This is a genomic window from Saccharopolyspora sp. 7B, assembly GCF_020177435.1.
GTDB classification, from domain to species: domain Bacteria; phylum Actinomycetota; class Actinomycetes; order Mycobacteriales; family Pseudonocardiaceae; genus Saccharopolyspora_C; species Saccharopolyspora_C gregorii.
Map to the genome: position 1 here is coordinate 1 of NZ_JAIUKC010000117.1, position 41,817 is coordinate 41,817.

Sequence of the window (41,817 nt, forward strand, 5' to 3'; positions counted from 1 at the left end):
GCGCGCTCCTCGGCCCCGGCGGCGCGCGGACCGCGGCCGCCGGCGTCGGCGGGCTCCGGCCGCGCGGCGGCGGGTTCGGCAGGGCGGTCGCCGGGTTCGGCGGGGCGGTCGGCGGATTCGGCGGAGCGGTCCGTCGGTGCGCCCGCGGGGCGGTCGGCCGGTCCCGCGGGGTCCGCCTCCCCGGTCGCCGCCGGACCGGCCTGCTCCGCGGCGGTCGCCGCGTCGGACACGACCTCGCTGCCCGCCTGCACCGACCGCGCGGCGGCCTCGCCGGGCTCACCGACCCCGCCGCGCAGCGCGTCGTCGACGCCCGCGTCCCGCAGCACCCCGCGGGCTTCCCGCGTCAGCCCCAGCACGATCTCCGGGTTGCGGTCGATGGAGGTGAGCACCCGCTCGATGATCTCGGCGACGTGGTCGAGGCGGACCTTGAGGAACGCCTGCGCCTCGACGCCCTTGAGCTCCAGGTCCGCCCGCCCCAGCGACACGTCCGCACCCACGCTCAGGCGCAGCAGGTCGCGGATCTCCGCCTGCAGCGACACCTGGGCCCGCAGGTCCTCGACCTCCAGGTGGAGCTCCTCCACCCGCAGGGCCGGTACGTCGAGCAGCACGTCGGGCTCGACCTCGCCCGGCCGCTCAGCGGCCTGCTGCTCCGCGCGGTGCTGCTCGACCGCTTCGCGGTCCTCGTCGTCGTTCCCCGCCTGGCTGTACGGCATGCGCCCACCCCGCCGTGTCGAACCGGGCTCGCGGAGGCGCGCCGCCCCCACCCCGTTTCCCCACGAAAGCACAGGTCACGAGGTCACGCCCGGTCGGCGGGCCAGGTCAGGAGCCGGGGATGCGGTGCGGGACGAACGCGGCGCCGTCGTCGGTGATCAGGCCCGCGGTCTCCCGGATGCCGAGTCCCGCGGCGGAGTCGCCGACGACCCAGGCGCCCAGCGCGGGCCGCATCCCGTCGAACTCAGGCAGCGGGTCGAACGCCTGGTAGACGTAGCCCTCTTCGCCGTAGAAGCCGCCGGTCTCGGTCTCCCAGCCGGGCGCGACCACGGTGATGTTGTTGCCCTCCCGGCCGAGCCGCGGCTTGCGCACGTACTCGGTGAGCATGCCGGGCTGGTCCAGGAACGTCGGCAGCAGGTTCGGGTGCCCGGGGTACATCTCCCACAGCACGGCCAGCAGCGCCTTGTTGGACAGCAGCATCTTCCACAGCGGTTCGATCCACTGCGTCGCGGGCAGCGTGTGCACCGCGTGCTTGCCGAAGTCGTCGTCGACCATCCACTCCCAGGGGTAGATCTTGACGACGGAGTTCATCGGCGCCTCTTCGAGGTCGACGAAGCGCTCCAGCAGCGGCTCCCAGCCGATCTCCTCGATCACCAGGCCGACGGTGTCCATGCCCGCCTCGGCCGCGGTCTCCTGCAGGTAGGCGGAGGTGATGTTGTCCTCGCCGCTGGTGTCCGAGCCGGACCAGGTGAAGTGGACCTCGCGGGTGGCGAGCTGGTCGGCGATCTCGCCCCAGCGCTCGACCAGCTTCTCGTGGATCGAGTTCCACTGGTCGTCGCCCTCGTGGCACTCGGTCAGCCAGTTCCACTGCACGACCGCCGCTTCCAGCAACGAGGTCGGCGTGTCGGCGTTGTACTCCAGCAGCTTCGCCGGACCGGAGCCGTCGTAGCGCAGGTCGAACCGGCCGTAGAGGTGCGGATCGTTCCGCTTCCACGACTCGGCGATGTGCGGCCACACCCACTCGGGGATGCCGAAGTCCCGGTAGCGCTCGGTGGTGACCACGTGGTCCACCGCGTCCAGGCACATCGACTGGAGCAGCTCGACGTCGGCCTCCAGGGAGAGCACCTCGTCCAAGCTGAACTCGTAGTGCACGCCCTCGTCCCAGTACGGCCGCTGCGAGCCGTCGGCCGCCCGCGCCGGGGTGCCGAACACGAGACCCAGTTCCTCGACCTTGCGCTGCCAGTCCGGCCTGCGCCCGGTTGTCCTCCGCCGCACTCGTTCAGCTCCCGCTGCTGCCGCTCTTGTTGCTGATCCCGAAACCGCCGCGCTGCACCGTCTGGCCCTTGGTGTTCTTGATGTTCGCGTCGGCGGGCTTGGTGAAGTTGGGGCTCGACACCGGCTGGCCCACCGGCGGGGCCGCGGTGCCGGGCTGGGTGTAGCCGTACCGGTAGGAGTTGTACCCACCGACGCCGCCACCGGGCAGGAAGATCGGCATGAAGAACATGCCGCCGCTGTGGTACCCGCCGTGGCTCTGCACGTAGTTCTCGTCGCACATGTTCGGGTCCTGGACCGTCGTCTGGCCCTGACCCGTGGCGCAGTACTCCTGCACCGCGGTCTGCTCCTGGCTGTACGCGGAACCCGAGTAGAACGCGGCGACCAGCGCGACCACGCCGACGGTGACCCCGCCGCCGACCATCACGCGCCGCCTGGTCTGCGTCTTGCGCTCCTGCTCGGCGAGCTCGGCCTGCGCCTGCTCCTCCTGGCGCTTCTCCGCCGCGATCCGGGCTCGCTTCTCGGCGAGCGTCGGTTCCCGCGGGGTCGTCGATTCGTCCTGGAAGCGCATCCGGCCGCGAGCCCCCTGCTCACCCGGTTGCTGCACCTCGTTCGGCCGCGTCACATCGTCAGCCCCGCCCATGGGCGGCTGGTCTCTGCGGTCCGGCCCGTCCTGGTCTGCCAATGGTCTGCCATCTTCCGTCATCGCCCACTCCCAGCGGCAACACTACCCATCGCGCACCCGCGCCGGGTACGCCTCGGTAGGACGCGCGGGGACACGAATCGGTTTCAACTCGATGCGTGAGCGTTTGGGCACGGGTCCCGTGCGCCAGGCATGATGTGATCGATGGCCGAGCGCAGCGATCCCCAGAAGCACCGCCGGAAGAAGCCCAACACCCGGCTGGTGATGATCGCCGCCGCCATCGGCGGGGCACTGGTCCTGCTGATCAGCGCGCTGCTGAACACGCCCGGCCAGGGCGGCTCCGGCATCGGCGGGCCCGGCCGCGAAGGCGCCGCACCCGCCACCCCGCCGGTGTTCGAGGCCGAGGCCGGCACCTGCCTGCACTGGACGGAAGCGGACGCGGCGGACATCCGGCAGGTCAAGTGCCGCGAGCGCCACCTGTTCGAGGTCACCGGCAAGGCTGATCTCAAGGCCGACTTCGCGGGCACCGCGCCGTACCCGTCCGCGGAGCAGTGGCAGCAGCTCAAGCAGGAGCGCTGCACCGCCGTCTCGGCGCAGTACCTGCGCGGCAGGCTCGACCCGGAAGGCCGGTTCTCCGTCGGCGCGTTCACGCCCAGCGAGAAGGGCTGGGGTTCCGGGGACCGGATGCTGCACTGCGGCCTCCAGCAGCCCGGCCCGTCCGGGGAGCTGTTCGCGATCAAGGGCAAGGTCGCCGAGCAGGACCAGTCCAACACCTACGAGGTGGGCCGCTGCCTCGGCATCAACGGCACCGAGGTGTGGGACCCGGTGGACTGCGCGCAGCCGCACTCGGTGGAGGTCACCGGCGTCGTCGACCTCGGCCAGCAGTTCCCCGCCGACTACCCGGCCGAAGACGACCAGGACGGGTTCCTCGCCACCCGCTGCGGCGAGCTCGCCGCCGAGTACGCGGGCAGCCCGACCGCGGTGCAGGACAAGAAGCTCGTCCCCTACTGGGACACGCTCTCCGAGGAGAGCTGGAACGCCGGGTCGCGGCAGGTCAACTGCAAGGTCAGCGCGCAGCTGCCGGACGGCAGCGGGCTCGCGCCGATCACCGGCAGCGTCAAGGGCGACGTGCAGGTCGGCGCGGAACCGGCGCCGCAGAACACCGCCCCCATCCAGCCCGGCGTCCCCGCCTCCGGGGAGCGCTGAGCCGGTGCCGGTGGAGATGACCCGGGCCCGGTTCGACGAACTCGTCGCCGACGCGCTCGACCTCGTGCCCGAGCAGTTCGCGACCGCGATGAACAACGTGGTGGTGCTCGTCGAGGACCACAACGAGGAGGACCCGACGCTGCTCGGCCTGTACTTCGGGGTGGCGCTGACCGAGCGGGACAGCACCTACGCGGGCGTGCTGCCGGACCGGATCTCGATCTACCGGGAACCGCTGCTGGAGATGTGCGACTCGGAGGACGAGGTCGTCGACGAGGTGGCGATCACCGTGGTCCACGAGATCGCGCACCACTTCGGGGTCGACGAGGACACCCTGCACTCCCTCGGCTGGGGCTGACCGCCGACTACCTGGTTTCGAACCCTGCCCGGCGGGCCGGGTCCGTTTCGTGTCGGCGGCGGAGCCGCGGAGCCGCCGACCACGTACGCCACCCGAGCACGACGCAACAGAAGCGGAAAGGCAGGCGGGTCAGTCCGGCAGGTCGTCCCATTGGGCGCAGCGCCAACCCGTCGGCGAGGCCGAGTCGGCCTCCAGCACGATGATCCCGGTGTTCGGCAGGTAGGCCGCGCTGGAGCGCCGCGGCTCCACCTCGGGCGCCAGCCGGGCCGCCACCAGCCGCACCATCGCGCCGTGGCTGACCAGCACCACCGCGCCGGTCGTGACCTCGTCCAGCACCGGCTGGGCGGAGGCGAAGAACCGGGTGAGCGCCTGCGTGCCGGTCTCCCCGCCGGGCATCGACCGGTCCTCGCCGTGGTGCCACCCGTCGTAGATCTCGTCGAACCGCTCGCGGGCGTCGAGGTCGCCGCGGCCTTCGAGGTCGCCGACGAAGATCTCGTGGGTGCCGTCGGCGATCCGCACGTCGAGCCCGTGCCGGGTCGCCGTCGGCAGCGCCGTCTCCTGGGCGCGAAGCGCGCGGCTGGCGTGCACCGACAGCACCTTCTCGGTGCCGAGGCGCTCCGCCAGGTCCGCTGCCTGCCGCCTGCCCTGCTCGGTGAGCCCGGGGCCGGGCGGCAGCGTGTCCAGCAGGCCCGCCACGTTCGACGGGGTCTGCCCGTGGCGCACCAGCACGAGCCGGAGCCCGTCGGCGGGCGCACGCAGCACCGGGGTCATGAGGCGCCTCCTTCGCGCACGCGGGCCAGCCAGCGGGCGGACGCCTGGAACGCCTGCTCCGACACCGGGGTGGGGACGCTGGCAGGCGAGTGGTCGGCCTTCGGGTAGGAACCGAGGAACCGCACCTCGCTGCACCTGCGGTGCAGGCCGCTGAGCGCGTCCCCGACGCGGGCGTCCGCGACGTGCCCGTCCAGGTCCAGGAAGAAGCGGTACTCGCCGATCCGGTCCTTGATCGGGCGGGACTCGATGCGGCTCAGGTTGATGCCGCGCAGCGACAGCTCCAGCAGCATCTCGGTGAGCGTGCCCGGCTCGTGGGCGATCACCGCGGCGATCGAGGTGCGGTCCGCGCCGGTCGGGTCGGGCAGCGGTCCGGGCCTGCGCAGCAGCAGGAACCGGGTGACCGCGTCGGCGTTGTCGGCGACGCCCCTGGCGAGGACGTGCAGCCCGTCGAACAGCTCCACCGCCAGCGGGGAGGCGACCGCCGCATCCAGCTCCCCCGCGGCGACCTGCTCCACGGCGGCCGCGGTGGACGACGCCATCCGCACGTCGGCGTCCGGCAGGTTCGCCGCGAGCCAGCCGCGGACCTGCGCGATCGCGTGCGGGTGGCTGGCGACGGTGCGCACCTGGTCGGCGGTGACACCCGCGCGCACCAGCACGTCGAACTGCACCGACACGGTCGCCTCGCTGACCGCGATCAGCGGATCACCACCGGCCAGCGCGTCCAGCGTGGCGGGCACCGATCCCTCGACCGAGTTCTCCACCGGCACGCCCGCGGCGAGGACGTCGCCCGCGCGGAGGGCGGCGAGCGCCTGCGGCACGGACTCGTAGGGCAGCAGCTCGGCGTCGAAGCCTTCGGTGAGGATCCTGGTCGCCTGTTCGGTGAAGGTTCCGGGCGGCCCCAGGTAGGCGATGTGCGGCACGGGCACCAGCCTACGGGCCGGGTGGAACGTCCCACTCAGACCCGGACCGGTGATCATCTTTCCCCGGATGTGTGACCTACCCAATTACATTCAGTCGCCCGTTCCTGCGATGCTGTCAGTGTGACCGCGGATTCGGAGCGCTCATCGGACCGAGCGGAGCCGGAGCTGCGGCTCGTCCTCTGCGCCTTGGACGAGCCGCTGACGGCAGCGTGGCGAACCGTCGCCGCCGACCGCGACAACCTCGAAGTCCACCAGGGATCCGTGCTGGACCTGCGGGTGGACGCGGTGGTGAGCCCGGCCAACTCGTACGGCTGGATGCGCGGCGGGGTGGACGCCTTGTACTCGCGGGCCTTCCCGAACGTGGAGGAGTCGGTGCGCAGCGCCGTGCTCGCCTACCACGGCGGTGAACTGCCCGTCGGCGAGGCGCTGCTGGTGCCCACCGGTTCGCCCTGCCCCGCCTGGCTGGTCAGCTCCCCCACGATGCGCCAACCGGGTGAAGTGCTGCCCGCCGACACCGTGCACCCCTACCTGGCCGCGCGGGCCGTGCTGCGGCTGTGGGCCGCCGGGGTGCTGGAGAACGGGATGCGGGTGCGCGACGTGGTGCGCACCATCGCGCTGCCCGGGCTGGGCACCGGTGTCGGCGGCGTGGACCCGCGGCTGTGCGCGCACCAGGTCGCGGCCGCCTGGGACGAGACCTTCGCCCGCGCCGACCACAGCTGACCCACCACCGCACGAGCGAGCGCCCCACCCGGCCAACCGGCCGGACGAGGCGCTCGCCGCGGGCCTCACCGGTCTTCGGCAGGGACCCCGACCTCCTTGGCCGCGCGGTCGCGGACCGCGACCTTCGTCGGGGCGGCCTGCTCCAGGGCACCGCGGACCCGGACTTCGAGCACGCCGCGGTCGTAGTCGGCCTCGACCTGCTCACCGGTCACGCCCTTCGGCAGCCGGAAGCCGCGGCTGAACGCACCGCTGCGCAGCTCCCGCACCAGCACCCGGCTCGGCCCGGACCCGTCCGCGTCCTCGGCGGGGACCTCGGTGCGGGCGGTGCGGCTGCCGCTGATCTTGAGGGCGCCGTCGGCGACCTCGACGGACACGTCCTCGACGTCCACGCCGGGCAGGTCCAGCCGGAACACCAGGTCGGAGCCCTCGCGCAGCACGTCGGCCGCCGGGGCGTACCGCTGCTCCGCGCCGCCGCGCCCGCGGAAGGCACCGCGGACCAACGCGTCGAACTCCCGGTCCAGGCCGGCGAACTGGTCCCAGCCACGAACGGCAAGAGCCATCACTCATCACTCCTTCGTCGACTCCGGGACGTCACCGGCTCGGTTCCAGCCCGAACCGGATACCCGGTCACTGCGGTTGCATGAGTGCCAACGGCTCAACTTTGCGGATTGTTCCCGGCGCAGCGAACCTCTTTCCGGCGGCTCCGGTTGCAAGATCGATTCCACGCCGGGGCGGCGTCCGCTCGGCGCGGTACCGTCGGGGTCGCGTCCAACTAGGAGGTACCCATGCTGATCCGCCGCCTGGCCCGCCCGCTGCTCGCCGCGATCTTCATCAGCGGCGGCATCAACGCCCTGCGGGACGCCGAAGGACACTCCAAGGCCGCGGCGCCCTTCCTGGACAAGACGGTCGGCAAGGTCGAGGACTCCCTGCCGGAGCAGGTGCCGACCGACGCGGTGACGCTGGTGAAGCTGGACGGCGCTGTGAAGCTCGGCGCCGGGGTGCTGCTGGCGCTCGGCAAGGCTCCGCGGCTCTCCTCGGTGCTGCTGGCGAGCAGCCTGGTGCCGACGACGCTGGCCGGACACGCCTTCTGGGAGATCGACGACCCGCAGGAGCGCGCCGGGCAGCAGATCCACTTCTTCAAGAACCTCGGCCTCATCGGCGGCCTGCTGATCGCGGCCGTGGACACCGAGGGCAAGCCGTCCGTCGCCTACCGCGCCAAGCACGGCGCCTCCCGCGTGGCCGAGCAGACCCAGCTCAACGCGAAGGCCGCGAAGAAGGTCGCCCGCAGGGCCAAGCGCAGGGCCCAGCGCTGACCGCCGGCCCCGTGGCCGGTCAGGGGACCCTTACCTGCACGTCCGGGTGATGCGGTCGTAGCGTGAGGACGTGCCGGTACGCGTGCTGCTCGTCGACGACCACGAGGTGGTCCGTCGCGGCCTCCGGGACCTGCTGAGCACCGAGCCGGACCTCGACGTCGTCGCCGAGGCCGGCGGGGTCGGCGAAGCGGTCGTCCGGGCGCAGGCCGCCGAACCCGACGTCGCGGTCGTCGACATGCGACTGCCCGACGGGGACGGCCTGGACCTGTGCCGCAGGCTGCGGGCGCTGCCCACCCCGCCGCAGTGCCTGGTGCTCACCGCCTTCGACGACGAGCAGGCGCTGGTCGGCGCGATCAACGCCGGCGCCTCCGGGTACCTGCTCAAGCAGGTGCGCGGCAGGGACCTGGTGAACGCGGTGCGCGAGGTCGCGGCGGGCCGTTCGCTGCTGGACCCGGTGACGACCGCGCGGGTGCTGGAGCGGATGCGGCGCGGCGCCGAGCAGCCCGCCGACGAGCTGGACGCGCTCACCGAGCAGGAGCGCCGGGTGCTCGACCTGATCGGCGAAGGGCTCACGAACCGGCAGATCGCGGAACGGCTGTTCCTGGCGGAGAAGACGGTGAAGAACTACGTCACCGCGGTCCTCGCGAAGCTCGGCATGGAGCGCCGCACCCAAGCCGCCGCCTGGGTAGCCCGCCGCCAGGGCTGACGTTCTTTGACTTTCCGCTCGTTTTGCGGAGTGGTCGGGTGGCGGAACCTCAGCTGCTTCCTCGCTGCGGGATCGTTTTCACCGGTGGCTCCGCCACAGGCGAAAACGCTGTCCTCGCGAGGAACCAGCTGAGAACCCGCTGGTGGTCCTGCTGCGTGCGTGGTCTCCGTTCAGCGGCTTCGCCGCTGACAGGACGAAGGCACGAGCCGGGCGTGGGCTCGGGGCTGGCGGTGCGTGCGCTGCTTGGCCCATCTCGCAGCGGGCAAGCGGTCAGAGCGGGACTTCCCAGGTGACCGTGGTTCCGCTGTCGGGTGAGGAGTGGATGACGCAGCGGCCGCCGGAGGCCGCCGCTCGCTCCTCCAGGTGCCGCAGCCCGCGCTTGGTGACGTCGCGGGGGATCCCGCAGCCGTCGTCGACGACCTGCAACCGCATCGCCCGGTCCGAGCAGCGCACCCGCACCAGCACGGCGCGCGCCCCGGAGTGCCGGACGACGTTGGAGAGGGCTTCGCGCAGCGCGGCCCGCAGGTGGTCGGCGAGCGCGACGGGCACTCCGCCGAGATCGCCGTCCATCTCCAGCTTCGGCGGCCTGCCGAGCAGTTCGCCGGCGATCTGCACCTCGGAACGGATGGAGTCGGCCAGGTCGGGGGCCTGCGCGGGCGTCTCCGGGTCGGCGGAGCGCAGGGTGCGCACGGTGGCGCGGACCTCGGCGATGGTCTGGTCGAGCTGGTCCATGGTGTCGGTGAGCCGCTCGGAGTCCGCCGGGTCGAGGCGCCCGGCGAGCCTGCGGTCCAGCACCTCCAGCTGCATCCCGGCCGCGTAGAGCCGCTGCACGATGACGTCGTGCAGGTCGCGGGCGATGCGCTCCCGCTCCTGGTAGACCGCGATGCGCTCACGAGCGGTGGAGCCTTCGGCGAGTACCAGCGCCAGCCCGGCTTGGGCGGCGAACCCGGTGAGCACCTCGACCGCGACCCGGGTGAACGTGGTGGCGCCGCGGCGCCGGTAGACCGCGAGCGCGCCGAGCCTGCGCTCCCGGGTGCCGAACGGGGCGACCGCGAACGGCCCGTAGATCCGCAGCGAGGGCGGCACGTACGGCGCGGTCATCGGATCGTCGATCAGGTCGTCGACGACGATGGGCACCCCGCTGCGGGCGACGCGGGCGGCGGCGGAGCGGGCGGAGAGCACCGCACCGACCGGGTCGCCGGAGGACGCGGGCTCGGCCGGGTAAGCGGCTTCGACGGTGAGCCTGCCGTCGTCGGCTCGGACCATGACGAGACCGAGGTCGGCTTCGGCGAGCGCGGCGGCGCGGCGCACCACCATCGGCAGCACCACGTCCGGGTCTTCGGCGGACAGGGCGGCCTTGGTGATCTCGGTGGAGGCGGCCAGCATGCGCCGGGCGAGTGCGGGATCCATGGCGTGCACGAGGCTAGTCCTCCGGTCCGCTCCTGACCTGCGCAGCAGGTGGGCGGTGTGACCTGGCCGATGATCGGCCGCGCGCGGGTCGGCGGTCATCGGGCGGCCGCCGGGGCGCGCAGGACGGTGACCGCGCCGTCGTGCACGCGCAGCACCAGGTCGGCCGCCTCGGCTTCGGCGGGCCGGTGCGTCACGTGCAGCACGGTGCGGTCGGCCTGGTCGCGCAGCCGCCGCAGGAGGGCCGCGGAGGTGGGCACGTCGAGGTGCGCGGTCGGTTCGTCGAGCAGCAGCGGGCCGTCGGCGAGCAGGGCGCGGGCCAGCGCGAGGCGCTGCGCCTCACCGCCGGAGAGCGCGGTGCCGCCGGAGCCGACGTGCTCGCCGAGCCGATCCGCCCAGCCGGGGAGCCCGGCCAGCCGCAGCGCCGCGCCGAGCCGCTCGTCGTCGGCGTGCGGCGCCGACATCCGCAGGTTCTCCCGGACGGTGGTGGACACCAGGTTCGGTTCCTGCGGGCACCAGGCGGCGCGGTCCGGCAGCAGCGCGGTCCCGCGTTCGGCGGGCAGGAAGCCGAGCAGCAGCGCGAGCAGGGTGGACTTGCCGCTGCCCGAGGGGCCGAGGACGGCGACGTGCGCTCCCGGCGGGACGGTCAGGTCGACGTCGCGCAGCGCGGGTTCGGCGGCGCCGGGCCAGCGCACGTCGACGCCCCGCAGTTCGATGCGCCCGTCGGTGGCGCGGGCGGCGGCCCCGGGTTCGGCGGCGGCGGGTTCGGCAGCAGCAGCGGAGTCGGCGGCGGGTTCGGCGCCCGCACCCGGTCCGGCCGCGTCCGGCCCGGTAGCAGCGCCGGTAGCGGCGGCCGTGCCCGAAGCGGTTCGGGGATCGGCGGCCGCACCGGATTCGGCCGCGCGCGGTTCGGCGGCCCCGGCGGCGAGCAGCGGCGCCAACCGGTCCTGCGCGGCCCGCAGGTTCCGCCACTGCTGCGCGGCGGGCGGCAGCAGCGCGACGGCCTCGGCGGCGGCGAGCGGTACCAGCGCCAGCAGCGGCGCGAGCTCCGGCGCGAGGCGCCCGGCGGCGACGGCGTCCGCGCCGAGCCACGCCCCGCCGAGCACGGCGACGCCCACGGCGAGGGTGCCGACGGCGGTGGCGGCCCCGGCGCCGAACGCGGCGCGGCGGGCGCGGGCGGCGAGCCGGGCGTCGGCGGCGGCGAGTTCGGCGCGGCGCCCGGTGTGCGCGCCGAAGGCGAGCAGTTCGGCGGCGCCGTCGAGCAGTGCGAGCACCCGGTCGGCGACGTGCCTGCGCCCCGCGGCGACGGCGGTGCTGGCGCGGCGTTCCGCGGCGAGCGCCGCCGCGACCCCACCGGCTCCCGCGACCAGCAGCGACACCGCCAGCAGCGCACCGGCGGACGGCAGCACCAGTGCTTGCAGCACCACGGCGGCGAGCGCGACGAGCACCGCGGTCAGCGGCGGGAGCACGACCCGCGGCACCAGGTCGCGCACCGCGTCGACGTCGTCGACGAGCCGCGCGACGCCGTCGCCGCGCCGCAGTCCGGCGGTGCGGGCCGGACCGAGCCGCACCAGCGCGTCCCACAACCGTTCCCGCAGCATCCCGGCGGTGCGGAACGCGGCGTCGTGCGTGACGAGCCGTTCCACGTAGCGCACGGCGGCCCTGGACAGCGCGAAGGTGCGCACGCCGACGACGGCGACGGACAGGGTGAGGATCGGCGGCTGCTGCGAGGCGCGGGCGATCAGCCACGCGGAGGTCGCGGTGAGCGCCAGCCCGGACAGCAGCGACAGCGCGGCCAGCCCGACCCCGGCGAGGGTGCGCGGGGTGATCAGCTCGCGGAGGGTGCCGCGGGCGGCGGGCAGCCCGGGCACGGTGCCCGCGGGCCCGTCGGCGGGCGCGAGTTCGGGTTCGGCGGGTTCGGCGCCGGGGCGGTGGCTGGCGAGCACGACGGTGGCGCCGCGCTCGGCGGCGCGCTCGATCGCCCGCTCCACCTGGTGCGCGGTAGCCGGGTCGAGGTGCGCGGTGGGCTCGTCGAGCAGCAGCACCCGGGCGACGCCGCGCAGCCGCAGCAGGGCGCGCGCGACGGCGACCCGCTGCCGCTCCCCGGTGGAGAGCCCGTCGACGGGCCGGTCCCGCAGGTGCGCTGCGGCGGCTTCGGCGAGGGCGTCGTCGAGCGCGTCGAGGGTGTCCGCGGGCTGGTCGGCGACGGCGAGTTCGAGTTCGTCGGCGACGGTGCCGCCGGTGAACGCGGGCCGCTGCGGCACCCACGCGAGGTGCCTGCGCCAGGTTCCCGGGTCGATGTCGCGCAGGTCGGTGCCCGCGTAGGTGAGGGTGCCGCGCTCGGGCCGGGTGAAGCCGAGCAGCACGCCGAAGGTGGTGGACTTGCCGCTGCCGCTGGGCCCGATGCCGTCGAACCCGTCGAGCCGCAGCACCTCCCCGGGCATCGCGGTGAAGGAGAGCCCGTCGGGCGCGTGCCGGCCGCGGCGGGCGACGGCGAGGTCCCGCACCCGCAGCGCGCGCGCCGCGCCGAGCTCGACGGGATCCCCGGTGCTGGCGGGCGCGTCGGTCATGATGATCTCGTCGGCGCGCCGCACCGCTTCCACGCCGTCCTCGCTGGCGTGGTGCGCGGCCCCGGCGGCGCGCAGCGGCAGGTAGCACTCGGGGACGAGCACCAGCACCAGCAGCCCGGTCGCCAGGTCCAGCTCCCCGGACACGAGCCGCAACCCGATGCCGACGGCGACCAGCGCCACCGACAGCGAGGAGCACAGCTCCAGCACCAGCGCGGACAGGAACGCGACGCGCAGCGTGGCGACGGTGCTGCGCCGGTGCTGGTCCCCGACCTTCCGGACCACGGCGCGCTGCGCGCCGGCCCGGCGGAACGCGGTGAGCACCGGCAGCGCCCGCACCAGTTCGTGCAGCTGCGCGGACAGCCGCTGGGTGTCGTCGGTGGCGCGCGCGGTGCGCTGCTCGGTGTAGCGGCCGACGAGCCACGCGAACAGCGGGATCAGCGGCACGGTGCCGAGCACGACGACCGCCGAGATCGGGTCGGACCACAGGATCCAGGCACCCGCGAGCAGCGGTACCACCGCGGCGGTGACCAGCGCGGGCAGGTACTTGGTGAAGAACGCGTCGAGCGCGTCGAGCCCCTTGGTGGCGAGCGAGGTCAGCTCCACCGGCCCGCGGCCGCGGATCCACTCGGGGCCGCGCCGCAGCGCCGAGTCGAGCAGCTGCGCCCGCAGTTCCTCCTTCGCCCCGGCGGCGGCGCGGGCAGAGGCGGATTCGGTGGCCCAGCCGAGCGCGGCGCGCGCCACGATCGCCGCGGCGAGCACGCCGAGCCGGTCGGCGACGGCGGCCGCACCGACCCCGGCGGTGACGACCTCGGCGAGCGCGCTCGCCAGGGCCCAGGCCTGCACGATCAGCGCGGCGGCGTTGCCCGCGGCGAGCAGCCCGGCGACGAGCAGCGCCCACCGCGCCGACCGGGACAGCCGGGGCAGGGCGCCGAGCGGCCCGCTCACGGCGCGTGCACCGGCGGGATGTGGTGGGTGCCGATGCGCTTGCGGAACACCCAGTACGTCCAGCCCTGGTAGATCAGCACGGCCGGGGTGCCGAACGCGGCGACCCAGGTGATGACGGTGAGCGTGTAGGGGCTGGAGGCGGTCTCGGCGATGGACAGCGAGAACGCCGGGTCGAGCGTGGAGGGGATGACGTTCGGCCACAGCGCCCCGAACAGGGTGACGACCACGCCGGCGAGCGCGATGCCCTGCAGCGCGAACGCCTGCCCCTCCCGCCAGGAGATCATCCGGGCGAGGGCCGCGAGGGCGGCGGCGAGCGCGATGCCCAGCGGCACCCACGTCCACGCCTCGCCCTGGGTGAGCTGCGCGATGAGCAGCAGCGCGATCACCGGCAGCAGCAGCACCGGCCCGAGCCGCAGCGCGAACTTCCGCGCCCGCTCCCGCACCTCGCCCGCGGTCTTGAGCGACAGGAACACGGCGCCGTGCAGGAACGAGAAGCCCCACACCGCCAGCGCCCCCACCACGTTCGGCAGCGTCAGCAGCACCAGCGGCCCGCCGACGCGGTCCCCGTTGGCGTCCAGCGGCAGGCCGAACACGCTCGCCGACAGCACCAGCCCGATCATCATCGGCGCGATCCAGGAGGCGAGCACGATCACGGTGTCCCAGGTGCGCCGCCACCGCGCGGTGTCGACCTTGCCGCGGTACTCGAAGGCGACGCCGCGCCCGATGAGCACCAGCAGCAGGAGCAGCAGCGGCAGGTAGGCGGTGCTGAACAGGGAGGCGTACCAGCCGGGGAAGGCGGCGAAGGTGGCGCCGCCGGCGACGATCAGCCACACCTCGTTGCCGTCCCACACCGGCCCGATCGTGTTGATCAGCACCCGGCGTTCGCGCTCCTCGCGGCCGAGGACCGGCAGCAGCATGCCGACGCCGAAGTCGAAGCCCTCCAGGAACAGGTAGCCCAGCCACAGCGTGGCGATCAGGGCGAACCAGAAGGTGGGCAGGTCCATCACGTTCTCCATTGGTGGCTGATGTGCTCGGTGAGTCGGCTAGCGGAACCTCAGTGGCCTTCTCAGTTCAGTAGGCGAACGACAGCGTCTCGCCGTCGTCGGATTTGTCGTCGTCGGAGGGTTCGTGGGGCATCGTCGCGGCTACGCCGCCCTTGACGAAGCGGACGATCAGGAAGATCTCGACGCAGGCCAGCACGCCGTACACGGTGGTGAGGCCGATCAGCGAGGTCAGCATCTCCCCCGGCGTCACCCCGGAGGACACGGCCGACGCGGTGTACATCCACACCCCGTCCACTCCGGAGGGGTTCGGGTTGGGTGCGACGACGAACGGTTGCCTGCCGAGCTCGGTGAAGATCCAGCCGAACGCGTTGCCGAGGAACGGGGTGGCGATGCTCGCCACCGCCAGCGGCCCCCACCAGCGGCCCTTCGGGAAGCGGCCACCGCGGGTGAACCAGAGGACGGCGACGGCACCGAGCGCGGCGACCCCGCCGAAGCCGATCATGAAACGGAAGCCCCAGTAGGTGGCGGGCAGGTTCGGCACGTAGTCGATGGGCTGCCCGGCGAACTGACCGAGCCGCGGGTCGTCGGGGTAGTTCGTGCCGTAGGCGGCCTGGTACTGCGGCACCAGCGCCTGCACGCCCTCGACCTCGCTGGTGAAGTCGCCGTTGGCCAGGTACGAGAGGATGTAGGGCACGGTGAAGCTCTTGACGTCCTCGCAGTTCTGCCGCCCCACGTCGCCGTAGGCGAAGATCGAGAAGCTGGCGGGCTCCTCGGTGTGGCAGAGCGCCTCGGCGGAGGCCATCTTCATCGGCTGCTGCTCGAACATCAGCTTGCCCTGCACGTCGCCGGAGATCGCGAGCCCGGCGAAGGCGACCACGCCGACCCAGGCCCCGAGCCGCATCGAGGTGTGCCAGAGCTTCCGGTCCTCGTCGTCGCGCGGCGAGTTCCGGTGGTGCCGCACGATCTTGTAGGCGCCGATGCCGATGAGGAACGACCCGGCCACGGCGAAGCAGCCGAAGACGGTGTGCGGGAACGCGGCGAGCACGGTGTTGTTGGTCATCACCGCCCAGATCGAGGTCAACCGCGGCCGCCCGTCGACGACCTCGATGCCGACCGGGTGCTGCATCCACGAGTTCGCGGCGAGGATGAAGTAGGCGGAGGCGACCGTGGCCAGCGAGAACGCCCAGGCGCAGGCGAGGTGCACGCCCTTCGACAACCGGTCCCAGCCGAAGATCCACAGGCCGAGGAAGGTCGATTCGACGAAGAACGCGACGATGCCCTCCATCGCCAGCGGGGCGCCGAACACGTCGCCGACGAAGCGGGAGTACTCGCTCCACGCCATGCCGAACTGGAACTCCTGGACGATCCCGGTGACCACGCCCATCGCGAAGTTGATCATCATCAACTTGCCCCAGAAGCGGGTCATCTTCAGGTAGCGCTCGTTGCCGGTGCGCCACCACGCCGTCTGCATTCCCGCGACCAGCAGGGAGAGCCCGATGGTCAGCGGAACCATCAGGAAGTGGTAGACGGTCGTGATCCCGAACTGCCACCGGGCGATGTCGAGGAGTTCCACGCGGCCAGTCTGCCGGGGCCGGGCACCCCGGTTTCAGGGGCCGCCGTCCCCCTCGTGCCAGGACGGAGGTCCCGGGTCCGACCAGGACTTTCGTCCCGGGTCGCCGCGGCGGGATGTGATCTTTTCTACCGGACGGATCCCATGATCGGAACCCCTCTCGCCCGGATCGGGGCCGCGGCGGCGCTCGGCGCGGTCCCGGGGATCAGCGGAGCGCTTCGGCCACCGCTCGGGCCGAACCGGCGACCAGCGGCCCGACCTCCTCGACGGCGAGGGGTTCCAGCGCGAGGACGCCGACGCTGGCGCGCAGCGAGGGCACGCCCAGCACCGGTGCGGCGACGCCGTAGCCGCCGCAGTGCAGCTCGCCGCTGCTGCTCACCCACGGCGGCCCGTCCGCGAGCAGGTCCACGGCCCGGCCAGCGGCACCACGCTGCACGGGGTGCCGGGAACCGATCCGGTAGGCCACGTGGTGGCTGGTCCAGGACGGTTCGGCGACCGCGACGGCCTGCGCCTCACCGCCGTCGGCGACGGTGAGGTGCGCGGTGGCGCCGACCTGCTCGGCGAGCTCGTGCAGCGCGGGCGTCGCCGCGAACCGCAGCTGCGGCAGCACGCGTCCGGCGACGCGCAGCACGCCGAGCCCCAGCCGCACCCGGGTGCCCTCCCGGCGCACCAGTCCCCGGTCCTGCAGCGGGCCGAGCAACCGGTACACGGCGGCGCGGCTGACGCCGACGGTGGCGGCGAGGTCGCTGATGGTGGGGGCGGCGCCGTCGGCTTCGGCGACGGCCTGCAGCAGGTTGAGCCCGCGCTCCAGGGTCAGCGAGGTCTCCTTGGCGGGGGCGTCCTTGGCCGCGCCGCCCACCGGGTGCCCGTGGCCGCCAGCCGGGCCGCGGCGTCCCGGGTCAGCGGGACCGGGCCGGTGCGCCGCCCGCGGCGGGGCCGGATCGGGAGGTCGCGCCGGGTCGGGGGTTCGGGCCACCGGTCACCTCCAGGTCGCGGACAGCACCGTGCCCGTCACCTCGCTGAGGCCGATCACCGAACCGTCCGGTCCGGGCGCGGTCCCCCCGAGTGTGACCCGATCACCGTCCTGGAGGAAGGTGCGCTGCTCCCCGTCGTCCAGCGTGATCGGTTCGGCGCCGCCCCAGGTGAGCTCCAGCAGGCAGCCGCGCTCCTCCTTGGCCGGCCCGGACACGGTGCCGGAGGCGAACAGGTCGCCGGGCCGCACGGTCGCCCCGTTCACGGTCAAGTGCGCGAGCTGCTGCGCCGGGGACCAGGCCATGTCGGCGAACCGCGGCCGGGACAGCACGATGTCGTTGCACCGCACCTCCAGCGACAGGTCCAGCCCCCACGGCTCGGTCTCGGCGAGGTAGTCGTGCAGGGCGTGCTCCCGTTCCGGCAGCGCGATGCGCGCGTGCTCGAAGGCCTCCAGCGGCGTGATCCACCCGGCGATGGACGTCGCGAACGACTTCGCCAGGAACGGGCCCAGCGGCTGCGATTCCCACAGCTGCAGGTCCCGCGCGGACCAGTCGTTGACCAGCGCCACGCCGAAGCAGTGCTCGGCGAAGTCCTCCGTCGGCACCCGCGACGCGGTCTCCCCGCCGCACACGAAGCCGACCTCGGCTTCGAAGTCGAGCCTGCGGGTGGGGCCGAACGCGGGGTTGCGGTCGCCGGTGGTGCGCCGCTGCCCGCTGGGCCGCGGCACGTCGGTTCCGGAGACGCGGACGGTCCCGGCACGGCCGTGGTAGCCGACGGGCAGGTGCGTCCAGTTCTCCGGCAGTTCGCTCGCGCCGCGGCGCAGGATGCGGCTGACGTTCCGCGCGTGGTGCGGCGAGGAGTAGAAGTCCACGTAGTCGGCGACGGTGAACGGCAGCACCATCGTGTGCCAGTCGGTGCGCACCAGTTCGGCGCCGGCGGGCGCGCGGTCGGCGGTGACCAGTTCGGTGAGCCGCTCCCGCAGTTCCCGCCAGCGCGCCCGCCCGGCGGCCAGCAGCGGGTCGAGCGAGCGGGCGCCGACCAGTTCGGACAACCGAGGACCCAGCGAGTCCGCGACACCGCGCAGCGGCAAGGCGTGCTTGCCGACCCGCACGGCCACCACCGGTCCGCTCGCGGTGACCAGCACCCCGTACGGGAGCGTCTGCGGTCCGAACGGCTTGTCGGCGGCGAACTCGGGGTCCTCGATCCAGGTCACAACAGCCCCAGCCCTTCCAGGTCGGTCACCGGGTCGGTCAGCGAGCAGGAGCCGTAGGAGGCGAACACGTCGCGCACGGCGGTCGCGGCCGCGTCGGACAACGAGCCCGCTTCGGCGGCGAGGGCGTCGCCGTCGGCGCTCTCCAGCGCGTCGCGCACGTCCTTGCCGGACAGGCAGCGGGCGGTGGCGACGAGCAGGTTGAGGAAGCCGTGCTGCATGAACCCGGTCGCCGGGTCGGCGCCGCGGACGGCGGTCTGCATGCCCGCGGTGGTCTTGAACGGGACGCTGAGCGTGCTGACGGTGGCGAGGAAGTCGGCGACGACGTCGACGGGCGGCACCGATTCGGAGGTGGGCCCGCCGGTGCGCAGCTTCGGCCAGCAGCCGTGCTCGGCGACGCGCTTGATGCCGTCCAGCCAGCCTTCGGGGCTGCGCCGGGGTTCGACGACGCGGATGACGTCCTCGGGCACGAACTCGGAGACGCGTTCCAGCCAGACGTCGTCGACGTCGGAGGGCGCGGGCATCTCGACCATGCGCAGCGCCAGGAGTTCCTGGCGCCCTTCGATGATGGACAGCGCCTTGGGCACTCCGCCGAGCCCGGTGTCGCAGACCAGCGACAGCGGGACCGGTTCGGCCGGCTTGGCCTTGGCGAGCTCGGTGATGAGCTCGGCCAGCCGGGAGGCCTGGCACAGCATCGGGCCCATCACGCCCGAGTACTCACCGGTCCGGGCGGCGAGGTGGGCGTTGACCGCGTGGTCGACTTGCGCGCTGCCCGGTGGGAACAGCGCTGCGTCGTCGACCAGTCGGGCGAACAGTGGCGGGATGCCGCGCGGACCCGGCGCGCGAAGCTCAACAGCGCTTGACACGGCAGACACGCTAATGCCGCGCCGTTCGGTGAACAAAGGTGGCCGAGGAACGGGCGTCCGGCGGTCTTCCCCTGCTGCCGTTCGGTGGATCATCACTGCTGGTGGCGGGCTCCGCCGGGCCCCGTTGATCCACTCGGGTGATCTCGCGGCGGCTGCGCGGGGTGGCCCCGCGGCCGTTCCGCTGCGCGGATCGATCTCGCCACCAGCCGGTCGGGAACCGCGCCGATCCCTCCTCCGGTTCCGCGCCGGGCACCGTCCCGGACCGCGGGAGAACCCCGCGCGGCGGTGGGAACTTCCCGCGCACAGCCCCGCGGTGGGCCGATCAGCTGGTAAGACGGACAGCGGCTTTCCCCTGCGGACCTGCTGGGTTAGGCTTACCTAAGTTGGAGGTGAGCGGTGCGCGAGAGGACGACACGTCGCCCGGCCAAGCCGAACCCGGCGGAGCGGGCCCGAACGATCGCTAGACGAGGTGGCAGGGCCGCGTTGATGCCTTCCGGGGAGAGTTCGGCCCGGATCGCACCGCTGCTGCACCACGTGCATCCGGACGGCACCGCCACGGTGCTGCTCGGCGACGACCACCCGCTGGTCGCGACGGCGTGGCAGGCGCCGCGGACCGAGATCGCGGCGGTGCTGGAGGTGGCCGACCCGACCCCGGTCCAGCTGCGCGAGTCGGTGCGCGGACTGCTGTGGCTGACCGGCCAGATCCGCGTCCTGACCGGGACCGACGCCCGGGAGGACGTGCTGGCGGTCGCCGAGCAGCGCCCGGACAGCCGGCTGCTCGACGCGGGCCACGGCGCCTCGGTGCTCAAGCTGGAACCGGCGTCGCTGGTGCTGGCGGACGCGGAGGGCACCTGCTCGGTGCCCGCCGCCGAGTTCACCGCCGCCCGCCCGGATCCGTTCTGCATGTTGGAGGACGGCTGGCTGCGGCACCTGGAGAGCGCCCACCGGGACGTGGTGGGCATGCTCGCGCGGCACCTGCCGGACGACCTGCGCGGCGGGCACATCCGCCCGCTGGGCCTGGACCGGTTCGGGCTGCGGCTGCGGGTGGAGTCGGCCGACGGCGATCACGACGTGCGGCTGGCGTTCTCCGAGCCGGTGGAGACCGCGGAGTCGCTGGGCCTGGAGCTGCGCCGCCTGGTCGGCTGCCCGTTCCTGGCTGGCCAGCGCTCGGCCTGATCCCGTTGCGGCGGCGCGGGTTCCGCCGCGCCGCGCGGGTACGGTTCCGCAGGTGAGCACCTTGCGCGAGTGGCTGGTCCCGGCCCGCCCCGAGGAACCGGCCCGGCTCGCCGATCCGGCGCAGCGCCGCGCGATCGGCGTGGAGCTGGTCGTGGTGTTCGCGGTGACGCTGGGCATGTCCGGCCTGCAGAGCCTGCTGTCGCTGCTGGACGCGCTGTCCCAGCCGCAGTCGCTGGCGGACCAGGCGGTGGCGATCAACGCGCCGCAGGCGGAGGCCGGGCTGCTGGACCTGGCGCAGCAGCTGGCGAACGTGCTGCGGCTGTTCGCCTGGGGCGCGCTGGGGATCTTCCTGCTGTGGCGCGGCGGGGTCGCGCTGGCGCGGATCGGCCTGGACCGCTCGCGGCCGTGGCGGGACGCGCTGGGCGGCGCGGGGCTGGCGGCGCTGATCGGCGTGCCGGGGCTGGGGTTGTACCTGACGGCGCACGCGCTCGGGCTGAGCCTCACCGTGCAACCGTCCACTTTGGACGACGCGTGGTGGCGGGCGCCGGTGCTGGTGCTGTCGGCGTTCGGGAACTCGTTCGCCGAAGAGGCGCTGGTGGTGGCGTACCTGCTGACCCGGTTGCGGCAGCTGGGCTGGTCGGAGAACCGCTCGCTGTGGGCGTCGGCGGTGCTGCGCGGCAGCTACCACCTGTACCAGGGCTTCGGCGGGTTCGTCGGGAACGTGGTGATGGGCCTGGTGTTCGGCCGGGTGTGGCAGCGCGCGAACCGGTTGTGGCCGCTGGTGGTCGGGCACGCGCTGATCGACGTGGTGGCGTTCGTCGGTTACGCGGCGCTGCGCGGGAAGGTCGGCTGGCTCCCCTGACGGCCCCGCCCGGCGAACGGCCCACCCGTCCGGCCCGGTCGGGCGAACGGGCCGTCCGCCCGGCGGTCGGCGGGTCGATCCGAGTCGTCGACGGTGGACAACGGATCGCCCTTCCGGTGGTCGTTCAGCGCAACGTTCGATGTTTTTCACGCGCGGGCAGCCCTGTTTTCGATCGTGACGGCTAGGCTCGATGACGTGAACCCACGCGCGAGCGAACCGCACGTGCGCAGCGAGGTCGGCCCGCTGCACACCGTCCTGCTGCACCGCCCGGGCGACGAGCTCAAGCGGCTCACCCCGCGCAACAGCGACCAGCTGCTGTTCGACGCGATCCCGTGGGTGGACCGCGCGCAGGCCGAGCACGACGCGTTCGCCGAGGTGTTGCGCTCCCGCGGCATCGAGGTGGTGCTGCTGCACGAACTGCTGGTGGAGACCCTCGCGGATCCGCGGGCGCGGGCCGCCGCGGTGCACAGCGCGGTGGACGAGCGCGAGCTCGGCACCGACATCGCCGACGTGCTCCGCTCCCACCTGTCCACAGTGGACGAGAAGGCGCTGGCGGGTGCGCTGATCGCGGGCATGACCTTCGAGGAACTCCCCGCCGCGGAAGGCGATTCGCTGGTGCGCCGGATGCACCTGCCGCACGACTTCGCGCTCACCCCGTTGCCGAACCTGCTGTTCACCCGCGATTCCTCGGTGTGGGTGGGAGATCGCGTCGCGGTCGCCTCGCTCGCGATGCCCGCGCGCCGCCGCGAATCGGCGATCACCGACCTGATCTACGCCTACCACCCGCGGTTCTCCCGCTCCGGCCGCGCGTACGGCGCGCACTCCGCGCCGGTGGAGGGCGGGGACGTGCTGCTGCTGGCGCCGGGCGTGGTCGCGATCGGCGTCGGCGAGCGCACCACCCCGGCAGGCGCGGAGTCCTTCGCCCGCTCGATGTTCGCCGACGACCTCGCGCACACGGTGCTGGCGGTGCCGATCACCCAGCAGCGCGCGTCGATCCACCTGGACACGGTGTGCACGATGGTCGCCGAGGACGCCGTGGTGATGTACCCGGCGATCCAGCACTCGCTGACCGCGTACTCGCTGCGCCCGCACGAGGACGGCGTGTCCGTGTCCGGCCCGGAACCGTTCCTGGAATCCGCGGCGCACGCGATGGGCATCGACCGGCTGCGCGTCATCGACACCGGCCTGGACCCGGTGACGGCGGAGCGCGAGCAGTGGGAGGACGGCAACAACACCCTCGCCCTCGCCCCCGGCGTCGTCATCGCCTACGAGCGCAACGTGGAGACGAACTCCCGCCTGGAGGCCGCCGGCGTGGAGGTCGTGCGCATCAGCGGCTCCGAACTCGGCACCGGCCGCGGCGGCCCCCGCTGCATGTCCTGCCCCATCACCCGCGAATCGCTGTAGTCAGGGCCGCGCCCGCTGCCGCAGTTCGAGCAGATTCCTTGCCTGCCGCCCGCATTCCGCGCAGGTCGGGTCCAGCCAGTCCACATCGGACGGTTCGACGAGCTCCGCCGAGGTGCCGCACAGCGCGCTGCGCAGCTCGCCTGCGCGCGGCGGCCGATCCGGGCTGAACCCGTGCCGCTCGCCGCGCATCGGGCGCCAGTACACGACCAGACCTGAGCTACCACCGAGCACGACGATCACCTCTCGTTCCAACGGAATCCACCGGGGAGGACGACGGCCCCGGTCCCGGCCGGTCGGGGAGGTACCGGTTCCAGGGCCGCCGCCGACGGTGACTCGGAGTGGTCTATCGTCACCGTCTGAACATGACCGTATTGCACCGCCAGGTAATTACCTAGTGATGTAAGTCGATCGTGTGTCGACTTGATCTCCGACCTGCGCATTCGACTGGGAGCACCGACATGGCACCGACCTCCCCGACCGTCGCCGCATGGGCACTGGGGCTGCGCCTGCGCGAGAAGCGGACCGAATCCGGCCTGAGCGGCGCGAAAGCGGCCGAACGCATCGGCACCGCCGCCGCTTACCTGTCCGATGTGGAGCACGGCAAGAAGACCGTCGCGGCGGAACGCCTGAACAAGATGATCGAGGTGTACGACTTCAACGCGGACGAAGCCGAAGAACTCCGAGCGCTGCGCGAAGATGCCACCGGCCGCGGCTGGTGGACCAAGTACTCGGCCCTGTTCAGCGAAGATCTCCTCCGCTTCTTCGGCTTCGAGCACGGTGCGGAGAGCATCTGCTCCCACGAGAGCGGCGTCGTCCACGGCATGCTCCAGACCGAGGCGTACGCACGAGCGATCATTGAGGCTGGCCAGGCGAACCTCCGCATGGCCGAGGTGGAGCGCCGCGTCACGAGCCGCATGCTTCGAGGCTCTCGCCTTCGCGGTGACGACCCGCTGAAGCTCACCGTGCTCATGAGCGAGGCGGTCCTCCATCAACGGGTCGGTGGGACGGAGGTGCTGCGAGAGCAACTGGAGCACTTGGTCGACATCGCCGAGGCGGATTCAGAATCCGTACAAATGCACATCATCCCGTTCGAAGCCGGTGGACATCCCGCGCTCGGCGCCTCGACGTTCCACCTGATGACCTTCCCCAGCGCGCGGCTCCCGACCTTGCTGTGGCAGGAATCCGTCACATCCACCCAGCTGGTCATGGACGGATTGACCGCACGGGAATACGACCTGGCGTTCCACGAAGCAGCGAACCTCAGCCTGAGCCGAGAAGACTCGATCACGTTGATCAAAGAGACCGCCAGGAGCCTCTAGCTTGCGGTTACAGTAAAAACATGAATCCGGCCCACGTTGCAGCCCTGCGCGAAGCACGCTGGCGAAAGTCGAGCCGAAGCAGCAGCAACTCGTACTGCGTCGAGGTCGCCGTGGCCGAGCGAGCGGTCGCGGTGCGCGACACCAAGGACCGCACCGGCGGCACGCTCGGCTTCACCCGATCCCAGTGGACGGCGTTCCTCACCTCCCTGTGAGCGACCGGATCGAGCGATCCGGCGTGCGCACCGCCCCGCGCTGCCAGGGTGGAGGCATGGGATTCGGCATCGCGCATCGGGAGGAACCGGCGTACAGCGAGTTCGGGCTTCGGGTGGAGCAGGTCCAGGTGGGCAGGAGCGACGCGCAGGTGCTCGTGCCGGTGGTGGACGGGCGGGACCTGTTCGGCGACGTGGTGCCGGTGAAGGGGATCGGGCGGGATCCGGACGACCTGCTCGGGCGGCACGGCCCCCTGCTGCCGACCGAATGGCCGCATCCGCCGCCGACGACGCTGCTGTGGCGCTGCGACTGCGGCGTTGAAGGGTGCGGATTCGCCAGTGCGCGGATCGAGCACGACCGGTTCAACAATGATTACGACCACGTGGTGTGGACCGATTTCACGCTGCACTGCCTCGGCGATGCCGAGCCTCCGCGAGAACTGCGGTTCCGCACCCGGCAGTACATCGCGGAAATCGTGCGCCTCCACGCCGACCGCACGTGGGAGACCGAACTGCGGCGCACCGCGCGGGAAGTGGCCACGGCGCTCGACGGCGATCCCGCGATCCTCGGGCAGTGGGACTGCGCCCTGCGGTGGGCAAAGCCACACGAACGCGCCGGCCAGGTATCCGTGCTGGTTACGGACGGTTCAGCCGAGTACTCGACGAGATACGACGGCGCCGCGGGCGCGGCGGAGATCATCTCCCGACTGCGCGCCACCGACCCGCGCGAGAGCGCCGAGCGCACCTACTCCAGACCCGGCTGAATCCACTTAGGATTGCCTTGCCGAAATAAGGCAAAGTAAACTTAACCAAGGTTCGGCGAACATTTCCAAGGGTTACCTGACGAATTGCGAGGTGTCAATTGGAGCGTATTCTTCATGCCATGCCCACCACCGCAAAGAAGATCCAGCCCCGCGAATCCCGATTCCACCAGCTGCTGCAGGACCAGGTGCGCAACGAGCTCACCGCCTCGCAGCAGTACCTCGCGGTCGCGGTGTGGTTCGACAACGAAGACCTGCCCCGGCTGGCCGCGCACTTCTACCGCCAGTCGATCGAAGAGCGCAACCACGCCATGATGATCGTGCAGTACCTGATGGACAACGACATCAAGGTCGCCATCCCGTCCATCGAAGAGGTCCGCAACGACTTCACCGAGACCCGGGAGCTCGTCGCCCTCGCCCTGGAGCAGGAGCGCGAGGTCACCCAGGAGATCGTGACGCTGGCCAAGGCCGCCCGCGACGAAGGCGACTACCTCGGCGAGCAGTTCCTCCAGTGGTTCCTCAAGGAGCAGGTCGAGGAGGTCTCGCAGATGTCCACGCTGCTGGCCGTCGTCGACCGCTCCGGCGGCAACCTGTTCGACGTGGAGAACTTCCTCGCCCGCGAGACCGTCGGCGACGAGGGCGCCGACCCCACCGCGCCGCCCGCCGCGGGCGGAGCGCTCTGAGCTGACCGCACCCACCACAGCGGCCGACGGCCCCCTGCTCACCCGAGCCGGGGGCCGTCGCGCGTTCCGGGTCAGCCCGGGTCGGACGGTTCGGTGGACGGCTCCGTCGGTTCCGACGTCGGTTGCGGCTCGGACGGTTCGGACGGCTCCGCGGACGTGGACTCCGGTTCCGAGGTGACCTCCCGCAGGATCGACAACCGCTCGTCCTCGGCGTCCTCCGCCGGATCGCCCCGCTCCGGCGGCGACCAGCGCGGCACCCAGCCGCCGCCCGGCGCCGGATCCGCGGGCACCGGCGGGGACGTCGGCAGCGGGATCGGGGGCTGCACCGGCGAGGTCGACGACGTGCTCACCACCGGCGCCACCACCGGGCGCACCGGCCCCGGATCCGGCCGCGCCACCAGCACCGCTCCCCCGCCGAACAGCACCCCCATCGCCAGCACCCCGCCCACCGCGGCCAGCGTCGTCTGCCGCTTGCGCCGCCGGCGCGCGCCCGCCACCAGCGACCACTCGGCGCCCGTGCGGACCGGCACCTCCAGCCGGTCGTCCGCGAACATCCGGCGCAGCTCGTCGTCGAGGTCGCCCATCACATCCCACCGCCCTCGAACACCGGACCGAGCCTGCGGCGCAACGTGGCCAACGCCTTGCTGGCCTGGCTCTTCACCGTGCCCGCGCTGACGCCGAGGGTCTCGGCGATCTCCGCCTCCGACAAGCCCTCGTAGTAGCGCAGCACCACCACGGCGCGCTGCCGCGGCGGCAACCCGCGCAGCGCCTGCCACAGCGGCTCGTTCTCCAACCGATCCGGCGACTCCACCGCGGGCACGTCCGGGAACTCGGCCAGCAACGTCTCCCGGCGGATCCGCCGCCACCGGCTCACGTGCGCGTTCGCCATCGCCTTGCGCACGTACGCGCGCGGCTCCTCGCACTGCTGCCGGATCCTCGCCCAGCGCGCGCCGACCTTCTCCAGCACCGTCTGCACCAGATCGGCCGCGTCGTGCGGGTTCCCCGTCAACGCGTGGCCGTAGCGCATCAAGCCCGGCAGGGCGACGCGCACGAACTCCGCGAAATCGTCCTCCGTCGCCATATCCCCTTGCAGTGCCGGGCGCGACCAGCCCACCGAGGCCTCCGACGAGGCGCGCACGGCAGGCATGTGAGCGGTCACGCCGCCTCCCCTCCCCGGGCTTTCGCTGCGGAGAGGACACGCGAGGCCGGGGCGCGCGGTTGCCGGAACGAGGCCTATTCACTCGAACGGCCCAGCGCGCTCCCGGCCGGGGAACCGCGTCAGCGCAAGGTGACCTGGCGGCCGCGCAGCCCGTCGCGGGACCGGCGCTCGGTCGCGTCCAGCGGCGAGTCCTCCAGGGACTCCAGCGCTTCCGCCAACCGGCGGCCCAGCGCCGCGGCCGGCTCGTTCCACTCCCGCGGGTGCTTGTCCCGGTCCAGGTCCCACACCGGCACCAGCACGCCGTGCGCGCGGAACGAACCCGCGAACCGGCTGTCCTCGTCCAGCGCCAGCTCACCGCGCGCCGACAGGCGGGCCAGCGCGGCCAGCAACTTCTCCTCCGGCTCCGGGCGCACCCAGCGCAGGTGCGCCTTCTCGCCCGGGTCCACCCAGTACGCCGAGCGCGCGCCCTCCGCGGTCAACCGCTCCGTGGGCATGATCGCCGCGTTCGCCCGCTCCAAGGACAGCGCGACCTCGCCGGTCGCCTCGGTGCCCTCCGGCAGCCACCACGCGAAGTCCTCGTGCAGCTGGACGTCCAGCTCCGCAGCCGGGTCGAGCAGGTCCTGCAGGCGCGTCCGGACCTCCGCCTGCGCCGGCTCCGGGCCCACCACCGGCAGCGACTGGCCCGGCTCCGCCTGCTGCACCCACTCGATCGCGCGGGCCAGGTCCCGGCTCAAATCACCCGAACGGGTCTGCACCTGGAGGCCGATGAACGCCTGCCCGTCCGTGCGGCGCACCGCGGCCGCCGCCATCGGCAGCACCGACGCGACCGTCACCTCCGGGCCGGACAGCAGCGGCAGCCGTGCCGTCGCCGACGGCACGAACTCGCGCAGCGCGACCAGATCACCCTCCGCGGCGAGTCCCTCGAAAGGCCTGGTCACGATCACATCGGTGGCGCCGCCCGCCTTGCCGTGGCACGCCTTGTAGCGCTTCCCCGACCCGCACGGGCAAGGCTGCCTCGGGCCGACGGCGCCCTCAGCTCGCTGGGACGGGGTGGCCGTACGCTTCGACACTCGAAGCCTCCTCGCAGCTGTGACAAGACCCACCGACGCTATCGAGCCGCCACCGCGACCGACGTCCCGGGTCAGCCGCCCGACAACCGCAGCCGCGTCGCACCCGGCCGGTTCGTCGCCACGAACCGCACCCCCGCGCGGCGGCACAGCTCCACGTCCGCCGGGTCGTCCACCGTCCAGCAGTAGGTGTCCCGGCCCCGCGCCGCCCACCGGCCCGCCAGCTCCGGGTCCCGGCGCAGCAACCGGATGCTCGGGCCCGCCAGGTCGGCCCAGCGCGGCAGCTCCCCCGCCCGCGCCGCGCGCGACGCCCGGTCGAACAGCAGCACCGTCGGCACGCCCGGCGCGTCCGCCCGGAACCGGCGCACCGCCGCCGACGAGAACGACATCATCACCACCGGCGACTCGTCCTTGTGCGCGGGCGCCGACACGCCGTGCCGGGCCAACGCCGCCGTCAACTTCGCCTCCACCAGGCCCGCGTAGCGCACCGGGTGCTTCGTCTCCGCGAACAACCGGATCCGCCTGCGCTGCGCGCGCACCAGGCCCAGCAGGTCGTCGAAGGTCAGGATGCGGCGCTGCGCGGCGCCCACCGCCGCGCTCGCCCGCGGCTCGAACACCAGCTCGTCCGCCGACTCCGGCAGCTCGTGGTGCCAGTGCGCGAAGTCGAAGCGGGACATCGCGGGCAACGTCAACTCGCTCACCACGCCGCGGCCCGAGGAGGTGCGGTCCACCCGGCGGTCGTGCACGCACACCAGGTGTCCGTCCCGCGTGACCCGGACATCGCACTCCAGCGCGTCGGCCCCCTGGTCCAGGGCCACCTGGTAGGCGCCGAGGGTGTGCTCGGCGCGTTCCGCCGACGCACCGCGGTGCGCGACGACCTGCGGGGAACCCATGCCGGGCATTATCCCGACCGCCCGCCCGAGCCCACCACGCCGGAGGCCCGCCAGGTGAACGGGCCATCCACCCGGTACGGCTGGACGAGTGGGCCACTCACCTGGTGGGGCTTCTGGTGGGTCGTTCGCCTGCGGTCAGATCAGCGGGGGGCGTCCGCCGGCCGAGCCGCGCGCGGCGGTTCCGGGGCACCGCGGACGCCGACGACGCGCGGGCGCGCCAGCAGCGTCGGGTCCGACGGCACCAGCAGGTTCGTCACGTACGTGATCACCCGCATCGCCAGCACCGCGCACGCGGCCGCCGCCACGTCCGCCCAGAAGTGCAGCACCACGCCGTCCGCCATCGCCTGCACGCCGTCCCGGAAGCCCCACAGCAGCGCGGCCCAGCCCAGCAGCAGGCTCAACGCCCACGAACCCCACCACCACCCGACCAGCCGCGACGGCCGCGGACGCTCCGCCGCACGACGCGCACCGGCCGCCACCAGCACCCCGTGCTCCAGCTCCGCCAGCGCCGTGCCCGGCGCCACCAGGTTCCAGCCCGGTACCAGGACGCCCGCGACGACCTGCCACTCCGGGCGGCGCGGCACCACCTCCAGCTGCCGCGCCGACGCGCGCCGCGCCCACACCAGCCACAGCACCGCGAACACCCCGCTGGTCGCGCCGAGCAGCCAGCTCAGCACGCCCGACGTCACCACCAGCGTGTCCGACAGGTCCAGCGCCACCTTCGACAACGCCGAACCGCGGCTCATCAGCAGCAGGCCGTACCGCCAGGCCTCGGCCACCGCCGCCACGCCGGACACCGCCGCCATCAGCCACAACGCAGACCACGACATCGCCGACAGCCACGTCACCCGCTGCACCGGGTCGACCTGCGGGCGCGTCGGCAACGCCAACGGCCACCGCCAGCCCAGCAGCGGAAAACCCCAGCGGGGGACGCCCGGGTAGGACGGCGGGCCCGAATAGCGGGCCGGTGGGCGCGCGCGGCGCCGCGGCCGCAGGCCACCGGGCGGAGTGGCCACCCACTCCACCCGCAGGCCCGATCCGGCCGGGCGGTCCGGCGGCGTCGTCACAGCACGATCGGGTCGGCGCCGGGCTCGTCCGACACCACCGGGCGGCCGATCGCCGACCAGCCGTTCATGCCGCGCTCCACGTTCACCGCGTCCCAGCCGTTCGCGTTCAGGTAGGCCGTGACCCGCGCGGACCGGCCGCCGGAGCGGCACACCACGTAGACCTGGTCGGCCTCGGGGATCTCGTCGAGGCGCTGCGGCACCTCGTTCATCGGGATGTGCAGCGCGCCCGGGGCGTGGCCCGCGGCCCACTCGTCGTTCTCCCGCACGTCCAGCAGCACCGACTTCGCGTCCGGCAGCTCGGCGGGCAGCTCCTCCGGCGGCACGCCGGGTACTTGCATCGGGGTAGTCACGGACCCGATGCTGCCACGCCGCCCAGGCGATCAGTGCTGCGGGGTGGACTTCTCGGCGCCCGCCCCGGTGAGCGAGCGGACCTCCATCTCCGCGTACTTCGCCGCGTTGTGCGGCTCCTTGCTCAGGACGGTCCCGAGGTAGCCGAGCAGGAAGGACACCGGGATCGAGATCAGCCCGGGGTTCTTCAGCGGGAACCACGCGAAGTCCAGCGCCGGGAACATCGCCTCCTCGTTGCCGCTCACCGCGGGCGAGAACACGATCAGCACGATGGTCACCGCGAGCCCGCCGTAGATGCTCCACAGCGCCCCGGTGGTGTTGAACCGCTTCCAGAACAGCGAGTACAGCAGCGTCGGCAGGTTCGCCGAGGCCGCGACCGCGAACGCCAGCGCCACCAGGAACGCCACGTTCTGCCCGTTCGCCGCGATGCCGCCGAGGATCGAGACGATGCCGATCACCACCGCGGTGATCCGCGCGACCTTCACCTCCTGGTTCTTGTCGTCGACCTTCCCCTTCTTGAGCACGTTCGCGTAGATGTCGTGCGCGAACGATGCCGAAGCGGTGATCGTGAGGCCGGCGACGACGGCGAGGATGGTCGCGAACGCGACCGCGGAGATGAACCCGAGCAGCAGCGGGCCGCCCAGCTGCAGCGCCAGCAGCGGTGCCGCCGAGTTCACGCCGCCCGGCGCGTCCTTGATCGCCTCGGGCCCGACCATGGCCCCGGCGCCGTAGCCGAGCACCAGCGTGAACAGGTAGAACAGCCCGATCAGCCAGATCGCCCACACCACGGAGCGGCGGGCTTCCTTCGCGGTGGGCACCGTGTAGAAGCGCATCAGCACGTGCGGCAACCCTGCGGTGCCGAGCACCAGCGCGATGCCCAGCGAGACGAAGTCGAGCCTGCTGGTGCTGCTGGCCCCGTACTGCGCGCCCGGGTTGAGCAGCTCCTCACCACCGGCACCGGCCCGCTCCACGGCGGCCCCGAGCAGCCCGGACAGGTTGAACCCGTAGTGGCCGAGCACCCAGAGGGTCATCACGAACGCGCCCGCGATGAGCAGCGCGGCCTTGATGATCTGCACCCAGGTGGTGCCCTTCATGCCACCGACCAGCACGTACAGGATCATCAGCGCGCCGACGACGGCGATCACGATGGCCTGCTGGCCCTTGCTCTCGATGCCGAGCAGCAGCGCGATGAGCCCGCCGGCGCCGGCCATCTGGGCGAGCAGGTAGAAGAACGAGACCGCCAGCGTGGACAGCGAGGCGGCGGTGCGCACCGGGCGCTCCCGCATCCGGAAGCTGAGCACGTCGGCCATCGTGTAGCGGCCGGTGTTGCGCAGCAGCTCCGCGACCAGCAGCAGCGCCACCAGCCAGGCGACGAGGAAGCCGATCGAGTAGAGGAACCCGTCGTAGCCGTACACGGCGATGGCCCCGGCGATGCCGAGGAACGACGCCGCCGACAGGTAGTCACCGGAGATCGCGATGCCGTTCTGCGGCCCGCTGAACGCCCGGCCCGCCGCGTAGTAGTCCGAGGCGGTGCGCGTGTTGCGGCTGGCGCGGAACACGATGACCAACGTGACCAGCACGAACAGCCCGAAGATGCCGATGTTGAGCCACCGGTTGGACGCGGTGTCGGTCTGCTGCGCGAGGAACGGGTGGGCGGCCTGGAGTGTGGTCACCGCTGCTCTCCTTCGACGCGTTCGCGGATCTGCTCGGCGACCGGGTCCAGGTTCTTGTTGGCGTACCGGACGTAGAGCGTCGTGATGAGGAAGGTGGAGACGAACTGCAGCAGCCCGAGCACCAGGCCCACGTTGATGTTGCCGATGAGCTTGATGCTCATGAACCCGTGCGCGTAGTCGGCGAGCAGGACGTAGACCAGGTACCAGACGAGGAAGATCGCCGATACCGGGAAGACGAATGTGCGCAGCCGTTGCCGGAGCGTGGCGAATTCGGGGCTGTTCTGCGCGGCCGCCCAGGTCTCGGCGTCGATGGCGGGACCTGGGTCGCCGCTGGCGCTGGGGTCGCTGCCGGGGCTGGGGTCGCTCTGGCCCGTGGAGCTCACGGTTGTCCTCCTGGGTAGGAGAGGTCGCGCCCGCCGGCGACGTGTGACCTCTATCTCCTGTCGACGCGCGAACGCTACGTAGTTCGTCCGAATCTGGAAAGACCCCGAACGTGGATTGATATCAATCCGCTGGGTGACCGAAGCGCCGACAAATCCCTGATTATGACACGTGGAGTGACCCCTGTCACGCCAACTACCCGTACGGCCCAATGCGAGACTCGGCAGGTCAGCGAGACGCCCGACCGGCCACCCGGACGAACCGGACGCGACGGCGCGGAGCGGCGCGCACCGGCCGCCCATCGCACGCGGTGAACACCGGGGAGCCCGGTCCCGAGACCACATTCGCGCTGATCACCGGACCGGGGGCACCACCACCGGTCGCCGGGCGCCCGCCGCCGACGCACCGCACCGCCGAACGAGCTGATCCGATCGGGCTAACGCCGGTGCCGACCGCCGGAATCCTTGCTCGGCACGGGCTTGCGCACCCGCCGATCGTCCTGAAAACCCAGCCGGTCCGGCGCGTGCATGCGCAGCATCACCCGGGACACGCCCTCCGGAAGCTGCCGCTTGGTGCCCGCGCTGACCAGCACCATCACCAGGAACGCCACCGGGACGCTCACCAGGGCCGGCTGTTGCACCAGCTCCGCCAGCACCCCTTCGCCGCCCGGACGCAGCGCTCCCACCACCAGCGCCGCCAGCACCAGCGCGCCGCCCGCCACCAGACCGGCCGCCGCGCCGAACGCCGTCAGCCCGCGCCACCACACCCCCAGCACCAGCAGCGGGCAGAACGTCGACGCCGCCATCGCGAACGCCAACCCGATGCTGCGCGCCAAGTCCTGCTCCGCCACCAGCAGCGCCAGCACCATCGGCACCGCCGCCGAGGCGAGCAGCAGCAGCGGCATGTGCCAGCCCCGCACCCGCTGGAAGTTCGACGACACCACCCCGGACAGGCTCACCACCAGCCCGGACGAGGTCGACACGAACGCCGCGAACGCGCCGGCCGCCGTCAACGACGTCAGGACCCCGCCCGGCCAGCTGCTCAGCATCGCGTTCGGCAGCAGCAGCACCGCGGCGTCCGTCTGCCCGGTGACCAGCAGCTTCGGCACGAACAACCGGGACAGCAGCCCCAGCACCGTCGGGAACAGGTAGAAGGTGCCCAGCAGGACCAGCACGAACAGCGCCGTGCGCCGCGCACCGTGCCCGCTCGGATTCGTGTAGAAGCGCACCAGCACGTGCGGCAGGCCCATCGTGCCCAGGAACGTCGCCACCAGCAGCGAGTACGTGCCCACCAGCGAAGCCGAACCGGAGCCGGACGGGTGCAGCCACGAGCCGTTGTCCGGTTCCGCCTCGGACACCACCGGAACCGCCGCGCCCGCCTCGAACGAGAGGGTGCTGCCCGCGTCGACCGCGTACTCCCCCGGCGGGACCCAGGTGTTCGCCTGCCCGTTCGGCTGCAACGGGCCGCCCGGCGACTCCCGCGGCGCGTCCACCAGCACCCAGGTCGGCTCGACGACCCGCAAGGTCACCGGCGTCTCGACCTCCACCGCGGTCCGGGTCTCGAACACCGGTCCCGGCTCGTTCAACCGGTCCGCCGAACCGCCCAGCAGGAACACCCCGAACAGCACGAACGCCGGCGCCGTGATCGCGAACAGCTTCAGCCAGTACTGGAACGCCTGCACCAGGGTCACCGCGCGCATGCCGCCGCTGAACACGCTCGCCAGCACCACCGGCAGCAGCGCCACCGCGCCCACCCAGGCGGGCAGCTCGGTGAGCACCGCGAACGTCAACCCGGCCGCCTGGAACTGCGGCACCAGGTACAGCCAGCCGATCAGCACCACGAACGCCGTGGTCAACCAGCGCAGCCAGGGCGAATCCAGCCGCACCACCGCGAAGTCCGGCACCGTGTAGGCCCCGGACCGGCGCAGCGGCGCCGCCACGAACAACATCACCGCCAGGTAGCCGGAGGCGAACCCGATCGGGTACCAGAGCGCCTGCGACCCGTCCTTGAGCACCAGCCCGGCCACGCCGAGGAACGACGCCGCGGACAGGTACTCGCCGGAGATCGCGGCCGCGTTGCGTTCCTCCCGCACCAGGCGCCGCGCGCGGTGCAGGTCCGAGGTGGTCCGGGCGTGGCTCGACCCCCACACGCCGATGGCGAAGGTCGCCGTCACCACGACGGCGATACCGCCCAACGCCCAGAACACGGAGATCTCCGGCACCGCCGAGCCCCGCTACCGCTCGATCATGTGCAGGAAATCGCGCTCGTGCCGAGCCGCTGCCCGCGAGTACCAGAAGCCGAGCAGCACCATGAACGGGTAGGGCAGCACCCCGAGGACCAACCAGGGCAACCGGATTCCGGCGATCACCATGTCTCCCAGCGACGGCAGCACGTGGAACAGCAGCGGCAGGCCGAACAGCCCGGCCCCGAGCAGACCCGTCATCAGCAGTGCGCTCCGCAGCTGGGCGCGCACCAGGTAACTGACCAGCACTTCGCCGACGCTGGTCTGCTCCTCCAGCTCCATGATCGTACGGGCCACCGGCCTGCTGCGGCGGCGATCGGAGAGAACGACGCGCTGCCTGCGGGGACGGCGGCCGCCTGCGGCGGTCGCCGGTTGTTCCGGCGTCATGCCCGACCGGCCGGGCGGCGGGGCGCGCTCATCCCTGCGACCCCCAGCCCTGTCTCGGCGCGCGCACCAGCCGGTCCTTGAGCTCCCGGGTGTGGCGCCTGCTGACCGGCAGCTCCTTCGGCTCGCCGCCGCCGAGCAGCACCGAGTAGCCGGACGAGGACATCCGCAGCTCGGTGACCAGCGTCATCGACACCAGGTACGAGCGGTGGATGCGGATGAAGTTGGCGTCCGCCCAGCGCTCCTCCAACTGCGCCAGCGGGATCCGCACCAGGTGCGAGCCGCCGTCGGTGGTGTGCAGCCGCGCGTAGTCGCCCTGCGCCTCCACCCAGCGGACCGTCTTGCGGGAGACCATCTTCGTCGTGCCTGCGAGTTCCACCGGGATCACCTCGTCCTCGTCGGCCGCGGCGGGGAGTTCCGCGGCCGTGGCGTCGGCCCGGCCACCGGCGGCGCGTTCGGCCTTGCTGCGCTCGATGTTGCGCAGCGCCCGGTCCACCCGGTCCGCGTCGGCGGGTTTCATGATGTAGTCCAGCGCGCCCACCTCGAACGCCTCCAGCGCGTTCTCCTCGTGGCCGGTGATGAACACCAGCGAGGGCGGCTGCTTGAAGGCGTTGAGCACCCTGGCGAGTTCCATGCCGCTGAGCCCCGGCATCGAGACGTCGGCGAACACCGCGTCCACCACGGAGTCCTCGCCGTCCCGGGACCGCAGCTGGTCGTCGCTGCGCAGCAACCGCAACGCCTCCGCGGCGTCGAACGCGGTGAGCACCCGGCCCACCCGCGGGTTGTTGCCGAGCAGGAACTTCATCTCGTCCAGCCCGGCCATCTCGTCGTCCACCGCCAGCACCACCAGTCCCGTGGTGCCGACCTGCGCGCTCGTGTCCGGTTGAATACTCACTGTAACGCCAATCCTGCCGCGCCGGGTGGCGCACTGTCCACGATCAGGTTTCTCGGCTCGGTGCGCCACGACGGCGTCGTCGCGGAGCCCGGCTCGCACGTGCGGCGTTGCCGAGGGATGCCGTGGCAGCCGCTGCGTCGATCATCGTGGCATCACTCGGCCGAGCGACACAGGCCACGCCGCGAGCCACGGCTGAGTGAGGTGTGTCACGCCGCCGGATCAACGTACGGTGCGCACCCGGGCAGGACTGCGGCGGGGTCGGGGGGGGGGGGGGGGGGGGGGGGGGGGGGGGGGGGGGGGGGGGGGGGGGCGCCCCCCCGGGCGGTCACAGCCCGAAGCGGGACCACTGGGCGCGCTGCTCCAGCGCCTCCACCAGGGAGGACGCCGAGGCGCCGAGACCCAGCCGGGTGCCGGGGGCGCTGCCGCTGAGCCGGGCCAGCAGCGGCTTGCGCGGTTCGACGTCCACGATGTGCGCCTTCGGGAACCGCTCCGCGACGATGCCGCGCAGCGTGCCCAGACCGTCGACGAGCCCGAGCTCCTTCGCCTTCGCGCCGGTCCACACCTCGCCGGTGAACAGGTCGGCGTCGGCGAGCTTGCCCCCGCGCCGCTCCCGCACCCAGTCGGTGAACTGGTCGTGCAGCTCGGTCTGCAGACCGTGCAGCCAGCGCACGTCGTCGTCCTTCTCCGGGCTGAACGGGTCGAGCCGCACCTTGTTCTCGCCCGCGGTGTAGACCCGGCGCTGCACGCCGATGCGCTCCAGCAGCCCGTCGAGCCCGAAGCTAGCGCTCACCACGCCGATGGAGCCGACCATCGAGGTGCGGTGCGCGTAGATCTCGTCGGCGGCGCACGCCAGCCAGTACCCGCCGGACGCGGCCACGTCCTCGCAGAACGCCAGCACCGGCACCTTCTTCTCCGCCGCCAGCTGGCGGACCCGGTCCGCGACCAGCGCCGACTGGGTCGGCGCCCCGCCCGGCGAGTTGATCGACAGCACCACCGCGGACAGCCGGTCGTGCCCGAACGCGCGGCTCAGCGCCGACTCGGTGGTCTGCAGCGAGATGGTGCCGCGGTTCATCGGGCTCGGCGTCGGCGTGATCGTGCCGTGCAACTTGACCACCGCCACCACCGGTCCGCGTTCGGCCCGCTCGGCCAGCTTCGGCGGCAGCTTCGAGGCGAGCTTGCCGGTCAGGACGTCGGTGAACTTCTGCGGTGCGTTGTCGTTCATGCCCCGACGTTACCGGCTCGGCGGGCCCGCCGACGGGCTCCGGAAGCGGCCGGCGGGACCGTTCGCACCAGGTGAACGGCCCGTCCGGGCGCGGGTCCGGGACTGGGCTGGACGCGGCGGCTGGGCTGCGTGGATCAGCGGCTGGGCTGGGCGGGTCAGCGGCTGGGCTGCGTGGATCAGCGGCTGGGCTGGGCGCTCGCGCCCGGGGCCGGCTCGTCGAAGGCGGCCACCGGCAGCGGGAGCACGCCGGGCGCGAACTTCGGCACTCGCATGATCACCTTCATGCCCGCGTTCTCCGCCGTCTCCACCACCAGGCCGTAGTCGTCGCCGAACGTGGCCCGCATCCGGTTGTTGATGTTGCCGAGGCCGACGTGCGCGCCGGTGAGGTGCGCGTTCGCCAGCTCCGCGTCCAACCGGTTCGGGTCCATCCCGATGCCGTCGTCGTCGACGCTGATCAGCGCCTCGGAGCCGCGGTCCTCGGCCACCACCGACACGGTGCCGCCGCCCGGCTTCGTCGCCAGCCCGTGCCGCACCGCGTTCTCCACCAGCGGTTGCAGCGCCAGGAACGGCACCACCACCGGCAGCACCTCCGGTGCGATCTTGAGCTGCACCTTCAGCCGGTCCGGGCCGAACCGGGCGCGCTCCAGGATCAGGTAGCGGTCGATGTTGCGGATCTCGTCGGCCAGCGTCGTGTAGAGGCCGGTGGAGCGGAACGAGTAGCGGGTGAAGTCGGCGAACTCCATCAGCAGGTCGCGGGCCTGCTCCGGGTCGTTGCGGATCTGCGAGGAGATGGTGTTGAGCGCGTTGTAGATGAAGTGCGGCGAGATCTGCGCCCGCAGCGCCCGCACCTCCGCGCGGGCCAGCTTCTCCTTCGACTCCTGCAGCTCGGCGAGCTCCAGGTGGGTGGACACGTGGTGCGCGACCTCGCTGGCCGCGCGCAGCAGCCGCTTCCGGTCTCCACCGCTGATGATCACCAGCGCCCCGCGGATCTCCCCGGACACCTCCAGCGGCACCACGACCCCGTACCGCATCAGGCAGGGGCGCTGGTCGCACAGCAGGTCGGTGTGGTCGATGTACTCGCGCTTGCCGTCGCGGAGCGTGACCTCGATCTTGCCGCGCAGGTCCGCGTAGTGCTGGTTCGCGTCGCCGTCCCAGCTCAGCAGGGTCGCGTCCGCGTCCACCACGCCCACCGCCACGCAGGAGAGCAGTTCGCGCAGGTGGGGGGCGGTCTTGTCCGCCGACTCCTGCGTCATGCCCGCGCGCAGGAACGGCGCGGCACCCGTCACGTGGTGCAGCGCCGTCAGCATCGCGTCCTCCACCGAGGTGCTCACCCGGCGCGAACGGCACAGCAGCACGAACATTCCGAGCACGGCGAGGGCGGCGAGCGCGGTCAGCACGGTCCGCTCGGTCAACAGCTCCGGCACGTCCACCAGTATTCGTCCCAGGCACGCGGGGAATCAAGAACGCTACGCCGGGTAGCCGGATCCGAGCGGTGAACGGTGCTCACCGACTCCGTTCGGACCTGTCGGCTGCGCCGGACGCACCGGACCGGCGGTCACTTCAGCAGCCGCGACATCCGCCGGTCCGCCAGCCGCTTGCCGCCGGTCTGGCAGGTGGGGCAGTACTGCAGCGAGCGGTCCGCGAACGACACCTCCCGCACCAGGTCACCGCACACCGGGCAGGGCAGGCCGGTCCGCCCGTGCACCCGCAGCCCGGAGCGCTTCTCCGCCTTCAGCCGCGCGGCGTCCCGGGAGCGGTCGACGGCGTCGGACAGCACCTCCCGCAGCGCGGCGTGCAGCCGCCGCACCGCGTCCTCGCCCAGCTTCCCGGCGGTGGCGAACGGGGACAGCTTCGCGCGGTGCAGCACCTCGTCCGAGTAGGCACCGCCGACGCCGGCCAGCCGCGACTGGTCGGTGAGCACCGTCTTCACCCGCTCCGAGCGCCCGGCGAGCACCGCGGCGAACTCCTCCTCGGTGATGCCGAGGGCATCCGGACCGAGCTTCGCGATGCCGGGCACCTCGGCGGGGTCGTGCACGATCCACGCGGCGAGCCGCTTCTGCGTGCCCGCCTCGGTGAGGTCGAAACCGGGTCCGTCGAGGTGCACCCGCATCGCGATCGGCCCGCGGCCCGGCTTCGGCGGGGCGGGCGCGAGCGCGTCGGACCAGCGCAGCCAACCGGCCCGCGCCAGGTGCACCACCAGGTGCAGGCCGTCGCAGTCCAGGTCCAGGTACTTGCCGCGCCGGTCCGCGCCGGTCACCACCCGGCCGACCAGCGCGGTGTGCGGCGGGTCGGCGGTCTTGAGCACGCTCATCGAGGCCACGTCGACCCGGGTGACGGCGCGCCCCGCGGCGACGTCCCGCAGGTGCCGCGCCAGCGCTTCGACTTCCGGCAGCTCAGGCACCCCACCAGTCTGCCAAGATCCGCGGCCGGGCTCACTCGGTCGGCTGCAGGGAACCGTTCATGTCGGGTTCGGCGTAGAGCTCGATCTGGCGGGCGATCTTCGCCGTCTCCTGGCGCGTGTTGAAGAAGCCGCGCTGCACGCCGACCCAGCGCTCCGGCTGGTGCTCGTCCTCGTCGCCCGGGGTCTCCGCGATGATCGTCCACGGGCGGTGCATCAACCAGCGGACCGGGAAGAACAGCACCGCGACGATCAGCAGCAGGATCAGCCAGATCGGGATGTAAACGCCCTCCGGGGTCCACAGGACGAAGGTCAGGATAAGAACAGCGAGCACGCCGAACATGAGGATCGCCGGCCCGGCGCCACCGTTCACGTCGTGCTCGAAGTCGTCGCCCGCGATCGGGTTCGACCACTCCAGGCTGGAACGCACGTTCCACAGCCTGCCGTCGGATCCCCGCACCACCCGGTTCATCGTCGCCTCCTCGCCCGGCGCCGGGCGTTCTCGGATCGTTCGTCCCAGCCGTGCCCCCGGTTCCGGCGGCAGCGCGCCGTCACCGAGCGTGCCGATACCGTATCGCGCCCGTCATCGGCCTTGAGGGTGAAACCCGGGGGCACCCGGATCATTGTCGATCACGGACGGCGAGGGGACCAGCCCCGGCCGGTTCGCCGACCGCGGAACCCGGGCCCGCGGCGCTACGGTGGGCGCCACCACCACGACCGGGGAGGACGAGATGGATCTCGACCGGGCGCGTTCCTTCCTCCGCGAGCACCACCGGGCGGTGCTGGGCACGCTGCGCGCCGACGGCACGCCGCAGCTGGTGCCCGTGCTCGTCGCCGTCGACGACCGCGGGCGCGCGCTGATCAGCACCCGGGACGGCAGTGCGAAGGTGCGGAACCTGCGGCGGGACCCCCGTGCGTGGATCTGCGTGCTGCCGGACGAGTTCTTCGGCGAGTGGATCCAGGTCGACGGCGCGGTGGAGGTGGTCGAGCAGCCGGCGGCGTTGCCGCTGCTGGAGGACTACTACCGCCGGGTCGCCGGGGAGCACGAGGACTGGTCCGCGTACCGGCGGGCGATGGCCGAGGAGCGCCGGGTGCTGCTGCGGATCGAGTTGGAACGGGCCGGTCCGAGCCGGCGGTGACCCCCCGGGAACGGCTCGCGAACGATGGGTTAGACTGTTCCCAACAGCGCTTCGAGGGGCGTGAAGATCACTCCGGTGATCGGGACTCCCGAGATCGTTGATGCGGATGTAGCGCAGCTGGTAGCGCATCACCTTGCCAAGGTGAGGGTCGCGGGTTCGAGTCCCGTCATCCGCTCGCAGAAGGCCCCGCCGGTGACGGCGGGGCCTTTTTCGTGCGTGGTCGGTCCGGTCAGTCCTCCAGCTTGAACCCGATCTTGAGCCCGACCTGGAAGTGCGCGACCTCGCCGTTCTCGACGTGGCCGCGGACTTCGGTGACTTCGAACCAGTCCACCTCCCGCAGCGTTCGCGCGGCGCGGCGCACCCCGTTGCGCACGGCGTCATCGACGCCCTGCTCGGACGTTCCGACGATCTCGGTGACCCGATAGACGTTGTCTGCCATGCCGGGATGGTCCGCACGGCCGCAGCACCCCGCAAGCTGACGGCGATCATGGGCTAGACCAATCGGGCTCAAGGTCTGGACCAATAGCGATGTGTCTGCCAACCTCATGTTGCCCGGAACGGAGCTATTAAGCCAGAAGAGTGAGACGTACTTTTTGCGACACCGATTCAGAAAGGAGCACTCCCCCATGCTCAAGAAAAGTGTGAAAAGCACGATCGGTATCGCCGCGGTCAGCATCGCCGGATTGGCGTTGCCGGTTTTCACGTCCGGAGTCGCGACCGGCCACGGATTCGTCCAGAGCCCCGCGAGCCGCCAGGAGGCCTGCTCGAACGGGACGCTGAACGACTGCGGCGCGATCCAGTGGGAACCGCAGAGCGTCGAAGGCCCGAAGGGCTTCCCCGAAGCCGGCCCCGAGGACGGCAGCATCTGCTCCGCGGGCCTGGAGCAGTTCTCCGAGCTGGACGACCCGCGCGGCGGCCAGTGGCCCACCACGGACGTCGCCGCTGGTCAAGACTTCCAGTTCCAGTGGAAGATCACGGCGGCGCACTCCACCAGCTCGTTCCGCTACTACGTCACGAAGGACGGTTGGGACCCCACCCAGCCGATCAGCCGCGACCAGCTCGAACCCACCCCGTTCGTCGACGTGGACTACGGCGGCGCCCAGCCGCCGAACACCTACACCCACGACGGGAAGATGCCGGAAGGCAAGTCCGGCAGGCACGCCATCGTCGGCGTGTGGGACGTCGCGGACACCGCGAACGCGTTCTACTCCTGCGCGGACGTGAACTTCGGCTGATTCGATGATCTAGAATGTCCCCGGTGCCGGGGGGGGGGGGGGGGGCGCCCCCCCCCCCCCCCCCGGGCGGCCCAAAACAACGACCGCCGAATGCAACACCCCGCCCGCGGGCCCGGGCGGCGCGGGGGGGGGGTTTTTT

44 protein-coding genes and 1 tRNA gene are annotated in these 41,817 nt (G+C 72.5%); 15 read left to right on the forward strand and 30 right to left on the reverse strand.

Going from position 1 to position 41,817, the window contains the following annotated elements:
- The 3 genes from LCD33_RS18570 to LCD33_RS18580 form a co-directional block, all read right to left on the reverse strand.
- A partial coding sequence (locus tag LCD33_RS18570) for a hypothetical protein (protein ID WP_224978092.1) occupies positions 1-713 on the reverse strand: 713 nt, incomplete at its 3' end.
- Positions 714-819: 106 nt separating this feature from the next.
- Positions 820-1,986, reverse strand: a complete 1,167-nt coding sequence (locus LCD33_RS18575) for a glutathionylspermidine synthase family protein (protein WP_224958396.1) — start codon at positions 1,984-1,986, stop codon at positions 820-822.
- Between the two features lie 4 nt (positions 1,987-1,990).
- Positions 1,991-2,626 (reverse strand): hypothetical protein, encoded by a 636-nt coding sequence (locus LCD33_RS18580; RefSeq protein WP_224967121.1) that lies wholly within the window; start codon positions 2,624-2,626, stop codon positions 1,991-1,993.
- Between the two features lie 204 nt (positions 2,627-2,830).
- Here LCD33_RS18580 and LCD33_RS18585 point away from each other — a divergent pair, with 204 nt between their 5' ends.
- Together LCD33_RS18585 and LCD33_RS18590 are read left to right on the forward strand one after the other, a co-directional pair.
- On the forward strand, positions 2,831-3,832 hold the full coding sequence (locus LCD33_RS18585; protein ID WP_224958392.1) for a septum formation family protein: 1,002 nt from the start codon (positions 2,831-2,833) through the stop codon (positions 3,830-3,832).
- A gap of 4 nt (positions 3,833-3,836) precedes the next feature.
- Positions 3,837-4,187 (forward strand): metallopeptidase family protein, encoded by a 351-nt coding sequence (locus LCD33_RS18590; protein WP_224958390.1) that lies wholly within the window; start codon positions 3,837-3,839, stop codon positions 4,185-4,187.
- 129 nt (positions 4,188-4,316) lie between these two features.
- Here LCD33_RS18590 and LCD33_RS18595 read toward each other — a convergent pair whose 3' ends face one another.
- On the reverse strand, positions 4,317-4,958 hold the full coding sequence (locus LCD33_RS18595) for a histidine phosphatase family protein (RefSeq protein ID WP_224958388.1): 642 nt from the start codon (positions 4,956-4,958) through the stop codon (positions 4,317-4,319).
- Positions 4,955-5,878 (reverse strand): prephenate dehydratase, encoded by a 924-nt coding sequence (gene pheA, locus LCD33_RS18600; protein ID WP_224958386.1) that lies wholly within the window; start codon positions 5,876-5,878, stop codon positions 4,955-4,957. Before pheA ends, LCD33_RS18595 begins: the two co-directional genes overlap by 4 nt.
- 120 nt (positions 5,879-5,998) lie before the next feature.
- Here pheA and LCD33_RS18605 point away from each other — a divergent pair, with 120 nt between their 5' ends.
- The gene (locus LCD33_RS18605; protein WP_224978093.1) at positions 5,999-6,598 is read left to right on the forward strand and encodes a macro domain-containing protein; all 600 of its coding nucleotides are present in this window, start codon (positions 5,999-6,001) and stop codon (positions 6,596-6,598) included.
- A 65-nt stretch (positions 6,599-6,663) separates the two neighbouring features.
- Here the strand turns inward: LCD33_RS18605 and LCD33_RS18610 are convergent, their stop codons facing one another.
- Positions 6,664-7,158 (reverse strand): Hsp20/alpha crystallin family protein, encoded by a 495-nt coding sequence (locus LCD33_RS18610; protein ID WP_224958381.1) that lies wholly within the window; start codon positions 7,156-7,158, stop codon positions 6,664-6,666.
- A gap of 225 nt (positions 7,159-7,383) precedes the next feature.
- Here LCD33_RS18610 and LCD33_RS18615 point away from each other — a divergent pair, with 225 nt between their 5' ends.
- Together LCD33_RS18615 and LCD33_RS18620 are read left to right on the forward strand one after the other, a co-directional pair.
- Complete coding sequence (locus tag LCD33_RS18615) at positions 7,384-7,911, forward strand: DoxX family protein (RefSeq protein WP_224958379.1); 528 nt, start codon at positions 7,384-7,386, stop codon at positions 7,909-7,911.
- Positions 7,912-7,981: 70 nt separating this feature from the next.
- Complete coding sequence (locus LCD33_RS18620) at positions 7,982-8,617, forward strand: response regulator transcription factor (RefSeq protein ID WP_224958377.1); 636 nt, start codon at positions 7,982-7,984, stop codon at positions 8,615-8,617.
- Positions 8,618-8,887: 270 nt separating this feature from the next.
- Here LCD33_RS18620 and LCD33_RS18625 read toward each other — a convergent pair whose 3' ends face one another.
- The 7 genes from LCD33_RS18625 to LCD33_RS18655 form a co-directional block, all read right to left on the reverse strand.
- Positions 8,888-10,027 carry a GAF domain-containing sensor histidine kinase gene (locus LCD33_RS18625; RefSeq protein WP_224958375.1) on the reverse strand — a complete coding sequence of 380 codons (1,140 nt, stop codon included), beginning with the start codon at positions 10,025-10,027 and terminating at the stop codon, positions 8,888-8,890.
- Positions 10,028-10,122: 95 nt separating this feature from the next.
- Positions 10,123-13,539 (reverse strand): thiol reductant ABC exporter subunit CydD, encoded by a 3,417-nt coding sequence (cydD, locus tag LCD33_RS18630; protein WP_224978094.1) that lies wholly within the window; start codon positions 13,537-13,539, stop codon positions 10,123-10,125.
- Entirely contained in the window at positions 13,536-14,543 is a 1,008-nt protein-coding gene (gene cydB / locus LCD33_RS18635; RefSeq protein WP_224958371.1) for a cytochrome d ubiquinol oxidase subunit II, read from the reverse strand. Before cydB ends, cydD begins: the two co-directional genes overlap by 4 nt.
- A gap of 67 nt (positions 14,544-14,610) precedes the next feature.
- Positions 14,611-16,116 carry a cytochrome ubiquinol oxidase subunit I gene (locus LCD33_RS18640; protein WP_224958370.1) on the reverse strand — a complete coding sequence of 502 codons (1,506 nt, stop codon included), beginning with the start codon at positions 16,114-16,116 and terminating at the stop codon, positions 14,611-14,613.
- A gap of 202 nt (positions 16,117-16,318) precedes the next feature.
- Positions 16,319-16,972, reverse strand: coding sequence for an IclR family transcriptional regulator (locus LCD33_RS18645; protein ID WP_224958418.1), 654 nt, complete (start codon positions 16,970-16,972; stop codon positions 16,319-16,321).
- Positions 16,973-17,092: 120 nt separating this feature from the next.
- Positions 17,093-18,298, reverse strand: a complete 1,206-nt coding sequence (locus LCD33_RS18650) for a fumarylacetoacetate hydrolase family protein (RefSeq protein ID WP_224958369.1) — start codon at positions 18,296-18,298, stop codon at positions 17,093-17,095.
- Positions 18,295-19,161 (reverse strand): hypothetical protein, encoded by an 867-nt coding sequence (locus LCD33_RS18655; RefSeq protein WP_224958368.1) that lies wholly within the window; start codon positions 19,159-19,161, stop codon positions 18,295-18,297. Before LCD33_RS18655 ends, LCD33_RS18650 begins: the two co-directional genes overlap by 4 nt.
- 396 nt (positions 19,162-19,557) lie before the next feature.
- Here LCD33_RS18655 and LCD33_RS18660 point away from each other — a divergent pair, with 396 nt between their 5' ends.
- The 3 genes from LCD33_RS18660 to LCD33_RS18670 all read left to right on the forward strand — a co-directional run bounded on the left by LCD33_RS18660 (position 19,558) and on the right by LCD33_RS18670 (position 22,603).
- Positions 19,558-20,337, forward strand: a complete 780-nt coding sequence (locus LCD33_RS18660; protein ID WP_224958367.1) for a DUF2470 domain-containing protein — start codon at positions 19,558-19,560, stop codon at positions 20,335-20,337.
- Positions 20,338-20,389: 52 nt separating this feature from the next.
- Positions 20,390-21,199 (forward strand): CPBP family intramembrane glutamic endopeptidase, encoded by an 810-nt coding sequence (locus LCD33_RS18665; protein WP_224958366.1) that lies wholly within the window; start codon positions 20,390-20,392, stop codon positions 21,197-21,199.
- A 222-nt stretch (positions 21,200-21,421) separates the two neighbouring features.
- A complete protein-coding gene (locus LCD33_RS18670; protein ID WP_224967136.1) occupies positions 21,422-22,603 on the forward strand; it encodes an arginine deiminase in 1,182 nt (393 codons plus the stop codon).
- On the opposite strand, the gene LCD33_RS18675 is transcribed toward LCD33_RS18670, so the two are convergent.
- Positions 22,604-22,855 (reverse strand): zinc finger protein, encoded by a 252-nt coding sequence (locus LCD33_RS18675; RefSeq protein WP_224967127.1) that lies wholly within the window; start codon positions 22,853-22,855, stop codon positions 22,604-22,606.
- Between the two features lie 206 nt (positions 22,856-23,061).
- Between LCD33_RS18675 and LCD33_RS18680 the strand changes: the two genes are divergently transcribed.
- From LCD33_RS18680 to LCD33_RS18695, 4 genes are all read left to right on the forward strand, one after another.
- On the forward strand, positions 23,062-23,922 hold the full coding sequence (locus tag LCD33_RS18680; RefSeq protein WP_224967128.1) for a helix-turn-helix transcriptional regulator: 861 nt from the start codon (positions 23,062-23,064) through the stop codon (positions 23,920-23,922).
- A 20-nt stretch (positions 23,923-23,942) separates the two neighbouring features.
- Complete coding sequence (locus LCD33_RS18685; RefSeq protein ID WP_224967129.1) at positions 23,943-24,134, forward strand: DUF397 domain-containing protein; 192 nt, start codon at positions 23,943-23,945, stop codon at positions 24,132-24,134.
- A gap of 23 nt (positions 24,135-24,157) precedes the next feature.
- Positions 24,158-24,895 (forward strand): hypothetical protein, encoded by a 738-nt coding sequence (locus tag LCD33_RS18690; protein ID WP_224978095.1) that lies wholly within the window; start codon positions 24,158-24,160, stop codon positions 24,893-24,895.
- A 119-nt stretch (positions 24,896-25,014) separates the two neighbouring features.
- Positions 25,015-25,575 carry a ferritin gene (locus tag LCD33_RS18695; RefSeq protein WP_224958348.1) on the forward strand — a complete coding sequence of 187 codons (561 nt, stop codon included), beginning with the start codon at positions 25,015-25,017 and terminating at the stop codon, positions 25,573-25,575.
- A 71-nt stretch (positions 25,576-25,646) separates the two neighbouring features.
- Here LCD33_RS18695 and LCD33_RS18700 read toward each other — a convergent pair whose 3' ends face one another.
- The 15 genes from LCD33_RS18700 to LCD33_RS18770 form a co-directional block, all read right to left on the reverse strand.
- Complete coding sequence (locus tag LCD33_RS18700) at positions 25,647-26,159, reverse strand: hypothetical protein (RefSeq protein WP_224978096.1); 513 nt, start codon at positions 26,157-26,159, stop codon at positions 25,647-25,649.
- A complete protein-coding gene (locus LCD33_RS18705) occupies positions 26,159-26,734 on the reverse strand; it encodes a SigE family RNA polymerase sigma factor (RefSeq protein WP_374108091.1) in 576 nt (191 codons plus the stop codon). The genes LCD33_RS18700 and LCD33_RS18705 overlap by 1 nt, the downstream gene beginning before the upstream one ends.
- Before the next feature lie 119 nt (positions 26,735-26,853).
- A complete protein-coding gene (locus LCD33_RS18710) occupies positions 26,854-27,804 on the reverse strand; it encodes a DUF5926 family protein (RefSeq protein WP_224978097.1) in 951 nt (316 codons plus the stop codon).
- 71 nt (positions 27,805-27,875) lie between these two features.
- Positions 27,876-28,694, reverse strand: coding sequence for a glycerophosphodiester phosphodiesterase family protein (locus LCD33_RS18715; protein WP_308011299.1), 819 nt, complete (start codon positions 28,692-28,694; stop codon positions 27,876-27,878).
- Positions 28,695-28,834: 140 nt separating this feature from the next.
- A complete protein-coding gene (locus tag LCD33_RS18720) occupies positions 28,835-29,761 on the reverse strand; it encodes a DUF4328 domain-containing protein (protein WP_224978098.1) in 927 nt (308 codons plus the stop codon).
- A complete protein-coding gene (locus tag LCD33_RS18725; RefSeq protein WP_224958358.1) occupies positions 29,758-30,099 on the reverse strand; it encodes a rhodanese-like domain-containing protein in 342 nt (113 codons plus the stop codon). The genes LCD33_RS18720 and LCD33_RS18725 overlap by 4 nt, the downstream gene beginning before the upstream one ends.
- A 42-nt stretch (positions 30,100-30,141) precedes the next feature.
- The gene (locus LCD33_RS18730) at positions 30,142-31,782 is read right to left on the reverse strand and encodes a cation acetate symporter (RefSeq protein WP_374108090.1); all 1,641 of its coding nucleotides are present in this window, start codon (positions 31,780-31,782) and stop codon (positions 30,142-30,144) included.
- Positions 31,779-32,093, reverse strand: coding sequence for a DUF485 domain-containing protein (locus tag LCD33_RS18735; RefSeq protein ID WP_224958354.1), 315 nt, complete (start codon positions 32,091-32,093; stop codon positions 31,779-31,781). Before LCD33_RS18735 ends, LCD33_RS18730 begins: the two co-directional genes overlap by 4 nt.
- Before the next feature lie 506 nt (positions 32,094-32,599).
- Positions 32,600-34,384, reverse strand: coding sequence for a cation acetate symporter (locus tag LCD33_RS18740; protein ID WP_224958341.1), 1,785 nt, complete (start codon positions 34,382-34,384; stop codon positions 32,600-32,602).
- Between the two features lie 12 nt (positions 34,385-34,396).
- Positions 34,397-34,702: a hypothetical protein gene (locus LCD33_RS18745; RefSeq protein WP_224958340.1), complete on the reverse strand. Its 306-nt coding sequence runs from the start codon at positions 34,700-34,702 to the stop codon at positions 34,397-34,399.
- A gap of 118 nt (positions 34,703-34,820) precedes the next feature.
- Positions 34,821-35,678 carry a LytTR family DNA-binding domain-containing protein gene (locus tag LCD33_RS18750; RefSeq protein WP_258349521.1) on the reverse strand — a complete coding sequence of 286 codons (858 nt, stop codon included), beginning with the start codon at positions 35,676-35,678 and terminating at the stop codon, positions 34,821-34,823.
- A 331-nt stretch (positions 35,679-36,009) separates the two neighbouring features.
- On the reverse strand, positions 36,010-36,906 hold the full coding sequence (locus LCD33_RS18755) for a S49 family peptidase (RefSeq protein ID WP_224958339.1): 897 nt from the start codon (positions 36,904-36,906) through the stop codon (positions 36,010-36,012).
- 176 nt (positions 36,907-37,082) lie between these two features.
- Positions 37,083-38,330 (reverse strand): sensor histidine kinase, encoded by a 1,248-nt coding sequence (locus tag LCD33_RS18760; protein WP_224968866.1) that lies wholly within the window; start codon positions 38,328-38,330, stop codon positions 37,083-37,085.
- Positions 38,331-38,461: 131 nt separating this feature from the next.
- Positions 38,462-39,307: an Fpg/Nei family DNA glycosylase gene (locus LCD33_RS18765; protein ID WP_224958337.1), complete on the reverse strand. Its 846-nt coding sequence runs from the start codon at positions 39,305-39,307 to the stop codon at positions 38,462-38,464.
- A 31-nt stretch (positions 39,308-39,338) separates the two neighbouring features.
- Positions 39,339-39,776, reverse strand: a complete 438-nt coding sequence (locus LCD33_RS18770) for a DUF983 domain-containing protein (RefSeq protein ID WP_224958336.1) — start codon at positions 39,774-39,776, stop codon at positions 39,339-39,341.
- 151 nt (positions 39,777-39,927) lie between these two features.
- Between LCD33_RS18770 and LCD33_RS18775 the strand changes: the two genes are divergently transcribed.
- Positions 39,928-40,443, forward strand: coding sequence for a PPOX class F420-dependent oxidoreductase (locus LCD33_RS18775; RefSeq protein ID WP_224968868.1), 516 nt, complete (start codon positions 39,928-39,930; stop codon positions 40,441-40,443).
- Between the two features lie 102 nt (positions 40,444-40,545).
- Positions 40,546-40,618: transfer RNA gene (locus tag LCD33_RS18780), tRNA-Gly, on the forward strand.
- Positions 40,619-40,672: 54 nt separating this feature from the next.
- Here LCD33_RS18780 and LCD33_RS18785 read toward each other — a convergent pair.
- The gene (locus tag LCD33_RS18785) at positions 40,673-40,882 is read right to left on the reverse strand and encodes a dodecin (RefSeq protein ID WP_224958332.1); all 210 of its coding nucleotides are present in this window, start codon (positions 40,880-40,882) and stop codon (positions 40,673-40,675) included.
- A 187-nt stretch (positions 40,883-41,069) separates the two neighbouring features.
- On the opposite strand from LCD33_RS18785, the gene LCD33_RS18790 reads away from it, so the two are divergent.
- On the forward strand, positions 41,070-41,678 hold the full coding sequence (locus tag LCD33_RS18790; protein WP_224958330.1) for a lytic polysaccharide monooxygenase: 609 nt from the start codon (positions 41,070-41,072) through the stop codon (positions 41,676-41,678).
- The last annotated feature ends 139 nt before the right edge of the window (positions 41,679-41,817 follow it).

Excerpts from the sequence above, each read along its gene's own strand:
- LCD33_RS18715 (WP_308011299.1), bottom strand. The coding sequence starts at position 28,694 with ATGGGTTCCCCGCAGGTCGTCGCGCACCGCGGTGCGTCGGCGGAACGC.
- LCD33_RS18580 (WP_224967121.1), bottom strand. The coding sequence starts at position 2,626 with ATGGGCGGGGCTGACGATGTGACGCGGCCGAACGAGGTGCAGCAACCG.
- LCD33_RS18770 (WP_224958336.1), bottom strand. The coding sequence starts at position 39,776 with ATGAACCGGGTGGTGCGGGGATCCGACGGCAGGCTGTGGAACGTGCGT.
- LCD33_RS18680 (WP_224967128.1), top strand. The coding sequence starts at position 23,062 with ATGGCACCGACCTCCCCGACCGTCGCCGCATGGGCACTGGGGCTGCGC.
- LCD33_RS18585 (WP_224958392.1), top strand. The coding sequence starts at position 2,831 with ATGGCCGAGCGCAGCGATCCCCAGAAGCACCGCCGGAAGAAGCCCAAC.
- LCD33_RS18755 (WP_224958339.1), bottom strand. The coding sequence starts at position 36,906 with ATGAACGACAACGCACCGCAGAAGTTCACCGACGTCCTGACCGGCAAG.
- LCD33_RS18695 (WP_224958348.1), top strand. The coding sequence starts at position 25,015 with ATGCCCACCACCGCAAAGAAGATCCAGCCCCGCGAATCCCGATTCCAC.
- LCD33_RS18685 (WP_224967129.1), top strand. The coding sequence starts at position 23,943 with ATGAATCCGGCCCACGTTGCAGCCCTGCGCGAAGCACGCTGGCGAAAG.
- cydB (WP_224958371.1), bottom strand. The coding sequence starts at position 14,543 with ATGGACCTGCCCACCTTCTGGTTCGCCCTGATCGCCACGCTGTGGCTG.
- LCD33_RS18625 (WP_224958375.1), bottom strand. The coding sequence starts at position 10,027 with ATGGATCCCGCACTCGCCCGGCGCATGCTGGCCGCCTCCACCGAGATC.
- LCD33_RS18615 (WP_224958379.1), top strand. The coding sequence starts at position 7,384 with ATGCTGATCCGCCGCCTGGCCCGCCCGCTGCTCGCCGCGATCTTCATC.
- LCD33_RS18790 (WP_224958330.1), top strand. The coding sequence starts at position 41,070 with ATGCTCAAGAAAAGTGTGAAAAGCACGATCGGTATCGCCGCGGTCAGC.
- LCD33_RS18725 (WP_224958358.1), bottom strand. The coding sequence starts at position 30,099 with ATGCAAGTACCCGGCGTGCCGCCGGAGGAGCTGCCCGCCGAGCTGCCG.
- LCD33_RS18595 (WP_224958388.1), bottom strand. The coding sequence starts at position 4,958 with ATGACCCCGGTGCTGCGTGCGCCCGCCGACGGGCTCCGGCTCGTGCTG.
- LCD33_RS18785 (WP_224958332.1), bottom strand. The coding sequence starts at position 40,882 with ATGGCAGACAACGTCTATCGGGTCACCGAGATCGTCGGAACGTCCGAG.
- LCD33_RS18610 (WP_224958381.1), bottom strand. The coding sequence starts at position 7,158 with ATGGCTCTTGCCGTTCGTGGCTGGGACCAGTTCGCCGGCCTGGACCGG.
- LCD33_RS18700 (WP_224978096.1), bottom strand. The coding sequence starts at position 26,159 with ATGGGCGACCTCGACGACGAGCTGCGCCGGATGTTCGCGGACGACCGG.